This window comes from Streptomyces sp. 1114.5 (assembly GCF_003635085.1).
Lineage (GTDB): Bacteria > Actinomycetota > Actinomycetes > Streptomycetales > Streptomycetaceae > Kitasatospora.
Genome location: NZ_RBXE01000002.1, coordinates 1,031,407 through 1,088,280 on the forward strand (window position 1 = coordinate 1,031,407; position 56,874 = coordinate 1,088,280).

Here is a 56,874-nt window from a genome sequence, read left to right on the forward strand (position 1 = left end):
AGGCGCTCCCGGCGGCGGGCGCCGACCAGCGGCACGACGTCCTGCCCGCGCGAGGCCACCCAGGCGATGGCGACCTGGGCGACGGTCGCCTCCTTGGCGGCGGCGATCGTGCGCAGCGCCTCGACCAGTGCGAGGTTGTGGGTCAGGTTCTCGCCCTGGAAGCGTGGGCTGTGGCTGCGGAAGTCGGTGCCGGTGAGCGCGCGTTCCTGGTTCCAGTGGCCGCTGAGCAGGCCGCGGGAGAGCACGCCGTACGCGGTGATGCCGATGCCGAGTTCGCGGGCGGTGGGGAGGACGGCAGCCTCGATCGAGCGGCTGAGCAGCGAGTACTCGATCTGCAGGTCGCTGATCGGGTGGACTGCGGCGGCGCGGCGCAGGGTGTCGGCGCCGACCTCGGAGAGGCCGATGTGGCGGACGTAGCCGGCCTTCACCAGGTCGGCGATGGCGCCGACGGTCTCCTCGATCGGGACGTTCGGGTCGAGGCGGGCCGGGCGGTAGACGTCGATGTGGTCGGTGCGCAGGCGGCGCAAGGTGTAGCTGAGCGCCGTCTTGGTGGCGGCGGGGCTCGCGTCGTAGCCGAGCCACTGGCCGTCCGGGCTGCGCTGGGCGCCGAACTTCACGCTGATCTGCACGCTCTCGCGGTCGCGCCCGCGCAGTGCCTCGTGGATGAGCAGTTCGTTGTGGCCCATGCCGTAGAAGTCGCCGGTGTCGAGCAGGGTGATGCCCGCGTCGAGGGCGGCGTGGATGGTGGCGATGCTCTCGGCCTCGTCGGCCGGGCCGTACAGGTCGGACATGCCCATGCAGCCGAGGCCGAGGGCCGAGGTGACGGGGCCGGCGGCGCCGAGGCGGCGCTGGGTGGGGCGGGTGGTCGAGGACACGGTGACTCCAGGGACCGGGGGCGGGCGCGACGCCGGGGTGACGGCGGGGCGTGGGCAGGGTGGCCCGGGTGTCACTATGGCACGGCGGCGAACAGATTTCAAAATCTGTTCGCTGTCGTCTGTTATCTGAAAGTTGAAATCTGTCGATTGTCATCTGTTCGGCCCGGTAGCCCGTCGGGGCGCTGGTGGGAGCGGAGGAGGTACGCGCGGGCGGGCGGAAGGTTGCGCCACACCGTGCGCTCGCCGAGCCCGTACGCCGCCTCGAACTGCCGCAGCAGCCGGACCACCGCCCGGTGCCGGGCGCCGCGGCGGGGCCCCGAGACGAGGGTGCGGGCCGTCGTCGTCCCCAGGTAGCCGAAGTACGTCAGCTCGCCGCCGGGGGCCAGCAGCCGCAGGTGGAGATCGAGGATGTCGCGGACCTGCTCGGGCGTGAAGTTGGTGAACGGCAGCCCGGACACGATCACGTCGTACCGCTCCCAGGACTCGCCGGACTGCTCGGGCCGGCCGGACTGCTCGGCCTCGCCGGATCGCCTGGACTGCTCGGGCAGCTGCTCGACCCGGCAGGCCGACAGCCGCAGCCCGACGCCCGGGTGGCGCGCGGCCAGCACCGGGTCCTCCCGCAGCCGTTCGGCGAACCGCGGGTTCGCCTCGACGACGTGCAGGCGGTCGCCCGGGCGCAGCATCTGGGCGAGCCGGCGGGTCACCACACCGGTGCCGGCGCCGACCTCCAGCACCGAGATCGGACGGTTCGGGCGGCTGGTGACCGGCACCACGAGGGCGTTCACCAGATCGGCGCCGCTCGGGGCCAGCGCGCCGGTGTCACGGAAGGTGCGCAGGGCCTCGGCGAGGAACAGCAGGTGGTCCCTGCCGTCGCCGTAGGGTGAACTGCGCTGCGGGACAAGGTAGTCGGCGAGGTGTCGGAGCTGTTCGTTCGTCATGCCGTCGACGCTAGGCAACGCGGGTGCGCCGGGAATCGGCCGGTCAGCGGCGCCGGCCCCCGACGAAAGTCGAGGGTGCCGGAACCCGGAAGACAGAGGCGCCCCGGAGCCGGCCGCCCCTAGCATCGAGCCCGATGGGCCGAACGACGGACCGAACGACGGTCCGAACGACGGGCGGAGCGAGGGAGGGAGGAGTTCCATGCGCAGGATGCCGCTCGGTTGGTACGGCCCTGAACACCGGCCGTGGACCGACACCTTGCTGCTGCTGGGCGTGCTCGGCCTCACCGCCGAGGAGGCCCTGGCCCAGTGGCTGCACTCCGACGGGCCGCTGCGCGTGCCGCGAACGGTGGTGGCCGCGCTCGCCTCGCTCTCGCTGCTGTTCGCACGCCGCTGCCCCGTCGCCTCCGCCGTGCTGCCGGTGCTCACCGGCGGGCTGCTCAACCGGGCCTTCCCCGGCCTGTTCAGCGTTTTCCACCTCGCCCATCTCGGCCGCCCCGGCCCGGCGGTCGTGGGCGGCGCGGTCATCGCGGTGGGCAGTGCGACCGGCGCCGAGTCGCTGGTCGGCTGGGCCGGTACCACCGGATCCCAACTCCTCGTCCAGGCCGCCACCCTGTCCTTCGGCCTGTGGCTGCACGGCAGACGCGCCCTGATCCGCACCCTCCATCAACAGGTCGACGCACTGCGCCGTGAGCGCGAGCTGCGCGCCGACCAGGCCAGGGCCGCCGAACGCGGCCGGATCGCACGGGAGATGCACGACGTGCTGGCCCACCGGCTCAGCCTGCTGGTGCTGCACGCCGGGGTCCTGCGCGACCAGGCCCGGGCCGGCACCCTCGCCGCCGACCAGGACCGGCTCACCCACCGCCTCGAACTGCTGCGCACCACCGCCGCCCGCTCGCTCGACGACCTGCGCGACGTCCTGGGAGCGCTGCGCGCCGACCCGCCGACGCATGACGCCCGAGCCACCGGGGCTGAGCCCGAGGTGTCCGGCGGGCCCGCTCCGGTCCCGGCGCCCGCCCTGCGCGACCTCACCGAACTCGTCGACGAGGCCACCCAGGCCGGCCAGCAGGTCGAACTGGCCCTTTCCGGGGACTCGGAGACCGTCCCGACCACCCACCGCCTGGCCGTGCACCGCCTGGTCCAGGAAGCGTTGACCAACGCCCGCAAGTACGCTCCCGCCGCGCCCGTCATCGTCCGGGTCGGCTACGGGGCACCGACGACCACCGTCGAGGTGCGCAACGGCCCGGGCGCGGCTCTTCCCGAGGAGCCGGTCGGCGGCAGCGGATACGGCCTGGTGGGGCTGAGCGAGCGGGTCGCGGCGCTCGGCGGTCACCTCGACGCCGGCCCGGACGGCAGCGGTGGCTTCCGGCTCTCCGCTCGCTTACCCGCGTCGGAGCGCCTGCCGCGGCCGGTACCGGAGCCGGTGGCGGCTCCGACTCCGACTCCGGCTACGGCTGCGGTGCCTGGGCCCAGGCCTGGTACCGGTGGACCGCCCCCACGACCGCAGGGGCCGGAGCGACCGAGCCGGCCGCCACAGCAGCCGAAGGACGTCCCATGATCCGAACGATGGTGGTCGACGACGACGCACTGGTCCGCCTCGGCCTGGTCGACCTGCTCGCCCAGGACCCGGCGCTCAGCGTTGTCGCGGAGGCGGCGGACGGCCTCCAGGCCGTCGAACTCGCCGGAAGCCGGCGGATCGACGTCGCGCTGATGGACATCAGGATGCCCCGGCTCGACGGCATCGCCGCGACCCGGCGCCTGCGCGAACTGCCGGACGCCCCGAGGGTCATCGCGCTCACCACCTTCGACCTGGACGAGTACGTGTACCAGGCGCTCGCCGCTGGGGCCGACGGCTTCCTGCTCAAGGACACCCCGCCCGCCGAGATCGCCAGGGCCGTGCACGTCGTCGCCGGCGGGCAGGGGATGCTGCACCCGGCGGCGGCGCGACGCCTGATCGACCGGTACCACCGGGTCGGCGCGCCGAGGTCGGTCGCCGCCCGCGGCCGGGTCGCCGGGCTCACCCCGCGCGAGACCGACGTACTGCGCGAACTCGCCGACGGGCTCTCCAACGCGGAGATCTCGGGCGTGCTGGGGATGCGGGAGAGTACGGTCAAGGCGCACGTCAGCCGGATCCTGACCGGGCTCGGCGTCGGCAACCGGGTCCAGGCCGCGTTGCTGGCGCGCGATGCGGGATTGGTCGGAGACGGCGCCTGAGCGCCGTGCTTGCGTCCGACGGTGCACGGCGGGGCTCGTCGGGGCATCCCACCGGCCCGTGTTCACGCGGGTGTTCCCCGGAGGTTCCCCCGGAGTCAGGCCGGTCCGATGGCCGGGCTTTCCTGAGCCGTCGCGTGCTCCCGGTTCGTACCGCATGTTGAGCCGATGTCACCCATCCGGCGTGGAATTGCCGTGCCTTGGCGGTTTGCGCTGCCGAACTCCGGCGGCGGGTCCATGGTGGAGATGGGCGCGATCCGGCGACCGCGCCCGCGCGCCGATCCAGGCCCGCGTGCCGTGCGCCCGTCGCCGTTCCCCGACGGGTGTCCGAGGTCGGGCTCGTACCGGCACGTTGGGAGCAGGGCCACCTCGCAGGAAACCGAACGGTTCTTCTAGGCTCACATCTCGGCTTCCCTGCGGTGGTTCGGCCACGCGCCCACCGCAAGGAGGCCGCCGTCCACGGGGCTCCGGGCGGACCGGGGCCACCGGATCGAGCGAGGAGGACGCAATGCCAAGCACGCCGCCCAGCCGTTCCACCACACTTGGGCCAGACGGGCCGCAGGGGCGGACCGCAGGTCATCCCGGCCGACCGGTGCGATCCGGCCGGGCCTGGCACCCGGGCGGGATCGGTCGGCCGGTCCGGCCGCTGAATACCGGCGGCGGCCGCGGAGGCGAGCGTTGAGTCCCCAGATCGTCGGGTCGCCCGCGGCACCGGGTGCCGCCGCAGAACCCGACCGAGCCCAGGCCTCCGTCCCCGCCGCCGCTGATGGGGAGGCCCTTGCCGCGGCTGCCACCGAGGCGAACGCTGTCGCCGGGAACTCCGCGATGGCGAACGGTCCCGCCCTGAAGTCGCCCGCTGTGAAGGCACCTGCTGTGCAACCGGCGACCGTGAAGGCGCCTGCTGTGCAACCGGCGACCGTGAAGACACCTGCTGTGCAACCGGCGACCATGACGTCGCCCGCGGTGCAACCGGCGACCGTGCAGACACCCGCGGCGAGAGTGACGGTCGCCCCCGGCGCGAGCGTTCCGGTCACGAACCTTCCGGTCACCGCGGCGCTGCCCGGTCTACCGCAGGCGCTCAGCGCCCGCGCCCGTACCCTCGCCGGGGCCGTCCGGCGCCGCTGCGCCGACCTGGCCCGGATCGAGTCGCCCAGCGGCGACGCCCCCCGACTCGACGCCCTCGCCGAGGAGTTGGCCGCCGGCTTCCGCGCCACCGGTGCCACCGCCCGCCGCGAACCCGGGCCGGCGGGGGACCACCTCGTCCTGGAGTGGGAGGGGAGGGACGAGTCCCTGCCGCACCTGCTGATCGTCGGCCACCACGACACCGTCTGGCCGGTCGGAACCCTGGCGGACTGGCCGGTCGCCGAGCAGGACGGCCGGCTCACCGGCCCCGGCGTGGTCGACATGAAGGGCGGACTCGCCATCCTGGAAGGCGCATTGGCGCTGCTCGCCGATCTGGGGGAGCGGCCGCACCGGAGCGTGCGGCTGGTCGTGGTTTCCGACGAGGAGGTCGGCAGCCCGGACGGCCGGCGCCTGGTCGAACGCCAACTGCGCGGCGCGGTGGCCGTACTGGGCCTCGAACCGCCGCACCCCGACGGCCGGTTGAAGACCGCGCGGCGCGGCAGCACCAGGGTCCGGCTCACCGTGACCGGGCGCGAGGCGCACGCGGGCAACGACGCCCACGACGGGGTGTCGGCGGTCGACGAGCTGGTGGACCAGCTGGTCCTCGTCCGCGGCCTGGCCGGCCAGCCGGGTACCGAGCTCAACGCCGGTCGGATCAGCGGGGGTTCGCGGGCCAACGTGGTCGCGGGCCGGGCCGAGGCCGAGCTCGGGCTGCGGTTCGCCACCGCCGAGGCGCAGCGCCGTACGCTCGATCACCTCGCCCGGCTCACCGCGCTGCGTCCGGGTGCCCGGGTGCGGACGGAGGTGCTGTCCAGCCGCCCGGCATGGCCCGAGCGGACCGGCAATCCGCTGCTGCGGCACGTGCGTTCGCTCGCCGCGGTGCTCGGGCAGCAGTTGGACGGCGCCCCGGCGGGTGGGGCGGGGGACACCAACCTGCCGGGCTCCCGTGGGCTTCCGACCCTGGACGGCTTCGGCGCAGTCGGTGCCGGCGCCCACGCCCGGCACGAGTACGTCCGGCTGGACCAGATCGGCCCCCGGGTCGCCCTGCTGGCCGCGCTCCTCGCCGTCCCGCTGCCACGACTGCGTGACCGTGCGGAGGGGTGAGTGCACGATGGGCAAGCGGTCGACCGGCAGCGAACAGGTGACAGCGGACGAATAACGGCGAACAGGTAGCAGCGAACAGGTAACAGATGACAGATAGCAGCTGACAGATTTCGAAATCTGTCAGCTGTTATCTGTTACCCGCCTCCGCGCCTTGCCATCCCTCCGCCCCGCCGCGCAGAATGGTACCGACCGAACGGTCAGTCGGTTGAAGGATCGGCCGGGCCGGACACGGCAGTGACAGTGGCAGCGGCAACGGCAGTGACACGAGAGGTGGCCGTGGTGACAGCAGAGGTGGCCGAGGCGGTCCCCGCGCAGACGCCGGAGGACCGGTTCGAGGCGGTAGTCGCCGCCGAGCAGCGGATCGAGCCCAGGGACTGGATGCCCGACGCCTACCGGGCCACCCTGATCCGCCAGATCGCCCAGCACGCCCACTCCGAGATCATCGGCATGCAGCCCGAGGGCAACTGGCTCACCCGGGCCCCGTCCCTGCGCCGCAAGGCCATCCTGCTCGCCAAGGCCCAGGACGAGGCCGGCCACGGCCTCTACCTCTACGCCGCTGCCGAGACCCTGGGCATCGACCGCGCCGAGCTCACCGAGAAGCTGATCTCCGGCCGCCAGAAGTACTCCTCGATCTTCAACTACCCGACCCTCACCTTCGCCGACGTCGGCGTGATCGGCTGGCTGGTGGACGGCGCGGCGATCTGCAACCAGGTCCCGCTCTGCCGCTGCAGCTACGGCCCGTACGCCCGGGCGATGGTGCGGATCTGCAAGGAGGAGTCCTTCCACCAGCGCCAGGGCTACGAGCTCCTGATGACGCTGATGCGCGGCACCGAGGCCCAGCGCCGGATGGTCCAGGACGCCGTGGACCGCTGGTGGTGGCCGTCGCTGATGATGTTCGGCCCCTCGGACGCCGACTCGCCGAACTCCGCCCGGTCGATGGCCTGGCGGATCAAGCGGCACAGCAACGACGAGCTGCGCCGGCGCTTCGTCGACATGACCGTCCCGCAGGCCGAGCACCTGGGCGTCACGCTCCCCGACCCCGAGCTGCGCTGGAACGAGGAGCGCGGCGGCTGGGACTTCGGCGAGCCGGACTGGTCCGAGCTGAACCGGGTCATCCGCGGCCAGGGCCCCTGCAACGCCCAGCGGATCGAACGCCGCCGCGCCGCCCACGAGGACGGCGCCTGGGTCCGCGAGGCGGCCGTCGCCTACGCGGCCAAGCGCGCCGCCGAGCAGCAGGCCGCCGCTGCCGGGCAGGACACCGCCGCTGCCGGGCAGGACGCGGACGCCGTCGAGCAGCACGTCACCGAACAGGAGAACGGAAAGTGACCGAGTCCAAGGCCGGATGGCCGCTGTACGAGGTGTTCGTGCGTCCCCGGCGCGGGCTGAACCACGTCCACGTCGGCTCGCTGCACGCGGCCGACGACCGGATGGCCCTGCTCGCCGCGCGTGACCTGTACACCCGCCGCAACGAGGGCGTCAGCCTCTGGGTGGTCCGCTCGGACGCGATCACCGCCTCCACTCCGGACGAGCGCGACCCCTTCTTCGAGCCCAGCGGCGACAAGGTCTACCGCCACCCGACCTTCTACGACATCCCCGAGGATGTCCCGCACATCTGACGGGGGAACCGCCATGCAGGACCAGGACCACACCGCCACCACCGCCGGCGCCCACCACGCGGAACACGCCCACCACGCGGAGCACACGGACCACGACGACCACGTCTACCTCAGCCTCGCCGAGGCCACCCCCGGCCCCGAGGGCGAGGGCCGCTGGGCGTACGGGACGGGCTTCGCCGACCCGCTGCTCGGCGTGGACACCACCCTGCCCGCCGGCCTGGACGGCGCCGACCTCGCCGCCTACTGCCTGATGCTGGGCGACGATGCCCTGGTCCTCGCCCAGCGGCTGATCGAGTGGTGCACCCGGGCCCCGGAGCTGGAGGAGGAGGTCGCGCTGGCCAACCTCGGCCTCGACCTGCTCGGCCAGTCCCGCCTGCTGCTCACCCGGGCCGGCCAGGCGGACGGCTCCGGCCGTACCGAGGACGACCTGGCGTACTGGCGTGAGGACCACGAGTTCCGCAACGTCCGGTTGGTGGAGACGCCGAACGGCGACTTCGCCCACACGGTCGCCCGGCTGCTGCTGTTCGCCACCGCGCGCGGAGCCCTGTACGAGGCGCTGAGCGCGCACCCCGACCCGGTGCTGGCGGCGGTCGCCGCCCGCGGCGTCAAGGAGCTGGCGTACCACCGCGAGTACGCCACCGCCTGGACGCTGCGCCTCGGCGACGGCACGCCGTACTCCGCCGAGCGGATGCAGGCCGGCCTGGACGCCGTCTGGCCGCTGCTGGAGGAACTGTTCACGGCGCACCCGGTGGAGCTGCGGGTCGGTGTCGACCCGGCGACCCTGCGCGAACCGGTGCTGAAGGCGCTCTCCGCCGTCCTCGCCGAGGCCGGGCTGGCCGTGCCGGACGTTCCGCCGCTGGCCACCGTCCTCGGCCGGGCCGGTCGGGACGGCGTGCACACCGAGGCCCTGGGCCTGCTGCTCGCCGAACTCCAGGTGGTGGCCCGGGCGCACCCGGGGGCGACGTGGTGACGGGCGAGGAGGCGCCGAGCGGCGTGGTGACGGGCGGCGCGGCGGCGGAGCCGGTGGGCCCGACGACCCGCGACCTGGCCTGGGCGGTCGCCGCGGCCGTCCCGGACCCGGAACTGCCCATGCTCACCCTGGCCGACCTGGGCGTGCTGGCCGGGATCGACGTGGACGGCGCCGGCGGGGCGGTCACCGCCTGGCTGACCCCGACCTACTCGGGGTGCCCGGCCGTCGCCGAGATGGCCGCCGACGTGGACCGCCGGCTGCGGGCGGCCGGGTACCCGCAGGTCCGGGTACGGCTGCGGCTGGACCCGCCGTGGTCCACCGACCTGATCACCGAGGCGGGCCGCCGCAAGCTCGCCGAGGCCGGCATCGCCCCGCCGCGCCCGACCTCCGCCGTCGGGTCGACCGGGCCCGTCCCGCTCACCCTCGGCCCGACCCGCGCCGAGCCCGGTGCCGAGCGCGCGTCCAGTACCGGGGCCGCGTCCCGCCCCGGAGCAGCGACCCCCGTGCCCTGCCCGCAGTGCGGTGCCACGGAGACGGAGGAGCTGTCCCGCTTCGGTTCCACCGCCTGCAAGGCGCTCTGGCGATGCCGCGCCTGCCGGGAGCCCTTCGAACGCGTCAAGGAGATCTGAATGCCCGCCGCTTCCGCCGCCGACACCCAGGGCACCGGCATCCGCCCCGCCCGCCGCCCCACCTTCCACCGGCTGCGGATCGACCGGGTGGAGCGGCTCTGCGAGGACGCCGTGGCGGTGACCTTCGCGGTTCCGGACGGGCTGGCGGAGGAGTACGCCTTCCGCCCCGGGCAGACCCTGACGCTGCGCAAGCTGGTGGACGGCGCCGACGAGCGCCGCTCGTACTCGATCTGCGCCCCCGTCGGCGGTCCGCTGCGGATCGCCGTCCGGGAGGTGCCCGGCGGGCTGTTCTCGCGCTGGCTGGTGCGCGAGGCGCGGCCCGGCGAGGAGGTGGAGGTCCTGACGCCCTCGGGCCTGTTCACCCCCGAACTCGGCGTCCCGGCCGACCACGTGCTGCTCGCGGCCGGCTCCGGCATCACCCCGATGCTGTCGATCGCCGGCTCCGTGCTGGCCGCCGACCGCCGCTCCACCGTCACCCTGCTCTACGGCAACCGCCGCAGCGACACCGTGATGTTCGCCGACGAGCTGGCGGACCTGAAGGACCGCTACCTCGGCCGCTTCCAGCTGGTCCACGTGCTCTCCCGGGAGACCAGGGACGCCGAACTGCTCAGCGGCCGCCTGGACCCGGAGCGGGTGCGGGCGCTGCTGGCGGCGCTGGTGGACGTCGGGAGCGTCGGGCACTGGTGGCTGTGCGGCCCGTTCGGCATGGTCGCCGGGGCGAAGGAACTGCTCGCCGAGCTGGACGTCCCGGCCGAGCGCGTGCACCAGGAACTGTTCCACGCCGAGGACGAGCCGCTCCCGGAGCGCGACGAGGACTGGGACGGGACGGACCGCGACGGCGCGTCGGACGGCGCGCACAGCGAGGTCACCGTCGTCCTCGACGGCCGCGGCAGCACCCTCTCCCTCCCGTGCGACCGCTCGATCCTGGACGGCGCCCAGCGCTCCCGCCCCGACCTGCCGTTCGCCTGCAAGGGCGGGGTCTGCGGCACCTGCCGCGCGCTCGTCACGGAGGGCGAGGTGGAGATGCGCCGCAACTTCGCGCTGGAGGAGAAGGAGCTGGCGGCCGGCTACGTCCTCACCTGCCAGGCCCGCCCGCTCACCGACCGGGTGACCGTCGACTACGACCGCTGAGCCACCTCACTGCTGAGCCGCCGCGGCGTCACGGCAGCGCAGGGACGGGTGCCGGCGCCGGGACTCCGAGGAGTTCGACCAGGTCGTTGACGGCCGCGCGCCCGGCCCGGTTGGCGCCGACGGTGCTGGCGGACGGGCCGTAGCCGACCAGGTGGACGCGCGGATCGGCGGTGGCCCGGGTGCCGGTGAGCGCGATGCCGCCGCCCGGGGAACGCAGGCCGAGCGGGGCGAGGTGGCCGACCTCGGGCCGGAATCCGGTGGCCCAGACGATCGCGTCCACCGCCAGCTCCTCCTCGCCCCAGGCGACTCCGTGCTCGGTGAGGCGGTCGAACATCGGCCGGCGGTGCAGCGCGCCCAACTCCTCGGCGCGCCGGTAGGCGACGGACGGGCCGAGCCCGGTCACGCTCACCACGCTGCGCACCGGCAGGCCCTGCCGGACCCGCTCCTCGACCTTGGCGACCACCGCGCGCCCGTACTCGGGGGTGAACGGCCCGTCGTGGTAGACGGGTTCGGAGCGGGTGACCCAGACCGTCCGGCCGACCGCCGCCACCTCCGACAGCACCTGGATCGCCGAGGCGCCGCCGCCCACCACCAGGACGCGCCGGCCGGCGAACTCCTCGGGGCCGCGGTAGTCGGCGTAGTGCAGCTGCCGGCCGGCGAAGTGGCCCGGGTAGTGCGGGAGGAAGGGGCGGGTCCAGGTGCCGGTGGCGTTGATCAGCGCGCGGGTGGACCAGGTGCCGCGGTCGGTCTCGACCAGCAGCCGGGAGCCCGGGTGCTCCGACTCGGCGCGTACGGCGCGCACGACGACGGGGCGTACGACCGGGAGCGCGTGCCGGGCCTCGTACGCCGCGAAGTACCCCGGCACCACCTCGCGGGCTGGGGCCTCGGGGTCGGGCGGCGGGAGTTCGGCGTCCGGGAGGTCGTGGAAGCCGTGCACGGTGGCCATCCGCAGCGACGGCGAGCGGTGTGCCCAGGCGCCGCCCGGTCCGGGAGCGGCGTCGAGCACGACGAAGCCGCCGTCGGCGTCCGACCGGTGGGGGGCGAAGCCGCGGCGGCGCAGGTGGTAGGCGGCGGACAGGCCCGCCTGCCCGGCGCCCACCACCAGGACGTCCACGCGCTGCGGCACGCTGTTCGTTGCACCGTAAACAGTCACGCAGGTGAAACATCGGGGGTCCGGTGACTGTTCCCGCGCAGGGCCGGGCCGGCGGTGCGGGGCGTCAGGCGATCGGGGAGATCACCGCGGCGGTGCCGTAGGCGCAGACCTCGGTGCCGACGTCCGCCGCTTCCGTGACGTCGAAGCGCATCATCAGGACGGCGTTGCCGCCGCGCGCCTTGGTCTGCTCGACCAGCCGCTGCATCGCCTCGTTGCGGCTCTCGACCAGGGTCTTCGTCAGACCGCGCAGCTCGCCGCCGATCAGCGACTTCAGGCCGGCGCCGATCTGGCTGCCGAGGTGGCGGCTGCGGACGGTCAGTCCGAACACCTCGCCGATCACGTGGTCGACCCGGAAGCCGGGGATGTCATTGGTGGTCACGACCAGGACGTCGGCGTTCGGGCCCTGCCCGCCGCCGTACTCATTGATGTCAGCCATGCGGCTCATCCTGCCAACGTCCTGCGTCCGAGTGACCGAGGCGGGGCCGGGCGATGGCCGAGAAGGCGCCCGGAAGCTGGTCCGGACCGGTGATCGGGCGGCGGAAAGGCCGTACCGTAGCCCCATGGGCGAGCGAAGCGATCATCCACAGGGGCCGGGCGCGGCGGAGGACTCCGGTGCGCAGGAGATCGAGGCGACGGTGGTGCTGGGCCTGCGGATCACCGACTGGCCGGCCCTGCGCGCGGCCGCGATCAGGGCCGTAGAGGAACTGGACTTCGAGGGCATCGACCCGGCGGGCCAGCGTCGCGAACTGCTGCGCGAGGTCGCCGAGGACGCCAACGCGGCGCTCGGCGCGCTGCTGCACCCGGACCGGCTGGTGGCCGCGATCCCCGGCGTCGAGGCGATCGGCGGCACCCTGGAGATCAGCGTCACCGAGGACTTCACCCCGGACTTCGCCGACCTGTTCCCGCTGGAGGCCGAGGACGAGGACGGCGGTGCGGGCGCGGACTGGACGCTCACCCCGCGCACCGCCTGCCTCCTCCACGCCCAGCTGCTCGGCCTCGCCGACGCCGCCTACGACGACCTCGACGAGCACGGGGACGATCCGGTCGTCGACGGCGAGGACACGGACTGGACGGTCTTCGCCCGGCTGCCCCAGCGCACCTGGCGGTTGCACCGGGGCTGGCGCCGCACCATGGCCCGGGCCTTCGACGACCTGGCCGACGACCTCGCGCTCGGCGAGTGGCCGCTGCCGCGCTGCCTGGCCGAGGAGATCGCGCTGCGGATGGCACTGGTGGACGCCCGGGTGCTGCTCGGCGCGCAGCCCGAGTCGGTCGCGGACATGATGGGCGACCTCCCGGCCGACCTCTACGACTACGACTGGGACGGCTGCCACGACGAGCTGTTCGGCGTGTACGGGCCGGACGAGGGCGATCCGGAACTGGCCGCGGAGCAGCGGACGGAGATGCTGCTGGCGGCCACCCACCCGGAGGGCTGGTTCCTGATGTACGAGGACGCGGAGGAGCGGGACCCGCAGCGCGGCTACCGGCGCTGACCGGGCGTCGGGACGCTGGCGGCTGGTGCGCTGGGGCTGGGGCGCCGGGGCTGGGGACGGACGGGCCCCGGCGGTGGCGGGCGGGGCGGGGCTGGCATGCTGGACGGGTGACTTCTCCGTTCGATGACCAGGCTTCCGTCTCCCCGTCCGCCGTCTCCCCGGCTTCCGTTCCCTCGCCCGCGGGTACTCCCGGCGCTGACGCCGGTGCCGCTTCCGGCGCCGTGGTCTCCCCGGCCGCCGAGGAGCGTGACGCGCTGCCGCAGTACGTGCTGCCGCTGGTCGTGCGGGTGGAGCGGGCCACCCCGCCCGGGCGGACGGACGCGCTGGAGACCTCGGCGCGGGCGGTACTGACCCTGCTCGCCGACCCGCGGGTGACCGAGGCGGACGGCGAGTGGGCGGAGCGGATCGCGGCCTGGGAGGACGCCCGGATCCGCAAGGTGGTCCGCCGGGCCCGGGGCGGGGAGTGGCGCCGGGCGGGCGAGCTGCCGGGCGTCACGGTGCAGGGGCAGGAAGCGGAGGTGCGCGTGTTCCCGCCGGTTCCGCTGGACGGCTGGCCGAAGGAGCTCGCCAAGCTGCAGGTCTCCGGGACGGATCTGGAGGAGACCGTCGAGGTCGGCGCGCCCGAGCCGGGAGTGCCGGTGCTGTGGCTCAACCCGGAGCTGGAGATGAGCGCGGGCAAGACGATGGCGCAGACCGGGCACGCCGCCCAGCTGGCGTGGTGGCGGCTGGAGGAGGCGGCGCGCAAGGAGTGGGCCGAGTCCGGCTTCGCGCTGGCCGTGCGGACGGCCTCGCCGGAGGCGTGGGAGGAGCTCGTCCGCAGCGGGCTGCCGGTGGTCCGGGACGCGGGCTTCACCGAGATCGCGCCGGGCAGCTGCACCGTGATCGCGGAGCACCCGGCGCTGCGGTGACCCGGCGGGCGGCCGACGGGTAACAGATAACAGCCGACAGATAACAGATTTCGAAATCTGTTATCTGTCGACTGTCATCTGTCAGCCGTCGGTTGTCACTCGTTCCTCGTCATCGGCTAGGCGCCGGGAACCTCGTACCGCCGTATCGCCCGCAGGCCCCCGCAGACCGCGAGCGCCGTCCAGGCCGCCATGATCAGCAGCCCGGTCCAGTGCCCGTAGTGGACGCCCGGTTCGGGCTGGGTGCGCATCGCGTACAGTCCGGCCCGGTCGGGCAGGAACTGGCCGGCGTCGCGGACGCCGGGGATGGCGGCCAGCAAGGTGGTGCCGAGGAAGACCATCGGGGGCAGCAGGCCGAGCGCGGCAGTGAAGTTGCCCAGCACCGCGGTCAGTCCGAGGCAGAGCAGCACCAGCATCGGGTGGTACAGCACGCCGGCCAGGAAGCTGCGGGTCAGGCCCGGGGTGGACAGGTCGAGGCCGACGGTGGCGTCGACGGCCAGGAACGATCCCGCCGTGGAGGCCAGTCCGAGCAGCAGGCCCAGCCCGGCGCCGAGCGCGAGCTTGGCGCCGTACAGCCGGCCGCGGTGCGGGACGGCGGTGAGTGAGCCGCCGATCATGCGGGTGTTGAACTCCTGCCCGATGAGCAGGATTCCGATGCAGGCCACCGCGACGTGGCCGAAGTTGAGCCCGTAGAAGATCCCGCCGGCCGGGTCCTCGCCGGGGGTGTGGTCCTTCGCCCCGTAGGCGACGTTGACGGCCGCCGTGACGCCGACGGTCAGGGCCAGGGCGACCAGCGGGGCCGCCCACTGCGAGGGCAGGGTGGTGAACTTGATCCGCTCCGCACGCAGGGCGGCAGCCGTCCCGCTCATCGTCTCTCCCATCTCTCGTTCCTGCGTGGTCACTTGGTGCGCCGGACGGCGCGCAGGCCGCCGTAGGCCGCCAGGGCCGTCCAGAGCGCCATGATGAGCAGCCCGGTCCAGTGGCCGTAGTCGACCTGGGGGTCGTCGACGTAGCGCAGTGCGTACTGGCCGGCCCGGTCGGGCAGGAACTGGACCAGCCGGCGGACCCCGGGTACGCCGCTGAGCAGCGGCGAGAGCAGGAACACCGTCGGGACCAGCAGCCCCATGGCGGCGGTGAGGTTGCCCAGCAGGGCGGTCGCCCCGAGGCAGAGCACCACCAGCAGCATCTGGTAGATCACGCCGGCGATGACGCTGCGCGCCAGGGCCGGTCCGTCCCACGCGCCGGGGACGGTGGCCGCGTACCCGGCGAGGCCGCCCGCCGTGCCGAGGGCACCGACCGGCAGTGCGACCAGCGCGCCGGTCGCCAACTTGGCGCCGTAGAGCCGGCCGCGGCGCGGAACGGCGGTGAGCGACACGTCGATCATGCGGGTGTTGAACTCCTGGCCGATCAGCAGGATGCCGAAGCACACCAGCGCCGCCTGGCCGAAGTTGAGCCCGTAGAAGATGCCGACGCTGGGGTCGTCGGTGAGGTTGTGGTCGGCGCCGTGGAGGATCGCGCCGGTGAGGGTGGTGACCCCGGCGGTGAGCAGGAGTGCGAGCAGCGGGGTGATCCAGAGCGAGCGCAGGGTGGTGAGCTTGATCCGTTCGGCGCGAAGGGCGTTGACGGTGAGGGAGCGGGCGGTGGGCGCCTGGTGGGCCGGGGTTGGAACAGGGGTCGGGATGGTGGCGGCCGGGGTGCTCATGCGGCGGCCTCCGCCCGGTACTCGACGCTGCCGGCGGTCATCCGCATGAACGCGTCCTCCAGTGAGTCCTGTCGTACGGCGATCTCGTACAGCACCACGCCGTTGGCGGCGGCGAGTGCGGCGATCCGCTCGGGCTCGGCACCGCTCACCTCCCAGGCGCCGCCGTCGACTCGGGTGGCATCGAGGCCGTGCCCGGTGCCGCCGAGCAGGGCGGCGAGTTTGGTCGGGTCGACGGCCCGGACGCGGACCCGGGTGCGGCCGTGGCGGTCGATGAACTCGGAGGTGGCGGCGTCGGCGAGCAGCCGGCCGCGTCCGATCACCACCAAGTGGTCGGCGGTGAGGGACATTTCGGTCATCAGGTGGGAGGAGACCAGCACCGCCCGTCCCTCGGCCGCGAGTTCGCGCAGCAGGGTGCGGATCCAGCGGATGCCCTCCGGGTCCAGGCCGTTCACCGGCTCGTCCAGCATCAGGACCGGCGGGTCTCCGAGCAGCGCGGCGGCCACCCCGAGGCGCTGGCGCATGCCGAGCGAGAAGGTGCGGATCCGGCGTCCGGCCGCCTCGCTCAGGCCGACCTGGGCGAGCACCTCGTCCACCCGGCGCTTCGACAGCCCGTTGCTCGCGGCGAGCCAGCGCAGATGGCCGTGCGCGGTGCGCCCACCGTGCAGGGCCTGGGCATCCAGCAGCGCGCCCACCTGCCGCAGCGGGTCGGCGAGTTCGGTGTACGGGCGGCCGCCGACCAGGGCGCGTCCGGCGGTCGGGCGGTCGAGGCCGAGGACCAGGCGCATGGTGGTGCTCTTGCCGGCGCCGTTCGGGCCGAGGAAGCCGGTCACCACGCCGGGTCGGACCTCGAAGGAGAGGTCGTCGACGGCACGCCGGTCGTCGTACTCCTTGGTCAGGCCCTGGATCTCGATCACGGCCGTGCTCCCTTCGGATCGTTCGGTGGTGCGCTGCTGCCGGCGGTTCCGGCCGGTGGTCACATTCGACCGCAGCGGGCCCACCGGCGGATCCCGCAGGGGAGTGGAGCCGCCTCCCTCTCGGGAGGGAGCGTGCCCGCACCCGGGGCGGGAGCCGGGAACCGCCGACGAACTGGCAGGATGGCGCGGTGCCCAAGATCGCCGTGCCCAAGATCGCCGTGCCCAAGATCGCCGTGCCCAGGATCGCCGTGCCCAGGATCGCCGTGCCCAGGATCCTCGCGCCGCTGCTGGCCGGCGCCACCTACGCGCGTCTGCTGCACCTCTTGGTCGGATGGATCTTCATGGGCGTCGTCCTGCTGGTCTATCCCGGGACGTACGGGCTGACGCTCACCCGGATCGTGGCGGAGTGCGTCGCCGTGGACTCCGTCCTGCTGATGCTCGCAGCGCTCATCCCGGCGACCCGGCGGGCGGAGGGGATCCAGGCCCGGCTGCTGCTGGTGCCCGACCGCGAGCAGGACATCGCCGCCGACTCCTCCCGCGGCTGGGCCGACCGGTGGCGCACCGCGCTCTGGCTGATCGGCCGGGTCGCGCTCGGGTCGGCCGTCGGGATGGCGACCGTGCTCGGCGTCAACGCCGGCGGCGGCCTGCTGGCGGGGCCCCGCGGGCAGCACTACCTCCTGCTCCTGCCGGTGGCACTGTTCGGCTACGGCTGGCTGGTGGTGGCCGCCAGACGCCTCCAACTCGCCATGGCCGTACGGCTGCTGAGCCCGTCCCCGGCGGAGCGGCTGGCGGAGGCGGAGTTGCGGGCCGAACGGCTGCTGGAGCGCAACCGGTTGGCCCGTGAGCTGCACGATTCCATCGGCCACGCATTGACAGTGACGGTCATTCAGGCCGGTGCGGCCCGCGAGGTCGGCGACCAGGCCTTCGTCGCCAAGGCGCTCGAAGTCATCGAGGAGACCGGGCGCCAGGCCATGGACGACCTCGAACGCACCCTCGTCCTGCTGCGCGAGACCCCCGCCGGGGCGAACTCCGTGGCCACCGAACAGCCCGGAATCGACCAGCTGCCCGCGCTGTTCGACACCGCCCGCGCGGCCGGCAGCCCGGTCGAGGCGCGGATCGAGGCGTCCGCCGACGTGCTGCCTGGAGTGCTCTCCCGCGAGTCGTACCGGATCGTCCAGGAGGGGGTCACCAACGCGCTCAAGTACGCACCCGGCGAGCCCGTCGGTGTCCGGATCGCCGTACGGGCGGGGCAGTTGGAGCTGCGCTGCGCCAACCGGCTGCCGGGCGGCGGGAACCGGCCCCCGGCGGGCGGGACGTGGCCGGGCTCGGGCGGGGCGAGGTCGGGCGCGGGTAGCGCGTGGCCGGGCTCGGGCGGGGTGCGCAAGGGCGGCAAGGGCCTGCGCGGCATCCGTGAGCGCGCCACGCTGCTCGGCGGAGAGGCGACGGCGGGGGCGGCGGAGGACGGGAGCGGGGAGTGGGTGCTGAACGTGCGGCTGCCCCTACGCTTGGGCTCGTGACGAACGATCTTGTGGTGGACGGTCCGACCGGGAGCGCAACGGGCATGGCGGGCACGGGCGCGGGCACGGCGGGCGCGGGCATGACGGACATCCTGCTCGCCGACGACGAGGAGCTGGTCCGGTTCGGCTTGCGCGCCGTCCTTCAGGCGCAGGGGGACCTGCGGGTGGTCGGCGAGGCGGCCGACGGCGCGGAGGCGGTCGCCCGGGCGCGCGAACTGCGGCCGCACGTCGTGCTGATGGACGTCCGGATGCCGGTGATGGACGGCCTGGCGGCCACCCGCGAGCTGCTGCGTCCCGGCGCCCCCGGGGAGCGTCCGCCGCGGATCCTGGTCGTGACCACCTTCGAGAACGACGACTACGTCTACCAGGCGCTGCGTGCGGGCGCCGACGGCTTCCTGCTCAAGCGCTCCCGCCCGGCCGAGATCGCCCAGGCGGTACGGCTGGTGGCGGCGGGGGAGTCGCTGTTGTTCCCGGCCGCGATCCGCCGCCTGGCTGCCGGGCACGGCAACCTGACTGCCCGCGCCGCCATGGAACGGGCGGCACTGACCGAACGCGAGGCGGAGGTGCTGCGGCTGATCGCGCGCGGCCTCAGCAACGGAGAGATCGCCGAACGGCTGTTCCTCGGCGTGCAGACGGTGAAGACGCACGTCAGCAGCGTGCTGGCGAAGCTGGGTGCGCGGGACCGTACCCAGGCGGTGATCGCCGCGTACGAATCGGGGTTCGTCGAGCCGTCGGAGTAGGACCCGGTCAGGGGCCGTGCGCCGGGGAGCCGGGCGGGCGGGTGCTCGGTCGGTTGCGAGAGCGGACGGGCGGGTGGGCCGGACGGGGCTCAGGCCGGGTAGGCGTGGGTCTGGGTGGCCTTGACCGAGGCCCAGACCGCCGCTCCGGGCGCCAGCCCCAGCTCCGCGACCGCCGCCGGGGTGAGGTCGGCGGCCATCGGCAGCTCGCCGGACAGGTCGGCGCGGATCCGGTCGCCGTGCAGGTCCAGGCCGGTGACCTCGGCCTTCCACAGGTTGCGCGCGCTGGACTGCGGGCGCTCGCGGTAGAGGGTCACGGCGGAGGGCGGGAAGGCGACGAACGCCGGCCCGTCCAACTCCTCGGCGGTGGCCAGGACGGTGCCGTCCGGGAGCGTGACCTGCGTGCCCTCGGCCCGGCCCTGGTACAGGTTCAGCCCGACCAGGCGGGCGATGTAGTCGGTGCGCGGCCGCCGGGCGACCTCCGCCGGGCTGCCGGACTGCACCTCGATCCCGTGCTCGATCACCACCAGCCGGTCGGCCAGCACCATCGCGTCCAGCGGGTCGTGCGTCACCAGTACCGCCACCGCCTCGAACTCGGCCAGGTGGCGCCGTAGTTGGGCCCGCACGTCGAGGCGGGTGCGGGCGTCCAGGGCGGCCAGCGGCTCGTCCAGCAGGAGCAGTCGGGGGCGCACGGCGAGCGCCCGGGCCAGTGCCACCCGCTGGGCCTGACCGCCGGAGAGCCGGCCGGGGCGGGCCGAGGCGTGGTCGGCCAGGCCCATCCGCTCCAGCCAGCCGGCCGCCTCGGCCCGGGCGGCGCGCTTGGGGCGGCCCTGGCAGCGCGGGCCGAAGGCCACGTTGTCGAGCGTGCTGAGGTGCGGGAACAGCAGGTAGTCCTGGAACACCACGCCGACCGGCCGCTCCTCGGCGGGGGTGTGCACGCGCTGCTCCGGGTCCTCCAGGAGGCGGCCGTCCAGGCGCAGGTGGCCGCCGGTGAGGGGCAGCAGCCCGGCGAGGGCGCGCAGGGCGGTGGATTTGCCGGCGCCGTTGGGGCCGAGCAACGCGACCACCTCGCCGGGGGCGGCGGTGAGGGCGAGGTCGAGGGTGAATGCGGGGCGTTCGACTCGCAGTCGGGCGTCGAGTGCGTGGCCGGTGGTGTTCTCGGTGCTCATCGGGTCGGCGTCCAGGTGTCCGAGGGGGTGCCGGGGGCGGGCGGGAGCGCGAGTGCGGTCACCGACGAAGGTGCGGTCACCGACGAGGGTGGGGCCACCGACGAAGGTGCGGTCACCGACGAGGGTGGGGCCACCGACGAAGGTGCGGTCGTACACGCGGACGCGGTCGTACACGCGGGCGTGGTCACGGTCGCGGCGGTCACGGGGTGGACAGCCAGCGGTCGCGCAGGCCGACCAGTACGGCGACGGATACCACCAGCAGCACCAGCGACAGCGCGATCGCCGCCTCCGGATCGGACTCCATGGCCAGGTAGACGGCCAGCGGCATGGTCTGGGTGCGGCCGGGGAAGTTGCCCGCGAAGGTGATCGTGGCGCCGAACTCGCCGAGCGCCCGGGCCCAGGCGAGGACGGCTCCGGCGGCGATCCCCGGGGCGATCATCGGCAGGGTGACCCGCCGGAACGCGGTCAGTCGGGAGGCGCCCAGGGTCGCGGCCGCCTCCTCGAAGCGGGGGTCGGCAGCCCGCAGCGCGCCCTCGACGCTGATCACCAGGAACGGCATCGCCACGAAGGCCTCGGCGATCACCACGCCCGTGGTGGTGAACGGCAGGGTGATGCCGAAGGCCGAGTCCAGCCAGGACCCGACGATGCCGCGCCGCCCGAGCACCAGCAGCAGCGCCACACCGCCGACCACCGGCGGCAGCACCAGCGGCAGGGTGACCAGCGCCCGGATCACCCGCCGGCCCGGCAGTTCGGTCCGGGCGAGCAGCCAGGCCAGCGGGACGCCGAGGAGCAGTGACACGACGGTGGCCGCCGTCGCGCTGATCAGCGACAGGCGCAGTGCGTCCCAGACAGCGGGGCTGGTGAGCTGTTCGGACAGGGCGCTCCAGGGCGCCCGGATCAGCAGGCCGACCAGCGGCAGGATCAGGAACGCCAGCCCGAGCAGCGCCGGGAGCAGCAGGGTGACCGGGATGCGGTGTGCCCGTGGGCGGGGCCGGCGGCGCGGCAGGACCTTCGTGAGCCCCGCCGCCCCGCCGGTCGGCCCGTCGGTGGTCCCGGCGGCTGTACCGTCGACCGGCCCGTGGGCAGCCCCGTGGGCAGCCCCGTCGGCCGGGTGGTCGGGATCGGAGCCGGTGGTGCGGTCGCTCACGGTGCCTGGAAGCCCGCTGCGGTCAGCGCCTGCTTGGCCTCGGGCGACTGGACGTACGCGACGAAGGCGGCGGCGCCCTCCTTGTTCGGTGCCTTGGCGAGCGCGGCGATCGGGTAGTCGTTCACGGCCTTGGCCGCCTCGGGGAAGTCCACACCGTCGATCTTCGCAGCATCGGCCTGCACATCGGTCTTGTACACCAGCGAGGCGTCGACCTCGCCGAGTTCGACCTTGGTGAGCGCACCCTTGACGTCCTGCTCCAGGGTGACCGGGGTGAGGTCGAGGCCGGCGGCCTTGAGTGCGGTCTGGGCGGCGGCGCCGCACGGCACCTCCTTCGCGCACAGCGCGACCTTCACGCCGGAGGCGGTGAGGTCCTTGAGGCCTGCGATGTGCTTGGGGTTGCCCTTGGGGACGGCGATGGCGAGCGTGTTCCTGACGAAGGTCGTCGGCTGGCCGCTCGCGCCGCCCGCGTCGGTGACGGTCTTCATGGTGGCCGGGCTGGCGGCGGCGAACACGTCCGCCGGGGCACCGGAGTTGATGCTGGTCGCAAGGCTGGAGCTGCCACCGAAGTTGAAGGTGACCTTGGTGCCCGGGTTGGCGGCCTCGAACTTCTTGCCGAGCTCGGTGAAGGTCTCCTTGAGCGAGGCGGCGGCGAAGACGGTGATGGCGCCGCTGGCCTTCGGAACGCCGCTGCCGCCGTCGGCGGGGGCCGAGGCGTTCGCGGAGCCGTTCGCGGAGGCGGGTGCGTTGGAGGCGGCGGAACCGGACTTTCCGCCGTCGCTGCCGCAGGCGGTGACCCCGAGGCTGAGGGCGAGGGCCGCAGCGGCAGCGACGGCGAGTCTGCGGGTGGTGCCGGTCGTACGGGAGCTCATCGGTGCTTCCCCTCCAGGGTGCGCGCCGGAAGGGGCGCGGGGGTGGCCGCAGGTGCGGGCATTACGGCGATCATAGTGCCGCAAATGCGAGCGATAAATCCTCTGTCGCTTCGCACAGGCGGGGGTTGTCACGGGCCTCGGACCTGCTGTGGGATGGCTCAAACGGGGCGGCGGTGTGGGTACCGGGCGGATGCGGGACGGGCGCGCGGGGAGGCGTGCCAGTGCATGGCGGGGCGCAGATGCGCGGTAGGGGCGTGCAGAAAATGCTTCGCGCCGGGGGCGGTCGAGCGGTCAGAGTGGGGCCGGTCCGTACATCCGGCCTGGCCGCGGCAGGTGCGCCGGCCCGGCCGAGCCAAGGGGAGGAGTCCGTCCATGTCCACGCTGCGCGTCACCGCCGAGAAGCTGACCGTCCTGGAGCACCCGAACGCCGATGCTCTGGAGCTCGCCCAGGTCGGACTCTACCGGGCGGTGGTCGCCAAGGGCGTGTACCGGACCGGAGAGCACGCGATCTACATCCCCGAACAGTCCGTCCTCCCCGAGGAGTTGATCGAGGAGCTGGGCCTGACCGGCAAGCTGGCCGGATCCCTGGCGAACCGGGTGAAGGCGGTACGGCTGCGCGGCGAGCTGTCCCAGGGCATCGTCTGCCGGCCCGCCGCGCTCGCCGGCACCGACCTGGCCGTCGCGGCCGAGCGCGGCGAGGACTTCGCCGAGCTGCTCGGGGTGGTCAAGTGGCAGCCACCGGTGCCGACCTCGATGAGCGGCGTCGCCGTCAGCGCCCCGGAGCTGCTGCCCTGGGTCGACATCGAGAACCTCAAGCGCTACCCCGACGTCTTCGAGCCGGGCGAGCCCGTCGTGCTGACCGAGAAGCTGCACGGCAGTTGCTGCCTGATGACGTACACCGCCGCCACCGGCGAGGTGCAGGTGTCGTCCAAGGGGATCGGCGCGCAGGGGCTGGCGCTGGTCGAGGACGAACGCAACCTCTACTGGCGCGCGGTGCGTGCGTACGACATCCCGGCGGTGGCGGCCCGGCTGGCGCAGCGCCTCGGCGCCGAGCGGGTCGGCATCTTCGGCGAGGTCTTCGGCGAGGGCGTGCAGGACCTCGGCTACGGCGCCTCCGCGCGCACCGAGCGGCCCGGCTACGCGGCCTTCGACGTGTCGGCCGTCGTGGACGGGCGGCTGAGCTGGCTGCCCGCGGCCGAACTGCTGGACGGCGAGCTGCCGTTGGTGCCCGAGCTGTGGCGCGGGCCGTTCGACCCGGAGGCCGTGCTGGGGCACGCCCAGGGCAAGGAGACCCTGTCCGGGCGCGAACTCCACCTGCGCGAAGGCGTGGTGGTGCGGCCGGTGACCGAGCGCTGGAGCCCGGTGCTCGGCGGGCGGGCGATCGCCAAGGTGGTCAGCGACGCCTACCTGACCCGCAAGGGCGGCACCGAGTACGAGTAGGCCGGGCGCCGCGCGCCGCCGTGCGAGGGGGACACACTTCTTCCGGCAATGACTACCCGTCAGTAGAGTCGGCGGTGTGCATCCCCTGCCGAAGGAGTCGTCCATGGCCACCGAGACCGCCGTACCCGGACCGGCCGGCAATCCGCTGGTCGGATCGCTGTTCGACCTCACTCGCCGTCCGCTGCGCACCTACCTCGCGGCCCGGCGCGACCACGGGGACGTCGTGCGGTTCCAGGCCGGTCCGCCCGGACTGCGGGCCGACTTCTACGCGGTGTTCTCCCCGGAGGGCGTCCAGCAGGTGTTGGGCGGCGAGGCGGCCAACTTCCGCAAGGAGAACGCCTTCTACGACGAGCTGCGGACCAGCGTCGGCAACGGGCTGCTGACCAGCCAGGACGGCGACTACCAGCGCCAACGCCGGCTGGTCCAGCCGCTGTTCACCCGCCGCCGGGTGGACGGCTACGCGGACGCCATCGCCCGGGAGGTGCAGTCGCTCGCCGAGCGCTGGCGGGCGACGCCGGGCGGGGTGGTGGACGCGGCGGAGGAGACGTCGCGGTTCGCGCTGCGGACGGTCGCACGGATCCTCTTCGGCGCGGACGTGGAGGAGGCGGTGGAGGTGGTGAACGACAGCTTCCCCGCGCTCGGCGAGTACATCAAGGAACGCGGCTTCTCCCCGGTCCGCATCCCGCGCACCTGGCCGACGCCGGGCAACCGGCGCGGCCTGGCGGCGCAGCGGGCACTGTACGAGGTCTGCGACCGGATCATCGCCGAGCGCGCCGCGAGCGGGGGCGGCGACGAGGACGCGGACGACCTGCTCACCCTGCTCGGGCGGGCGCGCGGGGAGGACGGCGAGCGGCTGGATCCGGCCGAACTCCGGGACCAGGTCCTGGTGTTCCTGCTCGCCGGGCACGAGACCACGGCGACCTCGCTGGCCTTCGCGCTGCACCTGCTGGCCAAGCACCCCGGACACCGCAAGCTCGCCCGGGAGGAGGCGCGCTCCGTCCTGGCCGGGCGGGCGCCGACGGCGGCGGACCTGGAGGCGCTTCCGTACCTCACCCGGGTGCTGAAGGAGGCGATGCGGCTCTACCCGGCGGCGTCGCTGGTCGGCCGGCGGGCGGTCGCCGAGACGGTCATCGACGGGTACGTCATCCCGGCGGGCGCGCAGGTCGTGGTGGCGCCACTGGTCACCCACCGGCACCCCGAGCACTGGGCGGACCCGGAGCGCTTCGACCCGGACCGCTTCCTGCCGGAGGAGGAGAAGGCCCGGCACCGCTACGCCTGGTTCCCCTTCGGGGGCGGGCCGCGGGCGTGCATCGGGCAGCACTTCTCGATGCTGGAGGCGGTGCTGACCCTGGGGGTGCTGCTGCGGGACTTCGACCTGGAAGCGGTGGACGGTCGGGTGGCGCTCGCCCAGGGGATCACTCTGCGGGCGGCGAGCCCGATGCGGATCCGGGTGACGCCGGACGCGGAGGGCGTGTAACCCGTCTGTGACGGCGGAGGTACCCGGCCTGTGACGCCGGACGCGGCCGGTCTGTGAGGCCGTCCGGGCACAGGACCGGGTCATTCGAACACATCGCCCCGCTATCGTGGGCAGCTTTTCAGATCTTCGGGTGGTGGTTTCCGGCCCCTCGATAGCGTCCCACGCACCCCAGGCCGGAAGCGCACATGCGGCTGGCCGATGACCGAGCGGCCGCACGGAGTCCGCCCGGCCCGGGGAGCCCGGGCGCACCGCGTACCGCCCCGGGCCCGACAGGTCGACCGGAGGTCCCATGGGCACCCTCAACCAGTTCGGCCTCGGCCGGCTGGCCGCGGCCCTGCTGATGGTGCCGGTCGTCTCGGTCATCACCCTGTGGGGGTTCGCCACCGTCACCACCGCCCAGGGCGTCTGGGGCCTGCTGCGCCAACGAGACGCCCAGCGCACCCTGCTCACCCCTGTGGCCGAAACGGTCGCCGGGCTGCAGACGGAGCGCACCGCCGTCGGCCGGCTGCTGGCCGCCCCGCCGACCGCCCCCGCCGCCGCCCGGGAGAGCGCCCTGCGCGAGGCCGTCGCCGCCACCGACCGGGCCCTCGCCCCGCTGTTCCCCGACCCCCGGCACCCCGACCGGGGTGACAACCGCGCCGACGCCCAGGGCCTCGGCGGCGACGCGGCCACCCGCCTGGACGCCCTCGGCACCGCCCTCGCCGCCCTGCCCGGGCTGCGCGACCGTGTCCTCGCCAGGAGCGTCGGCTGGCCCGAGGCCTACGCCGTCTACGGCGAGGCGGTGGACCGGGCCATCGCCGCGGCCGGCGCCGTCACCTCGCTGCAGGACCCCGGCGCGACCACCGACGCCCGGGTACTGCCCGAACTCGCCCGCTCCCGCGAGCTGTTGGCCCGCGAGGACGCCCTGCTGCGCGCCGCCCAGCTCTCCGGGGCGCTCGGCGACGAGCAGTTGCGCGAGTTCTCCGGCGCGGCCTTCGCCCGGCGCGCGTTCGAGCGGGGCGCCGCCGCCGACCTGCGCCCCGCGAACCGGGCGGCGTTGCTCGCCGTCAGCGACGGCCAGGACCATCGCGAGCTGGAGCGGTACGAGGAGGAGGTCCGCACGGCCCCCGACGGACGGGCCGCCGTCGCAGCCGTCCCGTCGGACCGGTGGGCGGTGGTCGCCGAGAAGGTCACGAACGGCCTGCGCGCCGTCGAGGACCGGGTCGGGCGGCTCGCCGCCGATCGACAGCACCCGTACGCCCTGGGGCTGTTCACCCCGGCCGGGGTGGCCGCGCTGCTCGGCCTGCTCGGTGTGGCGGCCTCGCTGGTGATCTCGGTGCGGATCGGGCGCGGACTGGTCGCCGAGCTGATCGGCCTGCACGACTCGGCACTTGAGCCGGCCGGACGACAACTCCCGGACACCATGCGGAAGGTGCGTGCGGGTGCGGAGGTGGACATCGAGGCCGAGGTACCACGGCCGGTGGACGGCGCCGACGAGATCGGCCAGGTCCACCGGGCCCTGGGTACCGTCCAGCGGGCGGCCGTCACGGCGGCGGTCGAACGGGCCGAGGTGCTGTCCGGGGTCTCCGGGGTGTTCGTCAACCTCGCGCGCCGCAGCCAGGTGCTGGTGCACCGCCAACTCACCCTGCTGGACGCGATGGAGCGCCGCACCGAGGACCCGTCCGAGCTGGCCGACCTGTTCCGGCTCGACCACCTCACCACCCGGATGCGCCGGCACGCCGAGGGCCTGATCATCCTCTCCGGCGCCGCCCCCGGCCGGGCCTGGCGCAGGCCCGTTCCGCTGCTGGACGTGGTGCGCTCGGCCGTCTCGGAGGTCGAGGAGTACACCCGGGTCGAGGTGCACCCGCTGCCGCGTACCTCCGTCGCCGGGCACGCCGTCGCGGACCTCGCCCACCTGCTGGCCGAACTGGTCGAGAACGCCACCGGCTTCTCCCCGCCGCACACCCGGGTGCACGTCCGGGGCGAACGCGTCGGCAGCGGCTACGTGTTGGAGATCGAGGACCGCGGCCTCGGCATGGGCCCGGAGGCGCTGGCCGCCGCCAACCACCGGATCTCCGACGCCGAGCAGACCGACCTCCTCGACAGTGACCGGCTCGGCCTGTTCATGGTCAGCAGGCTCGCCCGGCGGCAGGACGTCAGGGTCTCGCTGGTGACCTCCGCGTACGGCGGCACCACTGCTGTGGTCCTGCTGCCAACCTCGCTGCTGGCCGACGGGGTGGCCGGGGAGGAACCGCAACGGTTCGACCCTGTACCGGAGCTGGACGTCGAACCTCCCGAGCCCGTCGGTGTCGTGAACCCGGTGGCCGTGCCGGGCGGCGGGGAGGGCGATGGATCTCCGGCGGCGGGTGGGCCGCCGCCGGATGGCGGGGCGCTGCTGCCGTTCGACGCCCGGGAGAGCGACCCCGGGCCGGCGCGCGGCACCCCGCTTCGGGCCTCCGCTGCCCGAGCGGACGGCCCGGCTGCGGACGGGGGCTCGGGTGCCGCCTCCCGCCCGCAGTCCGGGCCGCCGCAGCCGCGCCGCCGCCCGTCCTCGCCCCGACCTGAAGGAGAGCATTCATGATCGGCACCACCCGCCGTGCGGGGAGGCCGAACCGGCTGGTCGGAGAACGCCTGAGCGCCCCACTCCATGCGAGGGACGGCTGGTGAGTCGGGTGCCCCGCCCATTCGACAGCCGATCCCCAGCGGAACGCCCGCCCTGGGAACGGCACCCGGAAGACCCGCGAGCCCCGTTCGAGGGGCGCCCCCGCAACCCGCTCGCCGCCGCCCAGTGGGCGCGCTGGTACGACGACGAGGCCGGCCCGCTGGTCCGTCCGTACACCATGACCCGGGGGCGCACCGGCGTCGGCGAGCGGTACGACCTGATCGCCGTGGCCGTCTGCGACCTGCCCGATCCGGCACTCGACCCGGATGCGCCCGAGCCGCCGGTCGGCCCGGAACAGGCCCGCATCCTCACGCTGTGCCGGGGCAACCCGCTGTCCGTGGCCGAGCTCGCCGCCGACCTCGACCTGCCGGTGGGCGTCGTACGGGTGCTGCTCGGCGACCTGCTGGCGGCCGGGCTCATCCGGGTCAGCCGTCCCGTCCCGCCTGCTCTGCTCCCCGACGAGCGCATCCTCCGGGAGGTCATCCATCTCCGGAGGGCGAGGGACGACAGCTGACAGCGGACAGATAACAGATAACAGATGATGAAGTCTGTCTGCTGTCATCTGAACTCCGTCATCTGTTATCCGTCCGCTGTCGCTGTCCGTCGCCATGAGCGGCGAGAGCAGCCGCAGGGTGAGGACCCGCCCCTCCCAGGATCCGTGACGAATTGTTCACGAATGACTGCGCACGGTGAGGCTGCGAACTATGATGTGACCCATGTCACAACGCTTCCGATCGGGCTGCGGCCGGCCCTGATCGGGCGTTCGGGTGCCGATTCCCGGGGAGAGCGGCATGGCGGATTGCGGTGGTCGGTGCGCGACCGGCAGTGGGCCGGGAAAGGGCTTCGCCCCGCGCGGGCACGGCGGTCAATCCGCCGAATTCAACCGGGTGTTCACGGAGCTGCTGCCCAGGCTGCAGCAAGCGGCCGCCTCGCTGACCGGAAACCGGCTCGCCGCCGGGGACATCGTCCACGACGCCTACCTGCGGATCGCCCGCCGCCCGGAGCGCTTCCTCGGCCATCCGCAGCCGTACGCCTACGCGTTCACCACGATGGTGAACATCCTGCGCGACCAGTGGCGCCGGGAGCGGCGCAGGGTCCCGGTGCCCGAGCTGCCGGAGGCCGCCGCCGGGCTCGGCCGGGACCGGATGGTGCCCGACCCGCGGGCAGGCGGGATGGCCGAGTTGCAGGCGCGCTGGGAGGTGGTCCGGCTGCTGGGCCTCCTGACCGCCAAGCAGGCCCGCGCGGTGGCGCTGGTGGATCTGGACGGCTACAGCGTCGACGAGGCCGCCGAACTGCTCGGGCTGCACCGCAGCACCCTGGCCGTCACCCGGCGCCGCGCCCACGGGCGGCTGCGCGCCGTCCTCGAACACGAGCGTCAGCACGAGCACGAGCACGGGCGTCAGCACGAGCACGAGCACGAGCACGGGCGGAGCCGGGACCGGGGGTGGCACCCGAGCAGTGGCGCCGGCAGGCGGCCCGACGCACCGAACTGACGGCAAGTCAGCTGATGCGCCGCCCCGGCCCTTACTCTGCGAATCGTGATCACGTACGAGGACCGCCGCCTGCGCGCCCTGGCCGAGGACGGCCGCTGGCACGAGCTGCTCGCCGCCTACCGGCAGGGCCGGGCGGCCGCCGTGGCCGAGGCCGGGGAGGAGACCGCGGCGGCCTTGGCCGCGCCGCTCGGTCACCTGATCGCCTACGCGGCGCCGCCCGAGCTGGCCGTCCGGCTCTTCGACCGGGACGGCGGCGAGGGGACGGTCGCGGGGGTGGCCGACCATGACGCCGGTCCGCTCTGGGAGGTCCTGGCGACCCGGCACTCCTGGCTGCGACTGGCCCCGCTGCTTGGCCCCGCCCCGGTGCGCCGACTGGTCGCGCACACCCGGGTGCTGCTCGGCGAGGACCTCTCGTACGGTGCCGAGCCCGACCCCGAGGGCGTGCCGCTGCGGCTGGAGCCGTGGGAGGCGGCGGGCTGGGAGGAGGCGGCGCGGGTGCGCGAGTACCTGCCCGGCGGGGGTGCGCGCAGCGCGCTGCTGACCCTGCCGGCCAACCGGGAGGGCCTGGGCGAGGTGGAGCTGCCGGCGCCGGCGGCGCGGACGGACGGGCGGCTCGACGGGGCGCGGGTCGCCCGGGCGCTGGACGAGCTGAGCGCGCTCGCGCCCTGGGCGCAGGTGGTCTGCGTCCGCGGCCAGGCCCCGCTGGCGGCTGCCCTGCTGGCGCGGGGCCGACGGGTGGTCGGCGGGTATCTGCCGTTCGCGCTCGCCTACCCGGCGCTGGTGCGCGCCGCCGCCGTTGGCCGTACGCACGGCTGCGCGCACGGGCGTCTGCGGCTGTGGCGGGCACTGGCCGCGATGGCCGGGGCGGACGGATCGGACGGGCTGAACGGGCCGCAGGGCTTGGACCGGGGTGAGGTGAACGCGCTGGTGGAGCGGATGCGCTGCTTCACCTGGCAGGAGCCGGCCGCCGGGCTGCACCATCTGCACCTCGCGCTGGAGGATCCGGCCAGCGGGGTGGCCTGGGCGGTCAGCGGCTCCCAGGAGCTGTGACGGCCCGAGTCGTGGGTTGTCGGAGTTGCGGCGGCCGACGTCACGCTGGGCCGGGGAGGCGGGGAGGCGGGGAGGCGGGGAGCCGGGGAGCCGGGGAGCCGGGGAACGGAAGGGCCCCCGACCCGGCGCCGTTTCCGGGGATGGTGCGTGGCGCCGGGGCGGGGGAGTCTCGGGGCTTGAACTCGTACCGTCGCTCAGGCGGCGGCCGCGGCTCCCCGGGTCGGGACGGCTTCGGGCGCGGCTTCGGGTGCGGCTTCGGGTGAGCCCTCGCCCGTACCGTCGCCGCCCGTGCCCTCGGGCGTCGGGCCGCCGGCTCCGTGGCCGTCGACCAGGGTCAGTTCGTCGAACGGCACCTCGCCGGCCAGGACCCGGCGGGCGCGCTCGGCGTCGAGTTCGCCGGTCCAGTGCCCGATCAGGACGGTCGCGACGGCGTTGCCCGCGAAGTTGGTGAGCGCCCGGGCCTCGGACATGAAGCGGTCGATGCCGACGATCAGTCCGACGCCGTCCACCAGCGCGGGCTTGTGCGACTGCAGCCCGCCCGCGAGGGTGGCCAGGCCGGCGCCGGTGACCCCGGCCGCGCCCTTGCTCGCGATCACCATGAACACCAGCAGCGAGAACTGCTCGCCGATCGACATCGGCTTGTCCATCGCCTCGGAGATGAAGATCGAGGCCATGGTGAGGTAGATCGCGGTGCCGTCCAGGTTGAAGCTGTAGCCGGTCGGCACGGTGATGCCGACGACGGGTCGGCTGACGCCCAGGTGCTCCATCTTGGCGATCAGGCGGGGCAGCGCGCTCTCGGAGGAGGAGGTGGACAGGATCAGCAGGAACTCGCGGCCGAGGTACTTCAGCAGCGCGAACACGTTGACCCCGGCGACCAGGCGCAGCAGCGTGCCCAGCACCACGACGACGAACAGCGCGCAGGTCAGGTAGAAGCCGATCATGATGACCGCGAGGCTCTTCAGTGCCGCGGTGCCGGTGGCCCCGACCACGGCCGCCATCGCCCCGAAGGCGCCGATCGGCGCGACCCACATGATCATCGCCATGACCCGGAAGACCAGCCGCTGCACGTGCTCGATCCCGCGCAGCACCGGGGCGCCGACCGGGCCCATCGCCTGCAGGGCGAAGCCGGTGAGCAGGGCGACCAGCAGGGTCTGCAGCACCTTGCCCTGGGTGAGGGCGGAGAACATGGTGTCGGGGATCATCCCGAGCAGGAAGTCGGTGGTGGACTGGGCGCCGCCGGCGGCCGCCTGGGCGTGGCCGGACTTGGCGAGCGCGGCGGTCAGGTGCAGGCCGCCGCCGGGCTCCAGCAGGTTGCCGACGACCAGGCCGATGGCCAGCGCGACGGTCGACATGGCGAGGAAGTAGCCGATGGCGAGGCCGCCGACCTTGCCGACCTTCGCCGCCTTGGTCACCGAGCCGATGCCCAGCACGATGGTGCAGAAGATCACCGGGCTGATCATCATCTTGATCAGGTTGACGAACCCGGTGCCGACCGGCTTGAGCTCCACGGCGAAGCCGGGAGCGGCCAGCCCGACCACCACGCCCGCGAGCACCGCGGCGATCACGGCGAGGTAGAGGTAGTGGGTCCGGTCCTTGCGTCTGGGTCCCCCCGCCGTTGCGGCTCCAGCGATCGACATCTGCGGCTCCTTCGCCCTGCAGTCCTGGCGGCCCCGGGTGGTGGGCCGCTCCGAACTATGGGCCCGGGCGTGACGGAGGTCACGTTTGCGTTCATAGAGTTCACGATCGGCGCACCGGGGTCGCCCGGGCGGACCGTGGTGCACACTGGCTGGCATGTCCGAGCGCACCGCCCCCACCCGCTCGCGCCGCCGGTGGCCTCCCCTGCCGCACCGATTGGTCCGCAGCCTGGCCGGGCAGCTGTTCGTCGTCCAGGTGGTGATCGTCGCCGCGGTCGTCGCGGGCGGCGCGGTGCTCGCCTACCTCTTCACCGCCGGCCGCGCCGAGGACGCCGCCCGGCGCGAGGTCACCGCGGTCGCCCACGCCGTCGCGCAGTCGCCGTCCGTCCGGGCCGCGGTCACCGGACCGGACCCGACCGCGGTGCTCCAGCCGTACGTCGAGCAGGTGCGGACGGACACCGGGGTCTCCTTCATCACCGTCATGGACACCGACGGCGTGCGCTGGACGCACCCGCTGCCCGAGCAGATCGGCAAGCGCTACCTCGGGCACATCGACTGGGCGCTCGCCGGGCAGACCCGCAGCGAGACGTACACCGGCACGCTCGGGCCGTCCGTGCGGGTGGTCACGCCGGTGTGGGACGACCGGCACCGGGTGGTCGCGCTGGTCAGCGCGGGCATCACGGTCCAGTCGATCTCCGCGCAGCTGAGCGGGCCGCTGCTGGCCCTGGTCGGGGTGGCGGTGGCCGCGCTCGCGCTCGGAGGTGCCGGTACCTACCTCGCCAACTCCCGTCTGCGGCGGCACACTCACGGCATGGGGCCGGACGAGCTCAGCCACCTCTACGAGTACCACCAGGCCACGCTGCACTCGGTGCGCGAGGGGCTGGTCCTGCTCGACCGCTCGTACCGGGTGGTGCTGTGCAACGACGCCGCCCGCGAACTGCTCGGCCTGGACGGGGAGGTGGACGGTCGGCCGGTGGCGGACCTCGGTCTGCCGGAGGCGCTGGTGGCGGCCGTACTGGGCCGGGAGGCCGTCCGGGACGAGGTGCACCTGACCGACGAGCGGGTCGTGGTGCTCAACACCTCCACCATCGGCACCGGGCTCGGCCGGGTCGTCACCCTCCGGGACCACACCGAACTGCAGGCGCTCAGCGGCGAGTTGGACTCCGTACGCGGCTTCACCGACGCGCTCGGCGCACAGGCGCACGAGGCCGCCAACCGGCTGCACGCGGTCGTTTCGCTGATCGAACTCGGCCGCCACGAACAGGCGGTGGAGCTCGCCACCGCCGAACTCGAACTCGCCCAGCAGCTCACCGACCGGGTGGTCGCGGCGGTCGGCGAGCCGGTGCTGGCCGCGCTGCTGCTCGGCAAGGCCGCCCAAGCCGCCGAGCGGGGCGTGGAGTTGAGCCTCACCGAGGACAGTCGGATCGACGACGGGGTGCTGCCGCCCGGGCTCTCCGCGCGGGACCTGATCACCGTGCTCGGCAACCTGATCGACAACGCCGTGGACGCCGCCATCGCCGGGGCCGCCCAGAGCCCCGTCCCGCCGGAGGTCACCGTCACGGCGCGGATCGACGGAGATGGCGGTGCTGCGCGTGGCGGCGCTGCGGGCGGCGGCGGGGACTGTCTGCTGCTGCGGGTCGCCGACACCGGCGCCGGCATCGACCCGGCCGCCGTCGAGGACGTGTTCCGCCGCGGCTGGAGCACCAAGCAGGACGGTCGCGGGCACGGCCTCGGGCTGGCACTGGTCGCCCAGGCCGCCCGGCGCAACGGCGGCACCGTCGAGGTCGGGCGGGAGCGCGGGGCGGTGCTCACGGTCCGGCTGCCACTGGCCGGACGGGACCCGGGCGGGCGGAGCGGCTCGGGCGACGCGGGCAGCTGCAGCTCGGGCGGGCGAGAGTCGGGGGAGCCGGGCGGGCGCGCGCGGCAAGGGGCCCTGGCGTGACCCCGCGCGAGGGCGCCGGGGCGGCCGGGATCTCCGTCCTGGTCGTCGAGGACGACCCGGTCGCGGCCGCCGCCCACACCCTGTACGTGGAACGCGAACCCGGCTTCCACGCCGCCGGGACGGTCCACAGCTGCGCCGACGCCCTCCGCTTCCTGGACCGCGCCCGCGCCACCGGGGCACCGGTCGACCTCACCCTGCTCGACCTCTACCTCCCGGACGGCCACGGCCTGCAGCTGTGCCGCACGCTGCGCGCCGCCGGCCACAGTACCGACGTCATCGCGGTGACCTCGGCCCGCGACCTCGCGATGGTGCGGCAGGCGGTTTCGGCGGGCGTCGTGCAGTACCTGCTGAAACCGTTCAGCGCCGCCGCCCTGCACGACCGCCTGGAGCGCTACGCCCGCTACCGCGACAGCCTCGGGCGGACCGGCGAGGCGACCGGCCAGGACGAGGTCGACCAGGCGTTCGCCCTGCTCCGCACGCCCGAGCGCAGCACCCTGCCCAAGGGACTGAGTGCACCCACCCTGGACACCGTCGCCTCGGTGCTCCGGGAGGCCGCGACCGGACTCTCGGCGGCCGCCGCGGGCGCCGCCGCCGGGGTCTCGCGGATCACCGCGCGGCGCTACCTGGAGCACCTGGTGGACACCGGGCGGGCGGTGCGGGAGCCGCAGTACGGGAGTGTCGGGCGGCCGGAGCTCTGCTACCGGTGGAAGGCGACTCCCTGACCGAGGGCTGCGTGTGGCTCCGGGCGGTACGGCCGGCTCGGGGTGGTGGGGGCGTGACCTTTCGGTGCGGCGGTCGTTGGAGGGGCCGGGGGAGGTTCACCCGCTCGGGTGGTTCTACGGGCCCCGCGGGCATCCCGCCAGGTCAAGGGCAGTAAAGTTAGGCTTACCTAACTTCTTCTGGGGGTTTGTCGTGTCGCTCGCTGCCGTACCCGCCCAGGCCGCCTCCGGAGCCCCGGCTCCGGCCCCCGTTGCCGGCGAGGCCATCCTGCGTCGTCAGCGCGTCCGCGAGTCCGCCGCCAGAACGTACGCCCGCTCCTTCCCGATCGTCCCGGTCCGGGCCAACGGCATGACCGTCGAGGGCGCCGACGGCCGGCGCTACCTCGACTGCCTCTCCGGCGCCGGCACCCTCGCCCTCGGCCACAACCACCCGGTGGTGCTGGAGGCCATCCGCCGCACCCTGGACAGCGGCGCCCCGCTGCACCTGCTCGACCTCGCCACCGCCGAGAAGGACGACTTCACCAGCGCACTGTTCGAGAGCCTGCCCGCCGAGTTCGCCGCCCGCGCCCGGGTGCACTTCTGCGGACCGGCCGGCACCGACGCCGTCGAGGCCGCACTCAAGCTGATGCAGACCGCCACCGGCCGTTCCGGCGCACTCGCCTTCACCGGCGGGTACCACGGCATGACAGCCGGCGCCCTCGCGCTCACCGGCAACGTCGCCGTCAAGGAACCGCTGCCCGGCGGCGGAGAGGTCGTCCGGCTGCCCTACCCGTACGGCTACCGCTGCCCGTTCGGCGTCGGCGGCGAGTCCGGCACCGAACTCGCCGCGACCTACGTCGAGCGGCTGCTGGACGACCCGTCGGGCGGCGTGGTGCCGCCCGCCGCGATGGTCCTGGAAGCCGTCCAGGGCGAGGGCGGCGTGGTCCCCGCCCCCGACGGCTGGCTGCGCGAGATGCGCCGGATCACCGCCGAACGCGGCATCCCGCTGATCGTGGACGAGGTGCAGACCGGCGTCGGCCGCACCGGAGCGATGTGGGCGGTCGAGCACAGCGGCATCGTCCCGGACGCGATGGTGCTCTCCAAGGCCATCGGCGGCAGCCTGCCGCTCGCGGTCGTCGTCTACCGCGAGGACTACGACGGCTGGCGGCCCGGCGCCCACACCGGCACCTTCCGCGGCAACACCCTCGCCATGGCCGCAGGGGCCGCCACGCTCCGTCACGTCGCCGCGAACGGGCTCGCCGAACGCGCGGCCGTGGTCGGCGAGCGGATGGCGGCCCGGCTGCGCGAACTCGCCGGCGAGCTGCCGGTGATCGGCGACGTGCGCGGTCGGGGCCTGATGCTCGGCGTCGAACTGGTCGACCCGACGGCCGAACCCGACTCCTGCGGCGCCCGCCCGGCGGATCCCGCCCTCGCCGTACGGGTCCGGGCGGCGTGCCTGGAACGCGGGCTGATCGTCGAACTCGGCGGACGCCACGACGCCGTCCTGCGCCTGCTCCCGCCGCTCACCATCACGGACGAGCAGGCGGCGGCAGTGTTGGAGCGACTGGCGGAGGCGATCGCGGCGGCGGACCGGGCGGCTGTCGGCCCGGTTGACGGGGCCGCTGCCGGCGCTCCTGTCGGTGCTCCTGCGGTCCTCGGTGCGGCGAGGGGGGAGCGGTGAGCGGGACCGGACCCGGGCCGATCGGGTTGCCCGGGGGCGAGGTCCCCGCGGACGCCCTGGCCGGAGGCGCGGGCGGGCCCGGCGCGCTCGGGCCGCTGCTGGCCACCGTCCTGGACGCCCTCGACGCGGGCACCGCCATGCGCTCCGGACCGCTGCCGGCGGGCAGCCCGGCCGAGATCACCGCCCTGGTCGGCGACGCCCTGGCCACCGCCGACGGGCGCAGCGCACTCGCCCGCCTCACCGAACTCCTCGCCTACGGAGCCGCCGACCCCGCCGACCCGGCCTGCGCCGCACACCTGCACTGCCCGCCGCTCGCCGTCGCCGCCGCGGCCGACCTCGCCGTCAGCGCCCTCAACCCCTCGCAGGACTCATGGGACCAGGCCCCCGCGGCCACGGCACTGGAAACCGCGCTGCTCGCCGAACTCGCCGAGCTGGTCGGCTACGACCCGCGGCGCTCCGCCGGAGTCCTCACCTCCGGCGGCACCGAGTCCAACCTGATGGGGCTCATGCTGGCGCGCGACCAGAAGCTCGACGGCATCGTGGAGTTGGACGGGATCCCGGCCGGCGTCCGCCCCTGCATCATCGCCTCCGAGGCCGCGCACTTCTCCGTCCAGCGCGCGGCCGCGCTGCTCGGACTCGGCGAACGGGCCGTCGTCTCCGTTCCGGTCGACCGACAACTCCGGATGCGGGAAAGCGACTTGGAGCGGGCGCTGGCCGAAGCCAGCTGGGCCGGCCGGCACCCGATCGCCGTGGTCGCCACCGCCGGCACCACCGACACCGGGGCGATCGACCCGCTGCCCACCGCCGCCGACCTCGCCGGGCGGTACGGCGCCTGGCTGCACGTGGACGCCGCGTACGGCGGCGGAGCCCTGCTCTCCGACCGGCTCGCCCCGCTGCTCGACGGCATCGCCCGCGCCGACTCGGTCTCCCTCGACTGGCACAAACTCGGCTGGCAACCGGCCGCCGCCGGAGTCTTCCTGGTCCGCCGCGCCGAAACGTACGTCTCGCTCGCCCGCCGCGCCGAATACCTGAATCCGGTCGACGACGAGCAGGCCGGGTACCCCAGCCTGCTCGGCCGCTCCCTGCGCACCACCCGCCGCGCCGACGCCTTCAAGCTCGCCGTCACCCTGCGCACCCTCGGGCGCGACGGCCTCGGCCGCCTCGTCGACGCCTGCCACGACCTCGCCCATGCCGCCGCCGACGCCGTCCGCGCCGACCCCTCGCTCGAACTCCACGACGACCCTGTCCTCACCACCGTCCTCTTCCGCTACCGCCCGCCGGGCGTCACGGACGAGGCGGCGCTGGACGAGGTGAACGGCCGGCTGCGGCGGTTGCTGCTGCGGAGCGGCCGGGCGGTGGTGGGGCGGACGGAGCTTCCCGGGGACGGGCCGGGGCGGGTGCGGTTGAAGCTCACGCTGCTCAATCCGCACACGACGGCGGGGGAGGTCGGCGCGCTGTTGCGCGAGGTGGTCGGTGCGGGCCGCAAGGTGGCGGGGGAACGGGCGGGGTAACGGGCGGGCGGGTAGCCGGCGGGCCGGCCGCGGGTCAGGGGGGTTCCTCCACCTCCAAATCAGAAGCCTTTTCCCTTGACGCTGTTGGAGAAAGACACACTGGCGTGGGAGGCTGTCCTACGGATATCCGATCGCGCCCCGACAATGTCCGTGGACATAGCTTCGCAAGGGTGTACAGGCCGTTTCCGGCCGCCCGGTGATCACATTCCGCCAACCCCCGGTCAGGGCTTGCGGAGATCCCGAAGAGCGGCGGTAACTTCATGTGGCCGCAGCCCCACCATGTGCACACGGCACCCGCGGTGGGCGGCCTGACCAGGCACGCGTTGCCCAGGCGTGGAGATCACTCCCTTGCATCCGGGTGAACTCCGCCTGCTTGCCGTGCATTTCTGTGAATCCCGGTAAATCCACGTGAACACGTCCTGCGACCATGTTGCGAAGCGGAGGCAAGGCATGCGCCAAACCGTCCCGGACGACGGGCCGATAACCACCCCGATGGGCCTGTACGAGGCCCTCCCGTACTCCCGCCGATGCCGGGAGATCTGGCAGCGGGGCGAGCACCTGCTCATCGGCGTCAGTCCGGGGAACAGCTATTTCAGTCACCGTCGGATAGCCGAACTCGTTGGGTGGGGGCTGGAGTTCTTCGAGCGCATCGACATCGTGTACGCGGACCTCCTGATCGCGACCCAGTTCGAGGCCTTCGGCTACGCCCCCGAGCACGCGCAGCGGCGGGCCGCCAAGGAGGTCAGGGCCACCGCCCGCCGGATCGAGCGGGGCGTGGCGGAGTCCGGACACCGGAACTCCGTACGGGTGCACGCCCTGTCCGAGTTCACCGCCACCGACGCCTACCGGCGGCTGCACCGCCAGGCCGTCGACGGCCTGCGGGCCGACCCGGTGTACCGGACCGCCGCGGAGAGCATGGCGCGCGGATTCCTGGCGGCCCGGCTGGGCGAAGGGCTGGCGCCGACGGAGCTCCAACTCGCCGCCGGACTGCGCTACATCACGGCCGAGCTGCCGTTCTTCCTGGACACGCCGGCGCTGCTCGGCGTGCCGTCCTCGGTCAGCTGCTACCACCTGCAACTTCCCCTCACCCCGGTCCTGTTCGGGCGGGACGAGGGGGTGCGGGCGGCGGCCCGCCAGGCCTATGCGGTGGTCCGGCCGGCCGAGGTGTCCTCGGTCCCGGCCGCGGCCGCCGTCGTGGCCGCCCGGACCGCATAGCCGACTCCTGTGCCCACTCGGCTCTCCGCTCCCCTTTCCCCTCGCCCTTCCTTCGCCCTTCCACTCACCGGTTCACCGCAGCTTCGATCAAGGAGCCAGGCATGACGGACTACATGACGGACAAGCTCACGACCGACTTGACCTTCCCGTTCTCCAGGCGGGGCGACGTGCTCCCCGAGGAGGCCGACCGACTGCGCGAGCAGCAACCGATCGCACCGGTCCGCACCATGACCGGCGACCCCGCCTGGCTGGTGAGCAGCTACGAGCTCGCCAAACAGGTGCTGGAGGACGAGCGGTTCAGCCTCAAGGACACCGCCAACCCCGGCGTCCCGCGCCAGTACGCGCTGACCATCCCGCCGGAGGTGGTCAACAACATGGGCAACATCAACAGCGCCGGGCTGCGCAACGCCGTGATGAAGACGCTCTCACCGCGCGCCGACAAGGAGCTCGACGGCTGGCTGCAGGCCGAAGCCCACCGCCTGATCGACGCGTTGGAAGCACAGGGCGCGCCCGGCGAACTGCGCGGCGGCTTCACCGAGCCGTACTCGGCCGCGTTGCACTGCCGACTGCTCGGCATCCCGTCCGACGACTGGCGGCGGCTGATGTCCGGCATCGACGTGGCCTTCCTGACCAGCCCGGTGCCCTTCGAGGGGGCGACGCCCAACTGGTACAAGGACCTCGGCTACATGCTCGGGAAGCTCAACGCCGATCCGGAGCCGGCGGACGGGCTGCTCGGGCGGTTCGCGGAACTGCGCCGATCGCCCGACGTCTCGGACCGGGTGAGCGACGAACTGCTCGCCACCGTCGCCCTGTCGTTGTTCGGCGCGGGCGCGGTGTCCACCTCGGCGTTCCTGCTGTGCGCCGTCATCTACCTGTGCGAGCAGCCGGAACTCGCCGAGCGCTTGCGGCAGGAGCCCAAGCTGGTCGGCCGTGCGGTGGACGAGCTGCTGCGGGTCAACCTGTCGATCGGCGACGCGCTGCCGCGGCTGGCGCTCGCGGACGTCCGGGTCGGTGATGTCCTGGTCAAGAAGGGCGAGTTGGTGCTCGTCCTGGTCGAGGGTGCCAACTACGACCCGGCGGTCTTCCCGGACCCGAAGCGGATCGACTTCGACCGGCCGGAGAACCCGCATCTCGCCTTCGGCGCCGGCCGCCACTTCTGCCCGGCATCGGCGCTCGGCCGTACGCATGCCGAGATCGCCGTCACCGCGCTGGTCGAACGGCTCCCGGAGCTGCGGCTCGCCGTGCCCGTCGAGCAGTTGGCCTGGCGGCCGGGGTTCATCAAGCGCCTGCCGGAGCGGCTGCCGGTGGTGTGGTGACGCGAGGCCTGCGGTGGCCGCCCGGGGTCAGGTGCCGAGGAGGATGCCGCGGGTGAGTTCCCAGGTGTGCGGGTCGGCGGCGACCAGGAGGCCGTCCTCGCAGCCGGGGGCCTCGGGGCGGTAGGGGGCGCCGTCCATGCGGGCGGCGACACCGCCGGCCTCGGTGAGCAGCAGGGAGCCGGGGGCGTGGTCCCAGGGGAGGGTGCGCCAGTAGAAGATGAAGTCGAACCGGCCCTCGGTCACATCGGGGTACTCGATCCCGGCGGCGCTGCGGCCGGGGGAGATCTCGCCGAAGGCCGAGCAGTTGGCTTCCAGGAGTCGGCGCTGGTCCGGGTCGAGGAAACGGCTCTTCAGGACACCGGTCAGCTTGGCGGGGTCGGCCGGTGCCGGCGGGCGGGTCAGGCGCTCGCCGTCGCGCCAGGCGCCGGCGCCCAGTTCGGCGCGGTAGGCGGTGCCGGTGGCGGGCTGCCGGATCCAGGAGGCGACGGTTCGGCCGGAGCGGACAAGGGAGCACATCACGGCGTAGTCGGGGCGGCCGGCGACGAAGTTGGAGGTGCCGTCCACCGGGTCGACCAGCCAGACGGCGGGCTCGTCGTGCAGGGCCTGGGCGAGCGACGGGTCGGCGGCTACCGCCTCCTCGCCGACCACGGGGACGGGGAGCAGCTCGCGCAGGCGGCGTGCGATGATCGCCTCGGCCTCGCGGTCGGCGATCGTCACGACCTCGCCGGGTGCCTTCTCCATCACCTCGCCGGCGGCCAGCGCACGGAAGCGCGGCTCCACCGCCTCGGCCGACGCCTCGGCGAGTATCTCCGCCACCTTGTCCATCAGCACGTTCGCGCTCCCTTCGCTGCCTCCACTGTCGCACGAGTGTGCGGGGGCGGCTGCGGCGGACGGGGGCGGCGAACAGCTGACAGCTGACAGATGTCAGCCGACAGCTGACAGATGTTGAAATCTGTCAGCTGTCAGCTGTCAGCTGTCAGCTGTTGTCCGTTGGCTGTCGGCTGTTCGCCGTCACGCTCCCAAGTAGTGGAACGCCGGGCGTGGGTGCGTCCGGGAACCCGAATGGAGCAGGCCGGGCCTGGTGGCTCCTGGGCGGCGGCGCCGCTCGGGTGCGGAAACCGCGAACCCCGGCAGAATCGGTGGGTGGGGGAGGCCCCGGCTGCGCCGCAGGCGCCCACGTGAGAGGACCGTGCCATGCCCGACTTCCGCCCGAAGGACGACCACCTGATCGTCAAGCCGATCGGCGGGGCGGCCCCGCAGGACCCGGACCGGTGGAAGGGCGAGGTGGTGGCGGTGGGGCCCGGCCGGACCCTGGGGAGCGGCAAGCCGCACCCGGTGGACGTCAAGGTCGGCGAGCGGATCCTCTTCAACCTGCGCGCCGGGTCGCCGTTCGAGGCGGACGGGGAGCAGTACGTCGAGCTCCCCGAGGACGAGGTCCTCGCACTCTCCGCGGAGTAGCGAAGGCCCCGAAGTCCCCGAAGGCCCCAGGCATCGACACCCCTTGGAGACTCCCGCCATGACCGAACAGCCCACGACCGAACAGGCCACGACCGAACAGGCACAGGCCCGGATCGGGGTCACCGGCCTGGCCGTGATGGGCCGCAACCTGGCCAGGAACTTCGCCCGCCACGGGCACCGCGTGGCCGTGCACAACCGCACGTGGGCGCGGACCGCGGCGCTGTTGGAGGAGTTCGGACACGAGGGTGACTTCGTGGCCGCCGAGACCACGGAGGCGTTCGTCGCGGCCCTGCAGCGTCCCCGGCTGATCGTGATCATGGTCAAGGCCGGAGCGCCGACCGACGCGGTCATCGACGAGCTGGTGCCGCTGCTCGACGCGGGCGATGTGGTGGTGGACGGAGGAAACGCGCACTTCCCCGACACCAGGAGGCGCGAGGCCGCCCTGCGGGAACGCGGGCTGCACTTCGTGGGCAGCGGGATCTCCGGCGGTGAGCAGGGCGCACTGGAGGGCCCGAGCATCATGCCCGGCGGCACGCCGGAGGCCTACCGCCTCCTGGGGCCGCTGCTGGAGGACATCGCGGCCAAGGTCGACGGCCGGCCCTGCTGCACCCACGTGGGCCCGGACGGCGCCGGCCACTTCGTCAAGATGGTCCACAACGGGATCGAGTACGCCGACATGCAGCTCATCGCCGAGGCGTACGACCTGCTGCGGCACGGCGGCGGGCTGCAGCCCGCCGCGATCGCCGAGGTCTTCCGGGAGTGGAACGGCGGACGACTGGAGTCCTACCTCATCGAGATCACCGCCGAGATCCTCGCCCACACCGACGCGGCGACCGGCAAGCCCTTCGTCGACATCGTGCTGGACCAGGCCGAGCAGAAGGGCACCGGCCGCTGGACGGTCCAGAGCGCGCTGGACCTCGGCGTGCCCGTGAGCGGGATCGCCGAGGCGGTCTTCGCCCGCGCCCTGTCCGGCAGCGTGCCGCTGCGGCGGGCCGGCCGGGACCTGCCCGGCCCCACCGAGACCTGGTTGGACAGCGCGGCGGCGGACCGGTTCGCGGCGGACGTCGAACAGGCCCTGTACGCCTCCAAGATGGTGGCCTACGCGCAGGGCTTCAACCAGATCCAGGCCGGCAGCGCGGAGTACTCCTGGGACATCGACCCCGGTGCGATGGCCACGATCTGGCGCGGCGGCTGCATCATCAGGGCCCGCTTCCTGGACCGGATCAGGGCAGCGTACGAGGCGGACCGGGAGCGCCCCACACTGCTGACCGACGCGCACTTCCAGGAGGCGCTCGACTCCGCGCAGTCGGCCTGGCGGCGGGTCGTCTCGGCGGCGGTCCAACTGGGGGTGCCCGCCCCCGGCTTCGCCACCGCGCTCGCCTACTACGACGGCCTGCGGGCGGGGCGCCTGCCGGCCGCGCTGGTCCAGGGCCAGCGGGACTTCTTCGGCGCTCACACGTACCACCGCGTCGACCGGGACGGGACCTTCCACACCCGCTGGGAGGTCGCGGACCGTCCGGAGGAGCAGCGCTGAGAAACCCGGCCGCCTCGTCCGCGGCCCAGGCCCGTCCGCGGTCCAGCCTCGTCCGCGCTCCCGTCCCGTCCGCGCTCCCGGCCGGGACGTGGCCCGGCTCCTTCGACGGACCCGCTCCCGTTGCCGCCCGACCGGCTGCCGAGGAGACTGAACACTGTGACCGACGTGCGCGAGAAACTCGACTACCAGACCTTCGGCCGGGCGGTGCGCGAACTCGCGCAGACGATCGCCGACAGCGGGTACGAACCCGACATCATCCTGAGCATTGCCCGCGGCGGCGTGTTCGTGGCGGGCGGCCTGGCGTACGCGCTGGACTGCAAGAACGTCCACCTGGTGAACGTCGAGTTCTACACGGGCGTGGGCACCACCCTGGAAATGCCCGTCATGCTGGCGCCCGTCCCCCAGGCCGTCGACTTCACCAGCAAGAAGGTCCTGATCGCCGACGACGTCGCCGACACGGGCAAGACCCTGAAGCTGGTGCATGACTTCTGCCTCGACCACGTCGCCGAGGTGCGGTCCGCCGTCATCTACGAGAAGTCGCACTCCCTCGTCCGGTGCGAGTACGTGTGGAAGAGGACGGACGACTGGATCGAGTTCCCGTGGTCGACGGACGGACCGGTCGTCAGGCGCGCCGGCCAGGTGCTCGACGCCTGATCGCACCCGGGCCTGGGGTCTGATGGCCCGTCAAGTGATCTTCGCCACTGACCCGCCGGTGCGGCTGGGCGAGAATGCCGCGCATGACGTTATGGCCCCTTGATGCCCTGGCCGGACTGGTGACGCTGGCCCTGGAGGGCGGGGCGGTCTTCCTGTACGGCCTCGTGTCCGGCCTGAAGCACTGGGCGGCCTGGAGGACGGAGGACGCGGACCGGTTGGCCAAAGCCTTGATGGTCGCAGTCCCCGCCGGGCTCGGTGCGGGGTTCCGATGGGCCGGCCTGCCGGTCTCCGCCTGGATCCAGTTCGCCGCGGCCGGCGCCGTCGTCCTCGTGCTCCTGGCGGACCTGCTGGCCGGCCCCCTGGCCGCGGCGTGGCGCCGCCGTCGCCCGTCCCGACCCCGGGCCCGGACGGGCCGCGGAGCCGACAGGCCACCGACGCCCCCACCGGGGGCGGTCGCCGCCGACTCCGTGACGTGGTTCTCCCAGGGGCGGACCCATGTCCGCAGCCGGGCTCCGATCCAGTGGGCGTCGGCGCTGCGCGAGGCGGCGGAGGGGGCACCGTTCGCGGAGCTGATCGTCGAGGTCGGCACCGAGTTCCACCCCGTGCTGGCGGAAGCCGTGGTCGACAGCGGTTTCGGTCCCTCCTCGGAGTGGCCGCCGGACACGAGCGCGGCCGTCGAGGTCGCCGACGGTCTCGTCCGGTCTCTGCGGTTCTCCGACGGCCGCGGGGGCTGGGAACCGCACTGGCGGGCGGAGGTGACGCCCGACTGGCTGGCCGCGGCCGAGGCTCGCAGCGCCGTCGTGGTCGTCCTCGTGCCGCCGGGCACCTGGCCGCCCGGCCTGGCGCAGCTGGAGCCCGGGGTGCGCCGCGAGGAATTCGCCAGGGGGCTCGCCGAGGCGAGGTCCGGGGGCAGGGTGCTGCACGGGATGGCGTCGCTGTCGGTCGGCCGGTTCGTTCCGCCCGGTTCCGCCCCTCCCGTTACCCGGTGAAGATGCCGAGCGCGTTGGGGACCGGTCGTTCCCGGCCGTGGTCGAGGTGGTTGCGCACGGTGAGACCACCTGTGGCGGAATCGCGGGCGACGAGTGTGGCGGAGGCGCCGCCGTCCAGGTAGACCCCGTCCGGGCAGCCGAGATCGGCCACCGCGCGGGCGAGTTCGGTCAGGGTCAGGCCGGTGGAGCTGCCCTCGCGTCCGTCCGTGGACAACAGCGTCAGCACCCGGCCGCCGGCCGCGAGACCGACCGCGCTGCGCGGCTCGGCGACGGTCCCGTCCAATCCGGGGAGCGCGTGCCCGCCCCGCAGGAGGGAGTGGGCACCGAGCGCGAAGACGAAGGGCACCGGCTCGCCCGACACGAGGCCGTAGTCCACCGCGACCGGCGCACCCGGAGGCAGTGCCGCCAAGGCGCGGGCGCCGGCCTCACGGCCGAGCAGCACGGTGCTTCCTGTGGGAATCGGACCGGTGCCCGGGGTCGCGGCGACCGCCACCACCCGGCCCTGGCGCACCGTCACCTCCAGGGTCTCCGAGGTGCACGGCGCCTGCCGGGACTCGTCGGTCCCGCAGGCGGCGCGGGCCCGGGAGACCTCTCCCCAGTCGGAGGTGAACACGCCGATCGAACCGACCGGGAGCGCGTACTGGTTCAGCCCGCCCAGAGTCCGGACGCCGTCCACGGTCCGCAGGTGGCCCCGCAGCGACAGGCGCCCGATGCGCGCCACCCCGTCCACGCCGACCCCGAGCACGTCCTCTACCGTGCCGCCAGGCGGCGGCCGCCAGCCGAACCGCTGCGCCTCCGGGACCGCGGCCTTCAACGCCCGGCCGCGGTACACGGCGGGCCCGGAGGTCGCCCCGGTGGCCTCGACGCCCGGGTGCTGATCTTCGCTGATGTCGAAGAAGTCCCCGTTCACCGCGGCCACCGCCCCGCGTGCGCCGGCCAGCTGGGTCAGCGGCGTCCGGGCGGCCACCGCGCCGGGGAAGAGCAGGTCCGCCCGCACGCCCGGCCTGCGCAGGTCGGCGCGGACGGCGTACACCCGCGCGCTGCCGTGCGCGGTGCGCACCGTCAGCTCCCGGTACGCCACCCCGGGCGCGAGCACCTCCCAGCCCCCGGCCGCCTCGGCAGCATCGAGCCCGGCAGTCCGGGCAGCCTCGGCCCCGGCGGGCGGGACGACCGGACCGGCCGGGGCCACGGCCAACACCAGGGCAGCCACACAGCGCAGGGAACTTCGCACGCCCGCCATGCTGACGGTCGACAGGGCGGTCCGGCCGTACCGGCGTCGGCGCGTCGCGCGTCGGCCCATCTCGTTCTCGGTCCGGCCGTGCGGTCCTCGGTTCGGCCGTACGGTCCTCGGTTCGGCCCGGTTCGGCTAGGTTCGGCCCGGTTCGGCCCGGACCCGACCCCGGCCCCAGCCCCACCGACGGCCCGGTCGTCCGCCCGGCACCGTTGTCCGGGGCTCTTCCCGGTCGCGTCACCGTTCTGTCACGCCCGACCGCCCGGGGAACCGGCGGCGGAACGGCGGTGTGTATCGGGCAGGTGCCGGCGCCGGGTCGGCACCACTCCATCCTCCGAGGGGGCGTCATGCAGGACACGCGGTACGGAACGAAGGCCCGAAGAGCCGCGGTCGCGGTGGTCTCGGCCGCTACGGTCGCGCTGCTCGCCACGGCGTGCGGCCCCGGGAACGACGAGCCGTCGGGGGCCGGGGCGAGCGCGGCACCGACGGTGGCGGCCACCGCCTCGGCCGCGCCGAGCGCCAAGTCACCGGCCCCCACCGAGGCCGGCACCCCGTCCACGGGAGCGGCCACCGTCGCCGCGCCGTCCGGTGGACCGACGAGCAGCGGTACGGCGGTGCCGACCTGCGCGCCCACCGCGCTGAAGGTGGACGCTCACCAGGCCAAGGTGCGCCCCGAGGGCACGGGCCTGGGAGCGGCGATCGTCGCGTTCACCAACGCCTCCACCCGCCCGTGCACGCTCCAGGGCTTCCCGACGGTGGCCGGAGCGGCCAACGGCTCCCCGGACCGCAACGCGCCGCTCGCCGTGACCCACACCGGCTCCGCCGCCCCGGTCCACCTCGCCCCGGGCGGGAAGGCCTGGGTGAAGCTGACCTTCGTCCAGGTCCAGGGCGAGGCCGACGGCTACTGCGTCTCCGGGGCCACCCCGGTCGCCTACCCCACCCTCGTCCTGGGCCTGCCGGGCGGCGCGGGAGCCCACCAAGTGGCCTTGGACGACGGCCTGTTCGCCGAGTGCGACAACAAGGTGACCACCACCGCGCTGCTGGCCACCAGCCCGTCCTGACGGAGCAGCATGCCGAGGACGGCCGGCTGCTGTGCGACCGGGAGATCCAGGAGGTCGTTGTCAGTGGTGTCGGCTATGGTCGCCGACATGATCGATTCCACGATGCACATCCGTGTGGCCCGTCCCTCGCGCGACCTCGCGGCGGCCGAGCGCTTCTACGTCGGCGGCCTCGGCCTCGATGTGCTGTGGCGCACCACCGAGCGGGTGTCCGGTGAGCACGACCTGCTGATGGTCGGCCCGCCCGGCGGTGCCTGGCACTTCGAGCTGACCCACGACCCGGAGCATCCGACGGAGCCCACGCCGACGGTGGAGGACCTGTTCGTCGTCTACCTCGGTGCGCCGGTCGACGAGGCCCTGACCGCCCGGCTGGAGGCGGCCGGAGGCACCCGGGTCACCTCGCACAACCCGTACTGGGACAAGTTCGGCGTGACGATAGCCGACCCGGACGGCTACCGGCTGGTGCTCTGCTCCCGCAGCTGGGGCAACTGACCCGGCGCCGCCACTGACCCGCGCCGCCACCGGCGGGCCTCGCTGCGTGCCGCGCACCGCTATGCGCCGGGTACCGCTACGCCCCGGGCACTGCTCCTGGGGCGCCGTCCTCCTGCGGCCGTTCGGGCGCGCCCGGGCCGGGCCCGGCGCGCAGCACCGCCACGCCCCGCTCCAGGTCCACGCCGAAGTGCGGCGGCGATCCGGCCTGCGCGTCGTCGCGCAGCGCCAGTTGCTCCTTCTTCTGCTCGACCTGTATCCGCTTGCCCGGGCTGAACAGTGCGTGCAGCTCCTCCAGCCCGCCGACGCCCGTCGCCACCCCGGGCCCGCGGGGCCGCGGACGCGCAGAGGCCTCGTCCCGGATCTGCCACGCGGCCAGCACGACCAGCCCCAGTACCGCCGCCACCGCCGCCAGCACACCCACGATCAACGCCATGCCCGCTCAACGCCGCACCGTGGTGGGGGCGTTCCCGGAACGGCGGCACGCACCCACCGGATACCCTGCGGCGAGAACGGAAGGAGCACCCTCACCATGACCGTGCGCGGAACCCTCGTGGACATCCCGACGGCGGACGGAACCGCCGACGCCTACCTCGCCCACCCCGACGACGGCCGCGCCCACCCGGCCGTCCTCCTCTACATGGACGCCTTCGGGCTCCGGCCGCACCTGCAGCGGACGGCCGACCGGCTCGCCGGAGCCGGGTACACCGTGCTCGTCCCCAACGCCTACTACCGCAACGGCCGCGCCCCGCTGGTCGAACTGCCGGAGCTCATCGACGTGGAGAGCGACGACGCGCTGTTCGAGCAGATCGGCCCGCTGCTCGCCACCCTCACCCCGGAGACGACCGCCCGCGACGCGGACGCCTACCTGCGCTGGCTCGCCGAGTCCCCGCTGGTCCAGGACGGGCCGGTCGCACTCACCGGCTACTGCCGCGGAGCGCTCCTCGCCCTGCGCACGGCCGTCAGCCACCCGGACCGGATAGCCCTCGCGGCCGGCTTCCACGGCGGCAACCTCGCCACCGAGCGCCCGGACAGCCCGCACCTGGGTGCCGACCGGATCACCGCCGAGCTGTACTTCGGCCACGCCGACCAGGACGAGGCGCTGCCGCCCGAGCAGATCGACCGGCTCGCCACGGCCCTCACCGCCGCCGGGGTCCGGTTCCGGGCGGAGGTCTACGCCGGTGCGCCGCACGGCTACACCCAGGCCGACACCACCCGTTACGACGCGGCCGCCGACGCGCGGCACTGGGAGACGCTGCTCGGCCTGCTGAAGCGCGTCCTGCCGGCCTGAGCTCGCGCCCGAGCCCGCTGCCCGCCGGTACGGCCGGCCGCCCTGCCGTTCGCCCCTACGGCCGCCGGCTCGCCTGACATAGTGAGGGCGACGGGTGAACCAGACGACTGAACCGGGGGGTTGGGCGTGCACGGCGGAAAGGACACGCGGGGAGAGCAGGACGGGACGGGCCTGCGGGGCGTCCAGGAGGCCATCGCGTCGGCCTTCGCCGAGAACGCCCCGGGCGGGGTAAGGGTGCGGCCGAGTGAACTCGACTGCGGCGGGCGGGCGTTGCGCTGGGTGGAGGCGGGCGAGGGCGGTGTGACACCCGTGGTCCTGATCGCGGGCTGCGGCACCTCCTCGCTCACCTGGCTGCCCGTCCTGCCAGAACTGTCCCGACACGGACGGGTGGTGGCGTACGACCGGGCCGGGCTCGGTGCCAGCGAGCCCGAGCGCACCGCAGTCGGCCGCGCGACCGGCCCCAGCCTGGACGGAGGGATCGAGGACCTGGCCGCCCTCGTCCGGCACCTGGGCGCTGGTCCGGCGATCCTGGTCGGGCACAGCTGGGGCGGCCAGCTGGCCCAACTCCTCGCCCGGCGGCGGCCGGAGCTGGTGGCCGGGCTGGTGCTGGTGGATCCGGCGCACGAGGATTTCCAGCCGCGGTCCATCCGGCTCGCCGAAGCCGCGCTGCTCCGGTTGTGGTTGCTCCGGCGGTGGCTGCTCCGGTCCGCCCCGGCGGCCACCGCGCCCGGGCCGGCGGACCCGCTCGCCCGGGCCGAGGCGGCCGTGGTCGGGCACTCCCACCAGCGGCGGACCGTCCTCGCGGAGAACCGGCTGACGAACGTCACCACCGCCGAGATCCGGCGCCGCCGCGCCGCCACGCCGCTGCCGGATGTGCCGGTGGCCGTCCTGAGTGCGACCGAAGGGCTGCCCCGGGCGATGCGCTCCCGTTGGACCGCCCTGCAGTCGCAGGTCGCCTCCGGCGCCCCCAGGGGGACGCACGGCACGGTGCGCGAGGCCGGCCACGCCGTCCACGCCGACCAGCCCGGGGCGGTCGTCGCGGCGGTCCTGGAGGTGTCCGACCGCGCCGGACACTTCCGGAAGGTCTGAAGGCCGGCCGGTCGCCCGGTCGGCCGGGCGCTCCGGCGTCCGGCTCCGCGTTCGGTCAGTCCCTGGCACTCGTGCTCAATTCCTTTCCGTATCCGGTCTGCTGAGGCCGCGGCACGCTCTGGCACACTGTGTGCCGACGACCCGTCGGGGCGGGACATGACACACAGGGGGACTGGGGCATGAGCGGGGCGGGCACCGTGCTCGGCGGACGGTACAGGCTGGTCGGGAAGATCGGCGGAGGCGCGATGGGCTCGGTCTGGCGGGCCGAGGACACCGTCCTGGCGCGGCAGGTCGCGGTCAAGATCCTGCGCTCGGAGCTGTTCGAGGACGACACCGCCACCCAGCGCTTCCGCCGCGAGGCCCAGCTGGTCGCCGCGGTCGACCACCCCGGCATCGTGGACGTCCACGACTACGGCGAGAGCGGCGAGGACGGCGACGAGCGCTGCGCCTACATCGTCATGGAGCTGATCGCGGGCAGTCCGTTGGACCGGGTGCTCGCGGACTCGGGCCCGATGACCGTCGGGCGTGCCCTCGAACTGGTCGCCGGCGCCCTGGACGCGCTGCACGCCGCGCACCAGCAGGACATCGTGCACCGGGACATCAAGCCGTCCAACCTGATGGTGCGCACCGACGGCCGGGTGGCCATCACGGACTTCGGCATCGCCCGGGCGCTCGCCAGCACCAAGCTCACCGCGCCGTTCGCGATCATCGGCACGGCGCTCTACATGTCCCCGGAACAGGCCGAGGGGGCCGCCCTCGGCCCCGCCACCGACCTGTACTCGATAGGCGTGGTCTGCTACGAACTGCTGGTCGGCGAGCCGCCGTACTCCGGTGAGGGGCCGCTGCAGATCGCGCTCAAGCACGTCAACCAGCCGGTGCCGGAACTGCCGGAGACCTTCCCGGCGGCGGTCCGGGCGCTGGTCGCGAAGGCGCTGGCCAAGAAGCCCGAGGAGCGCTTCGCGGACGCGGCCGAGATGGCGGCGGCGGCCCGCGCGGCGGCTGGGGGCGCGGGTGCCGAAGCGGAGGCCGGCAAGGCCGGGGTCGGCGGGGCCGGGGTCGGTGAGGCCGGGGTCGGTGAGGCCGGGGACGGAAAGGCCGGGGTCGGTGAGGCCGGGGACGGTAAGGCCAACGCCGGCGGGGCCAGGGAGCACGCAGACGGTGGGGAGAAGGCCGCCGCCGACAGCCGGACGATCCGGCTCCGGCCCGACGCTGCATCCGCCGGGCGAGCCGGGGGAGGGGACGCCAAGGGCGGGGGCGCAGGTGCTGCAGGGGCCGCCGGGCCCAAGGCGGAAGCGGGAGCGGCAGGGACAGCGGCGAAGAAGGAGGCCGGGCAGGCCGGTGCCGTGGTCGTTCCCGCTGCGGGCGGCGACCCCGCGCCGGACGAGGTCGCGAAGGTGCTGCCGCAGGCGCAGACCGAGCCGGGCCGGGCCCGGCACCGGCGCGCCCTGCTGGTGCCGGTGATCATCCCGGTCATCATCTCGGTCGGCACGGCCACTGCCCTGCTGGTCGACCGCAGTCCGGGGGGCTCGGACGCGGCCGTGCCGCCCGCCGCCCAGCCGACCGTGGTGGTGACCGTGCCGGCGAACTCCGGTACCGGTTCCCCGCTGTCCGCGGCCACGACCGCGCCCCCTGCCCCGGTGCCGACCGACACCCCGGCGGCCACCCCGAATCCCGACCAGCCGCCGCCCGCTGCCCCGAACCAGCAGGTCCCCGTCCCGGCCCAGGGCCAGGCCCCGGTCCAGGGCGGAAGCGGCGGCGTCTCCGGCGGGAACCGGAGCGGTGGTGCGGGCACAGGCAGCGCCTCCGGCGGTGGGGCGGCCGCCGGCGGGTCGACGGGCGGTCAGGCGAGCCAGCCCGGAGGCGGGGCGGGCGGCAACCCGCCCGCCCCGCCCGCCAACCAGAATCCGCAGCCCCCGGCCCAGAACACGGCCGGCGGCACCACCCCGGCCCCGCAGAGCCCGCCCCGCCCCGCGTCCTGCGGCGGCAGCAGCTGGACCACCATCGTCACCGCGAAGGAGCGCCGCCCGCTCGGGCTGCGCAACGACACCCTGAGCGGCGACAACCCGGTCGTGCTCGGGGGCGCCTCGCAGTACGGGTGGGTGCGTTCCACCGACCCCGGTACGTGGATCCACTTCAACGCCTGCAACAACGGCGGACCGGCGCTCGTCCAGACCATGGACGGGAAGGTCGAGGCCAGCAGCGGCTTCAGCTACCTCACCAGTTGGACCGTCCGCAACGGCTCCAGCCCGGGCTCGTACACGCTGGGCGACTACATGAACTCGATCTGCCTGACCAACAACGGCCCGGGCAACGCGGTCACCATGGTCGCCTGCACCCCCGGCAACGAGGACCAGGAGTGGCGGTTCCAGTAGTGGCGGTTTCCGTAGTGGCGGTTCCAGCAGCGGCGGGCCGAGGCCTGGTAGCAGACGTCCGGCGGGTGAGCAAGGGTGCCGGGTGGCGGACCCTCGCCACCCCGGCGTCAAGGGACTGTGTGGAAACTTCTACACAGATGTAAAAGTCGACTGCCGGTGGATCGTGCCGCCCGCCGAACCCGCGTTCGGCGGGCGGACGGCTGTCGATGCAGGCGGTCGGACATGGATCGGGTGGGAACGATCTGCGGAATGCGGTGAATCGCCCCGATTCCGGCACTGCTTGACCGCCCTTTACCTGGTGGCGGGACCTGGCCAACTCCTGAGGCAGACCTGTCATTTCATCTGCTGGATTGTCATGCTTCTGTTCACCCCCAGCGGTTGCCCCCACCCCCACCCCTTGGTGGCGAGCCGCTCGACTGTACGGGGTTCCAGCACGTCAGCGCCCGTCCCGCCCCACAGGTGCCGACCCGGCCCCCGGGACGCGGCGTGACCGCGCCCAGACGCGGTTTCCCGGAAGGACTCGTCCGTGAAGCGAAAGCTCGCAGCTGTCGCCGTACTCTCAGCCACCGCCCTGCTGACCGGTGTGACCCAGGTGAGCACCGCCGCCCAGGCCGCCCCCACCCCGTCGCTGCAGGCCCAGGCCGCCCAGCAGCACGCCACCGTGCTCGCCCTGGCCGACGGCCAGGCCGGCCCGCTCGCCAAGGCGCTCGGCCTCGGGGACAAGGAGCAACTCGTCGCCAAGGACGCCGTGGTGGACCAGGACGGCACCCGCCACCTGCGCTTCGAGCGCACCTACGCGGGCCTGCCGGTGATCGGCGGCGACCTGATCGTCCACCAGAAGGCCGACGGCGCGGTGAAGTCGGTCTCCAAGGCCGTCTCCGCGCGGATCGACCTGCCGAGCCTGGCCCCGAAGGTCCCGGCCGACCAGGCCGCCGCGCAGGCCGCCGGCGCGGTCAAGGCCACCGTCGGCGTGACCGTCGACGCCGACGAGTCGCCGCTGACCGAGGTCCACCAGACCGGCACGGCCGAACTGGTGGTCTGGGCCACCGACGGCAGCCCGCGCCTGGCCTACCGCACGACCGTCGAAGGCGTGCGCGCCGACGGCACCCCGAGCAGCCAGGTCCTGCTCACCGACGCCGCGAGCGGCCGGGTGCTCTCCACCCACGAGAAGGTGCAGACCGCGGCCGGCACCGGCAACGGCGTCTTCGTCGGCCAGGTCCCGCTGACCACCACGCAGAGCGGCACGCGGTACCAGCTCAAGGACGCCTCCCGTGGCGGCCAGTCCACCACCGACATGAAGAACGGGACCTCCGGCAGCGGCTCGCTGTTCGCCAACACCAGCAACCGGTTCGGCGACGGCACCGCGGCCAACCGCGAATCCGCCGCCGTGGACGCCCAGTTCGGCGCCGCCACCACCTGGGACTTCTACAAGAACTCCTTCGGCCGCAACGGCATCCGCAACGACGGTGTCGGCGCCCTCAGCCGGGTCCACTACGGCTCCAACTACGTGAACGCGTTCTGGAGCGACGACTGCTTCTGCATGTCCTACGGCGACGGCAGCGGCAACGCCGCCCCGCTCACCGAAATCGACGTGGCCGGCCACGAGATGACCCACGGCGTCACCGCCGCCACCGCCAACCTGAACTACTCGGGCGAGTCCGGCGGCCTCAACGAGGCCACCTCGGACATCATGGGCACGATGGTCGAGTGGTACGCCAACCTGCCCTCCAACCCGCCGAACTACTGGATCGGCGAGCTGATCAACCTGCGCGGCGACGGCAGCCCGCTGCGCTACATGGACCAGCCCAGCAAGGACGGCCAGTCCGCCGACTACTGGGACGCCAACGTCGGCAACCTGGACGTCCACTACTCGTCCGGGGTGGCCAACCACTTCTTCTACCTGCTCGCCGAGGGCAGTGGCGCGAAGACCATCAACGGGTTCAGCTACAACAGCCCGACGTACGACGGCTCGACCCTCGCCGGCATCGGCCGGGACAAGGCCGCGCAGATCTGGTACAAGGCGCTGACCACCTACTTCACCTCCACCACCGACTACGCGGGCGCCCGTGCGGCCACCCTCAGCGCGGCGGCGGACCTGTACGGCTCGGACAGCGCGGAGTACAACGCGGTCGCCGCCACCTGGACGGCCGTCAACGTCAACTGAGCCCCGGGCCCTGCCGGTTCGTGGGTGCCGGCCGGAAGGGCCGTGAGCGGCGGGGGTGACGGTAGGCGGACCACCGTCACCCCCGCGGTTCTTCCCTTTTCCGGGATCTGACGTTTCGTCAGATCCCCCTTTTCTTCTCGTGCGTCTCCTGGGCGGCCAGGACGGCGTCGCCGTGGACGGCGGACCAGGCGCCGAGTGCGCGGATCGGACCGATCAGGGCGGCACCCGCCCCGGTGAGGGCGTAGTCGACCCGCGGCGGCGCCTCCGCGTAACGGCGGTGCTCCACCAGGCCGTTGTACTCCAGCCGACGCAGCGACTCGTTGAGCACCTTCGGGCTGATCCCGCCGATCCGGTCCAGCAGCGCCCGCGGGCGCAGCGGCCCCAGCTCGCCGAGGACGTAGACCACCACGCTGTCCCAACGGTTGGCGATCACCTCGAAGGCCAGCCTGGCGCGGCAGTCCGCGGCGAAGACGGCGCCGCCCAGGTCGCCGTACTCCTCGGCTCCGCGTTCCTCGGCGCGGGCCTCGGCGTCGTATCCCCCGCCTCCCTCGTCGCTCTCGCGCGTGCGGCTCGCGATGTCCATGCGGCCATCCTGCCCGATCCGATGCGTACCGGACGGTGTGCATCGACCCGCCTAGCGTGCCGGTCACAGCAGATGTGACGGCGAGGAGTGGACATGCGGATCGGCATTCTCGGAACGGGCGCGATGGCGGCGGCTCTCGGCGGGGCCTGGGTGCGGGCGGGGCACGAGGTGGTGGTGGGCGGGCGCGACCCGCTGGCGGCCGGGCAACTCGCCGCTGTACTGGGCGCGTCGGGCGGCGGTGATCTCGCGACGGCGGCGAGATTCGGGGAGGCCGTGCTGGTCGCGGTACCGGCCGAGGCAGCGGTGCCGGTGGTCGCGCCGCTGGCGGCCGACCTGGCCGGGCGGGCCCTCCTGGACTGCACCGTGCCCATGGCCCCCGGCGCGGACGGGCCCCGGCTGACCACGGCCGGCGCCACCGACTCCGTCGCCGCGCGGCTCGCCGTGGCGGCTCCGACGGCCCGGGTGGCCAAGGTGTTCGGGATCTGCCACGAGAGCATCTGGACCATGCCGCGCCCGGCCTTCGAGAGCGGCGCACCGCTCGGCGTCCCGTACTGCGCGGACGACCCGGCGGCCGCTGCGCTGGTCGCCGACCTGATCGCGTCCATGGCATGCACACCGGTGCACTGCGGCGGCCTCGACCGGGCCGGACTGCTGGAGGCGACGGCCGTCTTCGCCGTCGGCGTCTGGTGGTCCGGCGGCGAGGCGCGCCATGTCCTCCCGTCGCCGGCCCTGGCGCCGGGGGCGACGGACGACGATGACAGGTAACAGGTAACAGGTAACAGGTAACAGATTACAGACGACAGCTGACAGATGATGAAATCTGTCAGCTGTTATCTGTCGTCTGTGATCTGTCATCTGTCATCGGTCGTCGCCAGGTCCTTCCGGATCTCATCCAGAATCAGACCGGCCCCGGTGTAGCCGATGCCGAGCATCCACAGGTTGTCGTCCACCCGGAACACCCGCCCGTTGCGGACAGCGTCCAGGTCCTTCCACAGGGCGCCTTCGGTGATCTTCCCCTGGTCGGACTTGGCGGCGTCCCCGTACAGCGAGTAGAAGATGACGTCGGCCGCCGCCTGGTCGACCTGCTCCGGGCTGATCTCGATCGAGAATCCGGGCTTGTCCTGGTTGGCGGGCCGGCCGAGCCCGAGGTCCTTGAACAGTGAGCCGACGAAGGTGTCGTTGAGGTAGAGCCGGGTCGGCGCGCCCGCCAGGAAGCGGGCCATCTCGACCCGGGTGGCGGCGGCCTTGGCGGGCCCGCCGAGCGCGGTGACCAGCTCGCGCAGCTTCGTCCGGTACGCCGCGTCCGCCGCCTCGGCCTCCGCCTGGCGGCCGAGCGCCTCGGCGTGCAGCCGGACGTTCTCCTTCCAGGTCGGCCCGGTGGTCTTGGAGAGCACGGTCGGCGCGATCTTGGACAGCTCCTCGTACCGCTTGTCGTCGCGGACCTGGTTGCTGAGGATGAGGTCCGGCCGCAGCGCCGCGATCGCTTCCAGGCTGGGCTGGCCGATCGCGCCGACGGCCTTCGTCCCGGCCAGTCGAGCGGCGGGGAGGTAGCTGGGGAGGGGCGCGCCCGCGCTGACGGTGGTGGCGCCGACCGGGGCGAGGCCGAGGGTGATCACCGAGTCCAGCGCGTCGGTGTCCAGCACCACCACCCGGGCCGCCCGGGCCGGT

At 73.9% G+C, this 56,874-nt stretch carries 51 protein-coding genes (2 of these 51 cut by a window edge); 35 read left to right on the forward strand and 16 right to left on the reverse strand.

Translation table 11 applies throughout. The annotated features are described in order from the left end of the window. Together BX285_RS27810 and BX285_RS27815 are read right to left on the reverse strand one after the other, a co-directional pair. Positions 1-875: the 5' portion of an aldo/keto reductase gene (locus BX285_RS27810; protein WP_257032309.1), read on the reverse strand. 139 nt of this gene lie to the left of the window's left edge; only the first 875 of its 1,014 coding nucleotides appear in the window; the start codon lies at positions 873-875; its stop codon lies beyond the left edge, outside the window. A 122-nt stretch (positions 876-997) separates the two neighbouring features. Next, the gene (locus tag BX285_RS27815; protein ID WP_121178596.1) at positions 998-1,813 is read right to left on the reverse strand and encodes a class I SAM-dependent methyltransferase; all 816 of its coding nucleotides are present in this window, start codon (positions 1,811-1,813) and stop codon (positions 998-1,000) included. Positions 1,814-2,012: 199 nt separating this feature from the next. Here BX285_RS27815 and BX285_RS27820 point away from each other — a divergent pair, with 199 nt between their 5' ends. The 8 genes from BX285_RS27820 (at position 2,013) to paaE (ending at position 10,593) form a co-directional block, all read left to right on the forward strand. Then, positions 2,013-3,368 (forward strand): sensor histidine kinase, encoded by a 1,356-nt coding sequence (locus BX285_RS27820; protein ID WP_259470814.1) that lies wholly within the window; start codon positions 2,013-2,015, stop codon positions 3,366-3,368. Next, on the forward strand, positions 3,365-4,024 hold the full coding sequence (locus tag BX285_RS27825) for a response regulator transcription factor (protein ID WP_121178598.1): 660 nt from the start codon (positions 3,365-3,367) through the stop codon (positions 4,022-4,024). The genes BX285_RS27820 and BX285_RS27825 overlap by 4 nt, the downstream gene beginning before the upstream one ends. A 975-nt stretch (positions 4,025-4,999) precedes the next feature. Continuing rightward, entirely contained in the window at positions 5,000-6,247 is a 1,248-nt protein-coding gene (locus tag BX285_RS27830; protein ID WP_218893067.1) for a M20 family metallopeptidase, read from the forward strand. A gap of 276 nt (positions 6,248-6,523) precedes the next feature. After that, on the forward strand, positions 6,524-7,573 hold the full coding sequence (gene paaA / locus BX285_RS27835) for a 1,2-phenylacetyl-CoA epoxidase subunit PaaA (RefSeq protein WP_398901294.1): 1,050 nt from the start codon (positions 6,524-6,526) through the stop codon (positions 7,571-7,573). Further along, the gene (paaB, locus tag BX285_RS27840; protein WP_030056311.1) at positions 7,570-7,863 is read left to right on the forward strand and encodes a 1,2-phenylacetyl-CoA epoxidase subunit PaaB; all 294 of its coding nucleotides are present in this window, start codon (positions 7,570-7,572) and stop codon (positions 7,861-7,863) included. Before paaA ends, paaB begins: the two co-directional genes overlap by 4 nt. A 13-nt stretch (positions 7,864-7,876) precedes the next feature. Beyond that, positions 7,877-8,833: a 1,2-phenylacetyl-CoA epoxidase subunit PaaC gene (paaC, locus tag BX285_RS37985; protein ID WP_121178600.1), complete on the forward strand. Its 957-nt coding sequence runs from the start codon at positions 7,877-7,879 to the stop codon at positions 8,831-8,833. A 119-nt stretch (positions 8,834-8,952) separates the two neighbouring features. Next, a complete protein-coding gene (gene paaD / locus BX285_RS27850; protein ID WP_097239861.1) occupies positions 8,953-9,462 on the forward strand; it encodes a 1,2-phenylacetyl-CoA epoxidase subunit PaaD in 510 nt (169 codons plus the stop codon). After that, positions 9,463-10,593: a 1,2-phenylacetyl-CoA epoxidase subunit PaaE gene (gene paaE / locus BX285_RS27855; RefSeq protein WP_121178602.1), complete on the forward strand. Its 1,131-nt coding sequence runs from the start codon at positions 9,463-9,465 to the stop codon at positions 10,591-10,593. 28 nt (positions 10,594-10,621) lie between these two features. Here the strand turns inward: paaE and BX285_RS27860 are convergent, their stop codons facing one another. Continuing rightward, positions 10,622-11,719 (reverse strand): NAD(P)-binding domain-containing protein, encoded by a 1,098-nt coding sequence (locus BX285_RS27860; protein ID WP_183107239.1) that lies wholly within the window; start codon positions 11,717-11,719, stop codon positions 10,622-10,624. 91 nt (positions 11,720-11,810) lie between these two features. Beyond that, positions 11,811-12,182 carry a YbjQ family protein gene (locus BX285_RS27865; protein ID WP_097235377.1) on the reverse strand — a complete coding sequence of 124 codons (372 nt, stop codon included), beginning with the start codon at positions 12,180-12,182 and terminating at the stop codon, positions 11,811-11,813. A 124-nt stretch (positions 12,183-12,306) separates the two neighbouring features. Here BX285_RS27865 and BX285_RS27870 point away from each other — a divergent pair, with 124 nt between their 5' ends. Continuing rightward, positions 12,307-13,236 (forward strand): hypothetical protein, encoded by a 930-nt coding sequence (locus BX285_RS27870; RefSeq protein WP_121178604.1) that lies wholly within the window; start codon positions 12,307-12,309, stop codon positions 13,234-13,236. Positions 13,237-13,457: 221 nt separating this feature from the next. Next, positions 13,458-14,144: an aminoacyl-tRNA hydrolase gene (locus BX285_RS27875; protein ID WP_097235375.1), complete on the forward strand. Its 687-nt coding sequence runs from the start codon at positions 13,458-13,460 to the stop codon at positions 14,142-14,144. Between the two features lie 116 nt (positions 14,145-14,260). Here BX285_RS27875 and BX285_RS27880 read toward each other — a convergent pair whose 3' ends face one another. From BX285_RS27880 to BX285_RS27890, 3 genes are read right to left on the reverse strand one after another with little or no spacing between them, the layout of a single operon-like run. After that, on the reverse strand, positions 14,261-15,022 hold the full coding sequence (locus tag BX285_RS27880; protein ID WP_147465241.1) for an ABC transporter permease: 762 nt from the start codon (positions 15,020-15,022) through the stop codon (positions 14,261-14,263). A 17-nt stretch (positions 15,023-15,039) separates the two neighbouring features. Beyond that, positions 15,040-15,843: an ABC transporter permease gene (locus BX285_RS27885; protein WP_121178606.1), complete on the reverse strand. Its 804-nt coding sequence runs from the start codon at positions 15,841-15,843 to the stop codon at positions 15,040-15,042. Then, positions 15,840-16,757 (reverse strand): ABC transporter ATP-binding protein, encoded by a 918-nt coding sequence (locus BX285_RS27890; RefSeq protein ID WP_097239860.1) that lies wholly within the window; start codon positions 16,755-16,757, stop codon positions 15,840-15,842. The genes BX285_RS27885 and BX285_RS27890 overlap by 4 nt, the downstream gene beginning before the upstream one ends. 188 nt (positions 16,758-16,945) lie before the next feature. Here BX285_RS27890 and BX285_RS27895 point away from each other — a divergent pair, with 188 nt between their 5' ends. Both BX285_RS27895 and BX285_RS27900 read left to right on the forward strand, forming a co-directional pair. Beyond that, on the forward strand, positions 16,946-18,274 hold the full coding sequence (locus tag BX285_RS27895; protein WP_310794243.1) for a sensor histidine kinase: 1,329 nt from the start codon (positions 16,946-16,948) through the stop codon (positions 18,272-18,274). Between the two features lie 80 nt (positions 18,275-18,354). Continuing rightward, on the forward strand, positions 18,355-19,014 hold the full coding sequence (locus BX285_RS27900; RefSeq protein WP_121179048.1) for a response regulator transcription factor: 660 nt from the start codon (positions 18,355-18,357) through the stop codon (positions 19,012-19,014). An 89-nt stretch (positions 19,015-19,103) separates the two neighbouring features. Here BX285_RS27900 and BX285_RS27905 read toward each other — a convergent pair whose 3' ends face one another. The 3 genes from BX285_RS27905 to modA all read right to left on the reverse strand — a co-directional run bounded on the left by BX285_RS27905 (position 19,104) and on the right by modA (position 22,196). Next, on the reverse strand, positions 19,104-20,180 hold the full coding sequence (locus tag BX285_RS27905; protein ID WP_121179049.1) for an ABC transporter ATP-binding protein: 1,077 nt from the start codon (positions 20,178-20,180) through the stop codon (positions 19,104-19,106). A gap of 199 nt (positions 20,181-20,379) precedes the next feature. Then, entirely contained in the window at positions 20,380-21,186 is an 807-nt protein-coding gene (locus BX285_RS27910) for an ABC transporter permease (RefSeq protein WP_097239856.1), read from the reverse strand. A 137-nt stretch (positions 21,187-21,323) separates the two neighbouring features. Continuing rightward, positions 21,324-22,196 carry a molybdate ABC transporter substrate-binding protein gene (gene modA / locus BX285_RS27915; RefSeq protein ID WP_097235372.1) on the reverse strand — a complete coding sequence of 291 codons (873 nt, stop codon included), beginning with the start codon at positions 22,194-22,196 and terminating at the stop codon, positions 21,324-21,326. A 372-nt stretch (positions 22,197-22,568) separates the two neighbouring features. On the opposite strand from modA, the gene BX285_RS27920 reads away from it, so the two are divergent. From BX285_RS27920 to BX285_RS27945, 6 genes are all read left to right on the forward strand, one after another. Further along, complete coding sequence (locus BX285_RS27920; protein ID WP_097235371.1) at positions 22,569-23,636, forward strand: RNA ligase (ATP); 1,068 nt, start codon at positions 22,569-22,571, stop codon at positions 23,634-23,636. A gap of 103 nt (positions 23,637-23,739) precedes the next feature. Beyond that, a complete protein-coding gene (locus BX285_RS27925) occupies positions 23,740-25,113 on the forward strand; it encodes a cytochrome P450 (RefSeq protein WP_121178607.1) in 1,374 nt (457 codons plus the stop codon). A gap of 289 nt (positions 25,114-25,402) precedes the next feature. Continuing rightward, positions 25,403-27,673 (forward strand): ATP-binding protein, encoded by a 2,271-nt coding sequence (locus BX285_RS27930; RefSeq protein ID WP_121178608.1) that lies wholly within the window; start codon positions 25,403-25,405, stop codon positions 27,671-27,673. A 91-nt stretch (positions 27,674-27,764) separates the two neighbouring features. Further along, positions 27,765-28,268 carry a DUF742 domain-containing protein gene (locus BX285_RS37545; protein WP_183107288.1) on the forward strand — a complete coding sequence of 168 codons (504 nt, stop codon included), beginning with the start codon at positions 27,765-27,767 and terminating at the stop codon, positions 28,266-28,268. A 373-nt stretch (positions 28,269-28,641) separates the two neighbouring features. Continuing rightward, positions 28,642-29,247 carry an RNA polymerase sigma factor gene (locus BX285_RS27940; protein WP_259470815.1) on the forward strand — a complete coding sequence of 202 codons (606 nt, stop codon included), beginning with the start codon at positions 28,642-28,644 and terminating at the stop codon, positions 29,245-29,247. Between the two features lie 45 nt (positions 29,248-29,292). Beyond that, the gene (locus BX285_RS27945; RefSeq protein ID WP_121178611.1) at positions 29,293-30,297 is read left to right on the forward strand and encodes a hypothetical protein; all 1,005 of its coding nucleotides are present in this window, start codon (positions 29,293-29,295) and stop codon (positions 30,295-30,297) included. 194 nt (positions 30,298-30,491) lie between these two features. On the opposite strand, the gene BX285_RS27950 is transcribed toward BX285_RS27945, so the two are convergent. Further along, a complete protein-coding gene (locus BX285_RS27950) occupies positions 30,492-31,934 on the reverse strand; it encodes a cation:dicarboxylate symporter family transporter (protein ID WP_121178612.1) in 1,443 nt (480 codons plus the stop codon). Positions 31,935-32,088: 154 nt separating this feature from the next. Between BX285_RS27950 and BX285_RS27955 the strand changes: the two genes are divergently transcribed. The 6 genes from BX285_RS27955 (at position 32,089) to BX285_RS27980 (ending at position 40,294) form a co-directional block, all read left to right on the forward strand. After that, complete coding sequence (locus tag BX285_RS27955; protein ID WP_121178613.1) at positions 32,089-33,873, forward strand: ATP-binding protein; 1,785 nt, start codon at positions 32,089-32,091, stop codon at positions 33,871-33,873. Continuing rightward, positions 33,870-34,595 carry a response regulator gene (locus tag BX285_RS27960; RefSeq protein WP_121178614.1) on the forward strand — a complete coding sequence of 242 codons (726 nt, stop codon included), beginning with the start codon at positions 33,870-33,872 and terminating at the stop codon, positions 34,593-34,595. The genes BX285_RS27955 and BX285_RS27960 overlap by 4 nt, the downstream gene beginning before the upstream one ends. Before the next feature lie 190 nt (positions 34,596-34,785). Beyond that, positions 34,786-36,252 (forward strand): diaminobutyrate--2-oxoglutarate transaminase, encoded by a 1,467-nt coding sequence (locus tag BX285_RS27965; protein WP_121178615.1) that lies wholly within the window; start codon positions 34,786-34,788, stop codon positions 36,250-36,252. Further along, positions 36,249-37,763, forward strand: a complete 1,515-nt coding sequence (locus tag BX285_RS27970; RefSeq protein WP_257032305.1) for a pyridoxal-dependent decarboxylase — start codon at positions 36,249-36,251, stop codon at positions 37,761-37,763. Before BX285_RS27965 ends, BX285_RS27970 begins: the two co-directional genes overlap by 4 nt. A 450-nt stretch (positions 37,764-38,213) precedes the next feature. Next, positions 38,214-38,978, forward strand: coding sequence for a tRNA-dependent cyclodipeptide synthase (locus BX285_RS27975; RefSeq protein ID WP_259470816.1), 765 nt, complete (start codon positions 38,214-38,216; stop codon positions 38,976-38,978). Between the two features lie 101 nt (positions 38,979-39,079). After that, positions 39,080-40,294: a cytochrome P450 gene (locus tag BX285_RS27980; protein ID WP_259470817.1), complete on the forward strand. Its 1,215-nt coding sequence runs from the start codon at positions 39,080-39,082 to the stop codon at positions 40,292-40,294. A gap of 27 nt (positions 40,295-40,321) precedes the next feature. Here BX285_RS27980 and BX285_RS27985 read toward each other — a convergent pair whose 3' ends face one another. Beyond that, the gene (locus tag BX285_RS27985; RefSeq protein WP_121179052.1) at positions 40,322-41,119 is read right to left on the reverse strand and encodes an inositol monophosphatase family protein; all 798 of its coding nucleotides are present in this window, start codon (positions 41,117-41,119) and stop codon (positions 40,322-40,324) included. 369 nt (positions 41,120-41,488) lie between these two features. Here BX285_RS27985 and BX285_RS27990 point away from each other — a divergent pair, with 369 nt between their 5' ends. The 4 genes from BX285_RS27990 (at position 41,489) to BX285_RS28005 (ending at position 44,929) form a co-directional block, all read left to right on the forward strand. Beyond that, a complete protein-coding gene (locus BX285_RS27990) occupies positions 41,489-41,752 on the forward strand; it encodes a co-chaperone GroES (RefSeq protein ID WP_097235360.1) in 264 nt (87 codons plus the stop codon). Between the two features lie 58 nt (positions 41,753-41,810). Further along, positions 41,811-43,286, forward strand: a complete 1,476-nt coding sequence (gndA, locus tag BX285_RS27995; RefSeq protein WP_121178616.1) for an NADP-dependent phosphogluconate dehydrogenase — start codon at positions 41,811-41,813, stop codon at positions 43,284-43,286. Positions 43,287-43,433: 147 nt separating this feature from the next. Then, positions 43,434-43,940, forward strand: coding sequence for a phosphoribosyltransferase (locus tag BX285_RS28000; RefSeq protein ID WP_398901566.1), 507 nt, complete (start codon positions 43,434-43,436; stop codon positions 43,938-43,940). A gap of 83 nt (positions 43,941-44,023) precedes the next feature. Continuing rightward, on the forward strand, positions 44,024-44,929 hold the full coding sequence (locus tag BX285_RS28005; RefSeq protein ID WP_121178617.1) for a hypothetical protein: 906 nt from the start codon (positions 44,024-44,026) through the stop codon (positions 44,927-44,929). Here BX285_RS28005 and BX285_RS28010 read toward each other — a convergent pair. After that, positions 44,919-46,169 carry a phosphodiester glycosidase family protein gene (locus tag BX285_RS28010; RefSeq protein WP_121179053.1) on the reverse strand — a complete coding sequence of 417 codons (1,251 nt, stop codon included), beginning with the start codon at positions 46,167-46,169 and terminating at the stop codon, positions 44,919-44,921. The two genes, BX285_RS28005 and BX285_RS28010, sit on opposite strands and share 11 nt — an antisense overlap. 338 nt (positions 46,170-46,507) lie before the next feature. On the opposite strand from BX285_RS28010, the gene BX285_RS28015 reads away from it, so the two are divergent. Next, positions 46,508-47,221 (forward strand): DUF4232 domain-containing protein, encoded by a 714-nt coding sequence (locus BX285_RS28015; protein WP_097235356.1) that lies wholly within the window; start codon positions 46,508-46,510, stop codon positions 47,219-47,221. A gap of 87 nt (positions 47,222-47,308) precedes the next feature. Then, positions 47,309-47,710, forward strand: a complete 402-nt coding sequence (locus tag BX285_RS28020; protein WP_097239851.1) for a VOC family protein — start codon at positions 47,309-47,311, stop codon at positions 47,708-47,710. A gap of 76 nt (positions 47,711-47,786) precedes the next feature. Here the strand turns inward: BX285_RS28020 and BX285_RS28025 are convergent, their stop codons facing one another. Further along, a complete protein-coding gene (locus BX285_RS28025) occupies positions 47,787-48,143 on the reverse strand; it encodes a DUF6191 domain-containing protein (RefSeq protein ID WP_097235355.1) in 357 nt (118 codons plus the stop codon). 96 nt (positions 48,144-48,239) lie between these two features. Between BX285_RS28025 and BX285_RS28030 the strand changes: the two genes are divergently transcribed. The 4 genes from BX285_RS28030 (at position 48,240) to BX285_RS28045 (ending at position 54,623) form a co-directional block, all read left to right on the forward strand. After that, positions 48,240-48,998, forward strand: a complete 759-nt coding sequence (locus BX285_RS28030; protein WP_121178618.1) for a dienelactone hydrolase family protein — start codon at positions 48,240-48,242, stop codon at positions 48,996-48,998. A 126-nt stretch (positions 48,999-49,124) separates the two neighbouring features. Beyond that, complete coding sequence (locus BX285_RS28035; RefSeq protein WP_183107240.1) at positions 49,125-50,087, forward strand: alpha/beta fold hydrolase; 963 nt, start codon at positions 49,125-49,127, stop codon at positions 50,085-50,087. A 179-nt stretch (positions 50,088-50,266) separates the two neighbouring features. Then, entirely contained in the window at positions 50,267-52,459 is a 2,193-nt protein-coding gene (locus BX285_RS28040; protein ID WP_121178620.1) for a serine/threonine-protein kinase, read from the forward strand. A gap of 526 nt (positions 52,460-52,985) precedes the next feature. Continuing rightward, a complete protein-coding gene (locus BX285_RS28045; protein ID WP_121178621.1) occupies positions 52,986-54,623 on the forward strand; it encodes a M4 family metallopeptidase in 1,638 nt (545 codons plus the stop codon). Between the two features lie 118 nt (positions 54,624-54,741). On the opposite strand, the gene BX285_RS28050 is transcribed toward BX285_RS28045, so the two are convergent. After that, the gene (locus tag BX285_RS28050) at positions 54,742-55,206 is read right to left on the reverse strand and encodes a helix-turn-helix domain-containing protein (RefSeq protein ID WP_121178622.1); all 465 of its coding nucleotides are present in this window, start codon (positions 55,204-55,206) and stop codon (positions 54,742-54,744) included. Positions 55,207-55,299: 93 nt separating this feature from the next. Here BX285_RS28050 and BX285_RS28055 point away from each other — a divergent pair, with 93 nt between their 5' ends. Further along, the gene (locus BX285_RS28055; RefSeq protein WP_121178623.1) at positions 55,300-55,971 is read left to right on the forward strand and encodes an NADPH-dependent F420 reductase; all 672 of its coding nucleotides are present in this window, start codon (positions 55,300-55,302) and stop codon (positions 55,969-55,971) included. Positions 55,972-56,057: 86 nt separating this feature from the next. On the opposite strand, the gene BX285_RS28060 is transcribed toward BX285_RS28055, so the two are convergent. Next, positions 56,058-56,874, reverse strand: the 3' portion of a protein-coding gene (locus BX285_RS28060) for an ABC transporter substrate-binding protein (RefSeq protein WP_121178624.1). Its footprint extends 197 nt past the window's final position; only the last 817 of its 1,014 coding nucleotides appear in the window; the start codon falls outside the window, past its right edge; the stop codon is at positions 56,058-56,060.

Coding starts and splice junctions, on each gene's coding strand:
- BX285_RS27815 (WP_121178596.1), bottom strand. CDS start 1,813: ATGACGAACGAACAGCTCCGACACCTCGCCGACTACCTTGTCCCGCAG.
- BX285_RS27925 (WP_121178607.1), top strand. CDS start 23,740: ATGGCCACCGAGACCGCCGTACCCGGACCGGCCGGCAATCCGCTGGTC.
- BX285_RS27865 (WP_097235377.1), bottom strand. CDS start 12,182: ATGGCTGACATCAATGAGTACGGCGGCGGGCAGGGCCCGAACGCCGAC.
- modA (WP_097235372.1), bottom strand. CDS start 22,196: ATGAGCTCCCGTACGACCGGCACCACCCGCAGACTCGCCGTCGCTGCC.
- BX285_RS27930 (WP_121178608.1), top strand. CDS start 25,403: ATGGGCACCCTCAACCAGTTCGGCCTCGGCCGGCTGGCCGCGGCCCTG.
- BX285_RS28030 (WP_121178618.1), top strand. CDS start 48,240: ATGACCGTGCGCGGAACCCTCGTGGACATCCCGACGGCGGACGGAACC.
- BX285_RS27920 (WP_097235371.1), top strand. CDS start 22,569: ATGTCCACGCTGCGCGTCACCGCCGAGAAGCTGACCGTCCTGGAGCAC.
- paaE (WP_121178602.1), top strand. CDS start 9,463: ATGCCCGCCGCTTCCGCCGCCGACACCCAGGGCACCGGCATCCGCCCC.
- BX285_RS27990 (WP_097235360.1), top strand. CDS start 41,489: ATGCCCGACTTCCGCCCGAAGGACGACCACCTGATCGTCAAGCCGATC.
- BX285_RS28055 (WP_121178623.1), top strand. CDS start 55,300: ATGCGGATCGGCATTCTCGGAACGGGCGCGATGGCGGCGGCTCTCGGC.
- BX285_RS27985 (WP_121179052.1), bottom strand. CDS start 41,119: ATGGACAAGGTGGCGGAGATACTCGCCGAGGCGTCGGCCGAGGCGGTG.
- BX285_RS28025 (WP_097235355.1), bottom strand. CDS start 48,143: ATGGCGTTGATCGTGGGTGTGCTGGCGGCGGTGGCGGCGGTACTGGGG.
- BX285_RS28010 (WP_121179053.1), bottom strand. CDS start 46,169: ATGGCGGGCGTGCGAAGTTCCCTGCGCTGTGTGGCTGCCCTGGTGTTG.
- BX285_RS28050 (WP_121178622.1), bottom strand. CDS start 55,206: ATGGACATCGCGAGCCGCACGCGCGAGAGCGACGAGGGAGGCGGGGGA.
- gndA (WP_121178616.1), top strand. CDS start 41,811: ATGACCGAACAGCCCACGACCGAACAGGCCACGACCGAACAGGCACAG.
- BX285_RS27955 (WP_121178613.1), top strand. CDS start 32,089: ATGTCCGAGCGCACCGCCCCCACCCGCTCGCGCCGCCGGTGGCCTCCC.
- BX285_RS28015 (WP_097235356.1), top strand. CDS start 46,508: ATGCAGGACACGCGGTACGGAACGAAGGCCCGAAGAGCCGCGGTCGCG.
- BX285_RS27975 (WP_259470816.1), top strand. CDS start 38,214: ATGCGCCAAACCGTCCCGGACGACGGGCCGATAACCACCCCGATGGGC.
- paaC (WP_121178600.1), top strand. CDS start 7,877: ATGCAGGACCAGGACCACACCGCCACCACCGCCGGCGCCCACCACGCG.
- BX285_RS27905 (WP_121179049.1), bottom strand. CDS start 20,180: ATGAGCACCGAGAACACCACCGGCCACGCACTCGACGCCCGACTGCGA.
- BX285_RS27900 (WP_121179048.1), top strand. CDS start 18,355: ATGACGGACATCCTGCTCGCCGACGACGAGGAGCTGGTCCGGTTCGGC.
- BX285_RS28040 (WP_121178620.1), top strand. CDS start 50,267: ATGAGCGGGGCGGGCACCGTGCTCGGCGGACGGTACAGGCTGGTCGGG.
- BX285_RS27885 (WP_121178606.1), bottom strand. CDS start 15,843: ATGAGCACCCCGGCCGCCACCATCCCGACCCCTGTTCCAACCCCGGCC.
- BX285_RS27880 (WP_147465241.1), bottom strand. CDS start 15,022: ATGGGAGAGACGATGAGCGGGACGGCTGCCGCCCTGCGTGCGGAGCGG.
- BX285_RS27980 (WP_259470817.1), top strand. CDS start 39,080: ATGACGGACTACATGACGGACAAGCTCACGACCGACTTGACCTTCCCG.
- BX285_RS27820 (WP_259470814.1), top strand. CDS start 2,013: ATGCGCAGGATGCCGCTCGGTTGGTACGGCCCTGAACACCGGCCGTGG.
- BX285_RS27870 (WP_121178604.1), top strand. CDS start 12,307: ATGGGCGAGCGAAGCGATCATCCACAGGGGCCGGGCGCGGCGGAGGAC.
- BX285_RS28020 (WP_097239851.1), top strand. CDS start 47,309: ATGATCGATTCCACGATGCACATCCGTGTGGCCCGTCCCTCGCGCGAC.
- BX285_RS28005 (WP_121178617.1), top strand. CDS start 44,024: ATGACGTTATGGCCCCTTGATGCCCTGGCCGGACTGGTGACGCTGGCC.
- BX285_RS27825 (WP_121178598.1), top strand. CDS start 3,365: ATGATCCGAACGATGGTGGTCGACGACGACGCACTGGTCCGCCTCGGC.
- BX285_RS27950 (WP_121178612.1), bottom strand. CDS start 31,934: ATGTCGATCGCTGGAGCCGCAACGGCGGGGGGACCCAGACGCAAGGAC.
- paaD (WP_097239861.1), top strand. CDS start 8,953: ATGCTCACCCTGGCCGACCTGGGCGTGCTGGCCGGGATCGACGTGGAC.